Genomic DNA, 57,671 nt, shown 5'->3' on the forward strand with positions numbered 1-57,671 from the left:
CCAGTCTGGCAGGTTCGGGAGGCCAGTTCCACGGCATGAGTTCGTCCCAGCGACTGGCGGGCCAGTCGTCGGCGACCCTGGCGATGACATCGGTGATGTAGGCCTGCGGGTCTACGCCGTTGGCCTTGCAGGTCTGGATGACGGTGTAGATGGCCGCGGCGCGCTCGCCACCGGCGCGTGAGCCGGCGAACAGCCAGTTGCGGCGCCCGACGGCGATGCCGCGCAGCGCGCGCTCTGCGATGTTGTTGTCGATCTCCAGACGCCCGTCACCCAGGAAGCGCGACAGCGCGGGCCAGCGCTTCGTGCCGTAGGCGATGGCTTTGGCCATATCCGACCTGGGCGACAGGTGGCGCAGCGCAGCGTCGAGCACTCCGCGCAAGGCCTCGACCAGTGGCCGGCTTCGTTCCTGTCGGCCGCGATGGCGTTCATCGGGTGGCCGACCCCGCACCTCGGCCTCGACCGCATAAAGCGCGCCGATGCGCTCGAGGATGTCGGTGGTCAGCGGCGTCGGGACACGCTCGTGCAGGTCGAAGACCTTGCGCCGGAAGTGCGCCCAGCATGCGACCTCGGTAACACCACCCCGGTAGAGCCCGTCATAACCGGCATAGGCATCGGCCTGAAGGAAGCCGCGGAACCCTGCGAGATGGGACGTTGGGTGCGCGGCGGTGCGGTCTGGCGTGAAGCGATACCAGGTCGCGCGCGGCGCCGTGCTGCCGGATGCCTGGTCGTCGGCCGCGTACACCCACAACCGTCCGGTCGCGGTCTTGCCGCGGCCGGGGTCGAGCACCGGCACGGGCGTGTCGTCGGCATGGATCTTGTCGGCCTTGAGCACCGCGTCACGGATGCGCGTGACGATGGGGTCGAGAAGCGATGCGGCCTGCCCGGTCCAGCCCGCCAGCGTCGAACGGTCGATGTCGAGCCCTTGCGCGGCCATCATTTCGGCCTGCCGATAGAGCGGCAGATGGTGGTCGAACTTGGACACCACGACGTGCGCCAGTGTGGCGAAGGTCGCTTTGCCCCGCGCGACGGCGCTGACCGGCGCCGGTGCCTGGACGATCTTCTCACAAGCCCGACAGCTGTATTTGGGGCGGACGTCGCGCACGACGCGCCAGCGCACCGGCACGATGTCGAGCATCTCGTGCGCATCCGAGCCGAGCAGGCGCAACGCACCGCCACAGTCCGGGCAGGTGCAGGCACCCGAGACCGGTTCGTGAACGACCTCCTCGCGCGGCAGATGCCCCGGCAGATTGCGGACGGGCACCGGTCGCGCTGCTACGCCGGGGTCCGCCGCCTCGGGCCCAGGCGCGTCGCGCTCCGTCTCCAGCTCCTCCAGCGCCAGTTCGAGCTGCTCGATCTCGCGGCCGAGCTTTTCGGACGACGTGCCGAACTGCATTCGCCGCAGCCGGGCGATCTGTCCCCGCAGGGTGTCGATGAGCAGGTCGCGGGCGGCGAGCGCGGCATTGGCCCGGGCAAGCGAGGCCTCCAGCGCGGCGATCCGCGCGGTGGCATCAGCAGGGGCAACGGGCGCTTCCGACACCCGGATTTCATAGCAGATTGCGTGGCAAGGGGCGAGCAAAAACGACGTAAAACCGCCGCTTTCACCCTGCCAGCGTCGGCACGAACGTCCGCTCGGGACGACGCCAGTCGATGCCCTCCAGCAGCATCGACAATTGCGCCGGCGTCAGCACCACCGTACCCGTCGCCGTTACCGGCCAGACGAAGCGGCCCCGGTCGAGCCGCTTCGAAAACAGGCAAAGCCCCTGGCCGTCGAACCACAGCAGCTTGACCAGATGGCCCTGCTTGCCCCGAAACGCGAACAAGGCGCCCGAATGCGGGTTCTCGGCCAGCACCTGCTGCACCAGCACCGCCAGACCGTCGAACCCCTTGCGCATGTCGGTCACGCCGCACGCCAGGAATACCCGCGTCGGCAATGGCACAGGGCTCACCGCAGCACCGACAGCACCCGTGTCAGCGCGCCTGCATCCACCGCGGCATCCACGCTCACCCGCACGCCACCCGGCAATTCGATATGGATAAATCCCGGTGGACATGGTGCCGGCTGCGGTGTCGGCGCGACCGGGTCTACAACCTGTACCTCGGCAAACACCGGCAACGAAGGCACGACGCCCGCCAGCTTGCCTTCACGCAGTTGCTTGCGCCACGTGTAGATCAGGCTGCTCGACACCTCACGCCGGGCGATGACGTCGCAGACGCGCACCCCCGGCCGGAACGCCTCGGCCAGGATCTCCAGCTTCTCCGCGTCCGACCACCGCCGCCGACCCGACACCCGGCCAACCACATCCATCCGACCAGTCATACGAGTGCTCGTATGACTGGCCGTCGAACCAAAAACTTCCCTCACCGCCCGCGCCCTCGTCAAAGACGACAAGCATCCTCACCGCCAGCGCTACCGCAAGGCGGTCTACCCAACACGCTTACGCGAGGGAGTGGCAGGGCGGCACCGCGCCGGTAGTCGCTCTGATCGCGCTAGGCTCGAACGATGTGGGAGACCCGCGCCTGGAACACAGCTTGATCGTGGTGCGCGCACGAACCCGGGCGCCCCGCGTGACGTGGCTCGTCCCGTATGAGCGTTCTGCAGCTCTAATCGTGACGAAAGTCGCCGTTCGGTTCGGCGACAGGGTAGTCCCGCTCGCCCAGGAACCCACCCGAGATGGGGTGCATCCGACCAGCTATCGCCCGGTCGCGAGCCGACTTGAATGGAAACCTTTTTCCGCGATCCGGAAAGAAGTTTCCAACGGGAGCCATGTCGCATCGCCAGCATGGGCCACCAGACCGCCTGTCAGAAGAGTGGTCGTGCTAGAGATGCAATAGGGCGAATGAGTTCGACCAGAGCGCTCAATAGGCGGTTTCGCAGGCCTCCCTCTTTCAGCTTATCCCAATTGCGATCTAATACTTAGTGCGCATTAAAAGCGCGATCAGGTGTCTCGGATATAAAATGGTAGGTAACGTGAAGCCAGCCACTCCTCTTCGCCGTAGCTCCAGACCGGCTCACCTTTGTAGTATTCATCGTCGATCAGGCCATCATCGTTAAGCTCGCCTACCTCGCAGGAATAACGGTTGAACAGGAGCCTGTAGATAGTTATCGGAACAGCGCTGCTTACTAGCTTCTGGAAATCGTCAGATAAGGCAAATGCGGACGGATGCTCCGCAATAAGCGCTAGAACTATCCGCTCCCCATATATGGCGTTACTCGGATATTCATCCAGCAGGTCCGAGAGCCTCTCGGTCTCGAACCTACCATATCGAGCAACCAGAAACTGTAACTGAACCGTTTCCTCGCCAATTGTAACAAGATGGTCGGCACCTCTATAATCTCGAGGCAAGGCGAAAATACCGCAGAACTCGACCCGTTCAGCGTGTTTTCCATGAATCCACCTTTGCGCGGCTAGGTCAATTACGCTCCTTAGGTAATTTCGCCGCGCGACTGACTCAAGCGTGGTCAGTGATCCTGCCAGCGTGCTCGTCTTTGCTATAGGTATCTTCCAACCGGTCTCGGTTAGTTCAACAAGCCCAGGATTGACTTCTGACCAGTAGGCGTCTCGTGTGTCCGGATGGCATATCACTACGATAACAGGCACCGAGAAGCCCAGCCAGTAATCTAGGTGCTTCATCTCACCACGAAAAACGAAGTGGTCGTCCTTTTCCTCTGCGAAAAAGCTGTGACCACATTTTATCTGAACAGCTATCAGCCGGCCTGTGCCGCGACGCTTTCCGTCAGATTCGCTGGAGAGCAGTTCAATTTCGCCGTCAATTCCAAGATCAGCCCGTTCTTTGGGCCGAAATAGGTGGCCGAGATTGCCCTCGACAGTCTCGTCGACGATCCTGACGCCGAGTGCGGCCAGGGCAGCCTCTCGTGAGTACTCAGGTAGGGCCATCTTAGGGCTGCCAGCCGGTAGTGAAGTCTAAAGCTTCGATCATGTCGAACAGAGAACAGCACGGCACTCCGAAGCCTTTGCAAACGTCAGGCACCTTGCGGTTGGCTCCCTGCTTGCTCGGCTTCGAGACCTCGAAACTGACGACGGTACGTTCGCCCGGTTCGAGGCGCCCGTAGGAGATAAGGAAGGGATCGCGGCCAACCAACTCGACGCCATTTTCGTCGAGCGGTCCATAGCCCGCCATTATAGTGTCTGCGACCAGCGCGGGATCAAGCTCCTCGGCAAGCACGAGCGCTGCCTTGCTCTCCTCCATGCACAGCCACTCAACGATATCGCCGCGCCCGGAAACAACTTCCTCATACTGCTCGAGCGGGATTTTGACGTTGCCGATCGTGCCTTGGTGACGCAGCCAGTCCCAAAACACAGGGAAGCGCTTGACCGGATAGGCGCGGCGGTCCCCGGTGATGAGTGTGTCGGCGTCCAGGAGGTACAGCAACCCGACCCCGCTATGCCGTTAATTCGGTCATGCGACCGATTGCCGTCGGCTTCACGCCGAGGACCTTGCCCGCCTTGGTGGTGGTCAGCGCGCCACCAGCGACCATGCGGTCGACCAGACTTAGCAGGCCTTGGCCAACCCGGTGACGCCGCACGACATAATAGTCAGGAGCACCCTTGCCGGCCCTCTGAGGAAACTCGCGACGATCTTCGTCGAAACGATCAGCCAACCGTCGGTACATTGCAGCGTCGATCAACCTCTCACGCAGCAAATTGTACGCCACCATCTTCCGGCTGACCTTCCGGGCGCTGGCAAAGGCGCCGATCTGCTCGACGAGATCCTCGAAAGCGACATCAACGTCGATCTCGCGCAGCTCATCGCGAACCAGCAGAAAACGAGCGGCAGCGTCGTCGCAGAGGCGCTCGATGGCTTGCTCGCCATCATAGCCGCTGATCCCACTCTGTCCGAGCAACACGTGCCCCAGCTCGTGTAGGAGAGTGAAGGGCCACGCCGTTTTGGAATCCGTCTCGTTGATGACGATGAAGGGCGCGACGTCATCCGCGAGCGCCATGCCACGAAACACACCAGGGCTCAGGTTGCTTCGATAGCTCCCGAGATTGCCGATCAGCAGGACATAGACGCCAGTGGCTTCGACAGCATCGCGGAGAATGCGGAACGCCTGCTCGATAGTGCGCGCCTCTCGGTATGCGGTGCGATCCAGCGCAAGAAGATCCGCCATCGCCGCAGCGAGGCCATCGGGTCCGGCCCGAGGATCCACGGATCCGACGAACGCGCGACGTTCGGCTTCCTCCGCATCTTCCAGCGCACCGCGCACGAGCGCCTGTCGCGTTCGCACGTCACGCACCAGCGCATCGACCGTCGCCTCCGCCCCGACCTCACGCTGTCGCAGCGTGCGAAAGTCGTGGGCCCTAGCCGCGGCTGCCGGCGGCTCCGGAAGGTAGAAGGTTAGCAACGGCCGCCTGTAACGATCAGCCATCTTCAGCAGCTGCGGCCGGCTCGGCTCCCGATCGCCATTTTCCATCTCCGCAAGGCGCGCAGATGCGCTCTCGCCGGCGAGCCCGATACCTCGCGCGGCGTCCTCAAGCGTCAGGCCCGCGCTTTCGCGCGCCCATGACAGGATCTGAGGATTGACCTTCGGCATCTTAGGCTCGGCGAACTCCACGGCTTGGCTGGATCGTTATGGACACTAGCGAGGCGTCTGTCAGGCCCTAGCTGGCGGTTGGCGTTCGAGAACCCGGCAACACGCGGTCCTTACGAACGCTACGAGCGCTTCTAGGCCTAGTCCTGCGAGATCGTCATCAACTGAGATGGGTAGGGAGCAACGAGCTCGCTGACCTCCTCCCAAGGAGCAGTCAACCAGCGGTCGTAATCCTCGTCATGGAGGATCACCGGCATAGCCTTGGGGTGGACCGGGGCCACAATCGCGTTCGGCTCGGTTGTGAGGAATCCGTAGGCGTTGCCCCGCTCTGTCGGTCGCCAGATGCCTGCAAAGGCAAAAATCGGCCGGCTTGGCACATCGAACCAATGCAGCGGCTTCTTTCCGTCCTCGCCGGGCGCAAGGCCATATTCGGAGAACGAGGTGACAGGCACCAGGCAGCGCCGAGCAGACGTCGTTAGCATCGACTTCCAAAAAGGTGAGCGCAAATTCCTGACGTTCGTTACGTACTTCGTCAATTTGACCGCCGGGTCGCGCTTACTCGGGACTTGCGTCGGGACGCCCCACTCCATGCGCTCGGCACGGCGCTCGTCGCCGTCCTTGACCATGACCACACCATAGAAGGGAGTCTTCTTGCCCGTCGGAAAGATGTCGCTGGGAGGGAAGGTCTCGTCAGGCTCATAGGGCGGCCGAATGCCAAACGTGGCCATCACCTCGGCCTGCTTAGCCGTGAGCCGATACCGATTGCACATCCGCGCCTCCTGTCGGCGCCGGCGAGCTGCCCCGCCGGCGCGCACGCCTCAAAGCTTGTCCTTCAAGCCCTTCGCCGCAGTGAACGCCACCTTCTTCGACGCCGCGATCGTCATGCTCTCGCCAGTCGCCGGGTTGCGACCCTCGCGCTCGGGCCGATCCTTCACGGTGAACTTGCCGAAGCCATTGATCGACACCTCTTCGCCCTTGGCGGCCGCGGCAGCGATCTGGTCAAACACTGCAGTGATCGTCTTCTTCGCGTCCGCCTCGCTTGCGCCCGTTGCGCTCGCGACACCCTTGGCCAGGTCACCGATGTTCATGCTATTGCTCCCTTGGAAAACCGGGAAGACCCTTACCGATGACGAGCGACGACACAACGACGGTGCTGGATGCGGCAAACGAAGCGGCCGTTCGGATGATGCTCGAGAAGCTCACCGACCACGACGTGACGGTGGTTTACAACAACGTCGGCGGAATTGGGCCAATCGGCGATGTCGCCGCTCAGGCGATGAAGGATCGAAACATCGACCTCTGATCCGCTACTCCTTCCGGCCTTTCGTGCGCGGAGCTAGCTGTAGCGGCTTCTGTGGTTGCCGCCCGTGATGCAAGAGGGTTTTTACACCAATGTGCGAGTGATCGAGCGCGGTCTTCTGTAAGGCCTGTATGCGCGGCATTTTCGAAAGACCGCTGGCCGGTATGGTGATCCGCAGATCAGGTCCAAATCTCGCAAGAGAGCTTGAAGCTCGGAGCCGCTAACTGGTTTTCCTGATCTAGATCTGTTCGATCATTTTGCCCATTCGGGTCGTCGCCTTCTCACACTCCCTTCATCCGCGTGGCATGGACTACTCTGATATCAAGCAGTCATAGCCAGCGCCGGATCTCGATAATTCTCATTTCTGGTCAGCATGGCCCAGATTTGCCGAGCCATCTTGTTGGCCAGGGCGATCGCCACGAGCATTCTGGGCTTGCGACCCAGCATGCCAGCGAGCCACGAACCTTCCGGGATCGATTTTCGCCCCATCCAGTTCAGCCGCGACATTGCTCCGATGATCAGCATCTGTCGGATATCGGCCTGTCCCGCCTTGGTGATGCGACCAAGCCTTTCCTTGCCGCCCGAGGAAAACTGGCGAGGGACCAGGCCGAGCCAAGCCGCAAAATCCCGGCCCTTGCGAAAGCTCTCCATTGGTGGCGCAAAGGCTTCCACCGCCATCGCCGTTAGTGGCCCAACGCCCGGAACGGTCTGCAGGCGTCGAGCACTATCCGTTGCGGCCGCCAACGCCTTGATCTTTGCGGTCCGGCCCGCGATCCGGTCCGTCTGTTCGCTGATCTGATCGAGCATCTCCACGCATTCCTCCCGCATCAGCGCGGGCAGATCACTGTTCGGGGCCTCCACTATCTCGCGAATGCGCTTGATATGCTGGATGCCCAACGGAACGACGTGGCCATATTCGTAAAGACTGGCCCTGAGCGCGTTCACGAGTTCGGTACGCTGGCGGACGAGACGCTGCCGTGAGCGGTACAGGATGGCACTGCTCTGCTGATCGGCGGTCCTGGGTTGAACAAAGCGCATTTCCGGCCGCTGCGCGGCAATCACGATCGCTTCCGCGTCGGCCTCGTCATTCTTCTGACGTTTGACGAACGGCTTCACGTAATGCGGCGCGATCAGCCTGACCTCATGACCAAGCCGGACCATCTCCCTGGCCCAGTGATGCGCGCTGCCACACGCCTCCATCACGACCACTGCCGGGGGTTGGTCGGCCATGAACTTGGGGAAGTTCTGTCGCGATAGCTTTTTGCGAAATCTGAGCTCGCCCGTCATCGAGGCGCCGTGCACCTGGAAAACGGACTTTGCCAAATCCACCCCGATCATCGTATCGTTTGTCACGGTTGCCGTCCTTTCTGCTCAGTGGCCTCAAACTCCACTTTTCTGGCACATCGCGATGCCGTCTGGGAGGGCGGCAACCACCCCATCTCGCAATGATAATCGGCCGGAACTGCAATAGAGGTCGTGTTCCGGCTCAGATTATGTGAGACGCTGGCGATCGGCGGGCGCACAATCGTTGACACGCAAATCACATTGGGTGCGGCGGACGCGAGATGTTCGCCGAGCGGCGAACGATTGCGGACACGTACCCCGCCAGAAAAGACCATTGGCATCGTGCAAGATGGTACTGATTTTCAGAACGGGTTTCTTGTCGTTTTCGGACCGGCTCGGGCGGCATCGCGCTACCGCGAGATAACCGCTCGGGGCTGTTGAAAAAAGCCTTCTGATCCGATCGCGGCTCCGACCGTTTCTATCCCAACGGATCGGGAGCAACGGTCATGATGGGCGAGCAGCGACAGGACAGCAAGCGTGCAGGCTGGCGAGCGCTGGCCTTGATGGTCCCCGCCGATCATATCCTACGCCGTATCGATCAGCTGATCGACTTTGGCGAACTGCGGGACGTACTCGCCTCGCATTATAGCCATCGCGGTCGCCCCTCAATTGCCCCCGAACTGTTGATCCGCATGGTTCTGATCGGGCGACTTTACGGTATCACGTCGGAACGCAGGCTATGTGAGGAGGTCCGATTCAACCTTGCCTACCGCTGGTTCTGCCGGTTGCCGCTCGATGTCAGCGTGCCGCACCACTCGACGTTCAGCAAGAACCGGCACGGGCGTTTCCGGGACGCAGGCATCTTCCGCGTGTTGTTCGAGCAGACGGTGCAGCGGTGCGCCGATGCCGGGCTAATCGCGCAAAAGGATGCGGCCATCGACGCATCGTTCGTCGCGGCTGATGCGAGTTGGCAGCGCAAGATGCGCGACGCCGATATAGCTGCATCCCGGCTTCCCCGACCGGTTAGGGAATGGATAGCAGATCAGGCGAATGCACCGCCCCAGGAGCATGGTGTGCCGCGCGGCAAGCCGGCGGAGGTATCGCGGACCGATCCCGCATCGGCGTGGTCTGCGCGCACCGCACGCGGGCGTTTCGGTTATGCCTTCAACATATTGATCGACACTCCGGGGGGCGTGGCGATCGACGTGGAGGCCAGCCCCGCGCGCTTTGCGGCAGAGGTCGATGCGGGGCGGGTGATGCTGGCGCGGGCGGGCGATCGTTTCGGCTATCGCCCCAAACGCGTCGCGGCCGACACCGCCTATGGCAGCGCCGCGTTCCAGGCATTCGTCAACGATCGTGGCACCGTGCCGCATATCCCGGTGATGGAACGATCCGAGCAGACCAAGGGGAAGTTTCCGCGCGAAGCCTTCCGCTACGAGCGGGAGGAAAACCGCTATGTCTGCCCCGCCGGGAAGCCGCTTCCATTTCGCGATGCCGATCGCAAAGCCGGTTTCCTCCGGTATCGGGCCAGCCCGGCCGATTGCCGCGCCTGTCATCTGAAACGCAAATGCGCGGTATCGACCAGCCGGTCGGTGACGCACAGTGAATTTGAGGACGTGCGCGAGTTGGTACGCGGCGAAATGCAGACGCCGCTGTTCAAGCGGTCGATGCGGCTGCGCCGGGGCGTCGAGCGATTATTCGCCGATGCGAAAGGCAAGCGCGGGTTGGCGCGGCTGCACCTTCGCGGGCTGCGTGGTGCCGAGGAGGAATTCCTGTTGGGCGCGGCCATCGCTAATCTCGTGCTGCTCGCTCGCCCCGACAATCGACCAGCCCGCTCCAGAAAACCGCCGCCACCACTGGAGCGGATCGACCGTATGGCGCGGATCAGCCGGGGCCGGTACGAGCAGTCCTATTATGCCACGATCTTCTGACGCTGATCGCGCCGCCATATAAAACGGGCCTGATTATACGTTTAGGCAGTTCGGCACACGAAAGTGACATTTACGTACGCCAGGGCGATCCGCCACGGGGCGGAAAAGCACCCTAAGCACGTCCATTATCTGGACATGGATTCACGGTTGACCAGCGCGGCGCTAATCCTCCGCTAAACAACGCCAACGCCAACGCCAACGCCAACGCCAACGCCGAATGCTGATTTGGCGTGCGTTTGCTCGTTTTCCAAAACGGAGGGTTTGCCGTCGAATCAGAAATGGTTGCCGGGCTCGATAGCGAGGAGCGCGCGCTTTTGGTCGCGGCGCTGGTCGCGCTTCGCTACGAACGCGGAAGGCAGTGGCGCGAGGCTTGCCGAATAGCTGACGATCGGGGCGATATCGAACCGCCGCTGGATGCCTACGGGATCGAGCAGATCAAGCGACTTGCCTGCCGCCTGGGCGGCGAGGCACGGCACTGGATGGACTGAACCGCTGCCGTTCGGCACGAGGTGCGTCTTACCGTTTTACGTGTCTTCGGCAGGGACAACCCTGCCACTGGCCGGAAAGTGCCGATAGAAAGTCGAAACCGACACGCCGACCGCTTCTGCGACGTCCTGCGGCCGGTCGCCAGCGGCGAGCAGTTTGACGGCCATGTCTCTTTTGCGGGGCGTCATGACGGATTTGCGCCCTCCGCCCCCGCCTGCCTTTCGACGCGCTGCCAGCCCCGCCATCGTGCGTTCGCGGATTAACTCGCGCTCCATCTCCGCGATCGACCCCAGAATATGAAAGACCAGACGGCCCGTGTGTGTCGCGGTATCGATTCCGTCCGTGAGCGAGCGCAACGCGATCCCGCGTGCCGACAATTCAGCCGCCAGATCGACCAGTCCCTTCATCGACCGCCCGAGACGATCGAGTTTCCAGATCACCAGTGTATCGCCCTTGCGGGCCTTGCCCAACGCTTCGGTCAGACCCGGCCGTACAATAGTCGCGCCGCTCGCCTTGTCTGTCGCGATGTGTTCGCAGCCAGCCGCGTTGAGGGCGTCCATCTGCAAAGTGAGATCCTGATCCGGGGTGGACACCCGCGCATAGCCAATGAGCATGCCGCTCCCTTCTCATAACTCCGTCTAAAATCCGTATCGTGAGAAAGTGATTTTGGGAACGGTTTTTGGGAAAACGGTAAATGGCGGTTTCCCGGCGTTGCCCGGGAGCGCCTATTTGGAAGCCGTCATTCCTACAAGACGTTCCTTTTTGGGAACCGCTGGAGGGGCGGCCTTTTGAACATGTGCAGGCGGTCCTGCCGAAGCATTTTGTGTACACATCAGTGTTAATTGGCACCCGCTGTCAGCGGTATTCGTCAGAACGAAACCTGGACGCGCCCTAAAATTCGGTCTCTGGCGTTGCGTCGATCGGCAAACCTAATCGCGATGGCGTTGTGGGAGACGTCAGTCCCAACATAATCGACTCCAATCGTCAGACGGTTGCGACGATGTTCGAGACCCAACCGCCAGTTGATGTAACTGCCGCCCGGACGAAGACGCTCGACCCGGATGGGGTCGCGGACGCTGCCGGATGAGTGGCCGATCTCGGCGAGCATAGTCAGCGGCGTACCGGGAATACCGGCATTGGCGTTCGCATAGATATGCACATTGCTACCACCGATCGCGCGCTGCGACGGGGCACCTATCACGCCGACCGTGGCGTAGAGCGGACCATAGGCATAGCTTGCCGATACGCCGGCCTCGACATAGTCCATGCGTCCTCGCGCGCCCGCGAATGTGTGGCCCGTGGCGTCGGTGCGGATACGCACCGCGCCCAGATCCCAGTCGGTTCCCACTGAAAGGTCGACGACCGCATCGGCGCCACCGTGTCGCACGCTGTTCCGAAGCGTTACCACGCGCGCCGATGCATCGAGCCGGCCGCGCGAGACGCGAATATCGCCTGCTAGCGCGGCACGTCCCTCACTCCAACTCAGCCCGCGCCGTTCCTCCTCGCTCATTACCTCCAAGGTTACCGACCCGGCATCCTGTGCAAACGCGGGCGTGATCAGGCCGCAACTTGCGGCACCGAGCACGCCCGCCAATCGAACGCGCCGGATCATCCTGCGCGCTGCGGACCGTGGATCTGGTCGAGCTCGACGCGCAGCATGTGCTCGTCTTCCTGCGCCAGCTTTACCAGATGCTGCTGCATGTCCGCGGACTTCGTCGCGACCTCCTTCTTGATCGCGCCATGGCTCGCAACGCACCAGCCGGGCCGGGTGCCCGAAATCACCGGTTCGCTGTCGATGCTGCGCACCAGCCTGGTACCCGATGCCGCGACCGCGTGCCGCGCGACCGACATGCTCGCCGCCCAGTCGCAGCGTAGCGACGACGGTCTTCCGCCAGGTGCAACCGCGCCCACCTGCTTATGGGTGATGACCACGTCGCCGCGATATTTGACGGCGACCGGACCGCTGCGGTGATCCACCTGGTTCTGATGATCGACAGTCATGCCGAGGGCCGCACCGGTAGCAGCAAGCACCAAGCCGGCGGTTAGAAAATAGGCCATTTTCGCTCTCCTTTTGCTATCCCGATCCATTCTGATCGGTGAAGCCAATCCTTACGGACGATGAATCTACAACGATGGTTCAGCGTGTCGGTTCAGCTGAACTGCGGCTGCATGGCGCGTGCGTGCAGGCGGTCCTTCACGTCTAGACGCAACCGCTTCAGCCGAAATAGCCGCAAGGTATCGGGCATGCGTCGCTTCATCTCGACGCAGATCTGCTCATCCAGCCTGGCATGCAACTCGATCAACTTGTTAGAAAATATAGGCAAAGCCGCTCTCCAACCAACGATTGAACGATCGGATCAGTCGCGATGAAAGCAGGCAAACAGGCCAGGCCTAGACATCGAGATAACCCGATGCGGTCCGACATCACGTTCGTCCTGAGACGACCGCCAGAGGGGCCCGGCCCGCTTCCTCAAGCTAGAGAGTTGCCGGTCAAGGTCAATAGGATTGCGAATGGATTTGCACGAGTTGACATTAGGACATGGGTCCCCGATGTTACTGACATGTACGCTCCTGCGACACATAAGCGTTTCCGCGACCACGCCGGCCAACTCGCCGCACGCGCTTAGCCCGAGCTCGCGGCTACGGCCGTTCGAGTTCGGGCATTATTCGATCTGACCTTTGGGACGCGTTCTTCGCGACCATGATCTCGAATAAGTGGAAACCGTGTAGTGGAAAACCAAGTCTCGAAATCCGATGATTTGTGTCAGGATGACCGTCAGCATCAAGTTACTAATCCAGCACCTCAGCCTTTCCTGCGGATGAGGCCACAAAGCTTTTTCTCGAACAAATTCGATCTAGAAGTCCTAGAAAGCTATTCTAAGGTAGATGCCGAAGACAGGCGGAATGAAGCCAAAAACTGGCTAAGCCGACTTATGGAGCTTAACCTTTTACTATTGATCGTTTTGGTTGGCGTACCGGTACTGGTATATTGCGTCTTATCCTCTGCACTTTAGAACACGATAAGATACCGCCTTCGCGCTGCAATCGGGATTGTGGATAAAGGCCTCTGGGTCGTCCCACTGAAGCCGAATTACGCCGCCAGCGGTACTGATCGGGCGCGCCGGAAGAGAGACGCGGGGCCGCAGCTTACGCGAGCTGGAAGCGACGGCTTAGCTGTCGGCTCGACATAGGCCTGCGCGGAGTGTCTCCTATCGGCGCTGCCCTCTTCAAAAGCGAACCGTCTGCGCCCTTCTCAATCTGAGCATTCCCAAAACTCGATCCATTCTGGGAATGTCTGGGCCGTCTCGCTGGCCGTTCCCAATCGGGAAGGCACTCCATCGGGATAGAGTGGTCAGCAGCACGCCGCCGATGATCGCGATGCCGGCTGTAATTTTGACGGACGCTCAAAGCCTTCCGAAAGAACCTGTGCCGGCAACGGCCGCGATTGGAGCTTCGATACCTATCGCAAATGCGAGAATACGCGCATGCAGTGCCATTATCGATATCGGGCAGGAGATGATCGTGGCAAAAAAACCTACAAAAACAGCACAGGCCGACAAGAAGGCACCAACCAAGGCTCCACCCCCGGCCGCTGGTCCGGCTTCGGAGACGGTCGTAGGTGCAGGCGGTGAGTTGCATCAGGTAGCAGCTGCTGGCGGCAAGGTGATGACCACCAACCACGGCATGGCGATCGCCGACGATCACAATTCGCTGAAGGCTGGGTCACGCGGTCCGACCCTGCTGGAGGATTTCATCCTCCGCGAGAAAATCTTCCACTTTGACCATGAGCGCATTCCCGAGCGCGTCGTGCACGCCCGTGGTACCGCAGCACACGGCTTCTTCGAGTTGACCGACAGCCTGTCTGATTACACTCAGGCTGCCGTGCTGGGCGAGGTAGGTGTCCAGACCCCGGTATTCGTTCGGTTCTCGACGGTGGCTGGGAACCGTGGTTCGGCTGATCTGGCGCGCGACGTGCGCGGCTTCGCGGTCAAATTCTACACGACCGAGGGCAATTGGGATCTCGTCGGCAACAATATCCCGGTGTTCTTCATCCAGGACGCGCTCAAGTTTCCTGACCTCGCCCATGCCGTAAAGGAGGAGCCGGATCGCGGTTTTCCGCAGGCCCAGTCCGCCCACGACACGTTCTGGGACTGGATCGCCATGACCCCTGAGGCGATGCACATGGTGATGTGGCAGATGTCCGATCGCACTATCCCGCGCTCGACGCGGATGATGCAGGGCTTCGGCGTCCACAGCTTCCGGCTGGTCACCGCCGACGGCAAGTCCACCTTTGTCAAGTTTCACTGGACGCCCAAGCTCGGTATCCAGTCGGTGGTGTGGGACGAGGCGGTCAAGATCAACGGCGCCGACCCGGACTTCCATCGCCGCGACCTCTACAACGCGATCGAAATGGGCGACTTTCCCGAGTGGGAGCTCGGTGTTCAGCTCTTCACCGAGGAAGAAGCCGCAGGGTTCGATTTCGACTATCGCGATTCGACCAAGCTGATCTCGGAGGAGGTCGTGCCGCTGCGCACGGTTGGCCGACTGGTGCTGAACCGTAATCCCGCCAACGTCTTTGCGGAAACAGAGCAAGTCGCCTTCTGCACCCAGAACGTGGTGCCGGGCATTGACTTCTCTGATGATCCGCTACTGCACGGGCGTCATTTCTCCTACCTCGACACCCAGCTGAAGCGCCTTGGCTCGACGAACTTCACTCAGATCCCGATCAACGCGCCCAAATGTCCGTTCGCGAACATGCAGCGTGATGGTCACATGCAGACGCTCGTCCAACCCGAGCGGGTGACCTATACGCCGAGCCTGCTCGATCCAACCGGACCGCGTGAAAGCCACTCCCGCGGCTTCCGCAGTTTCCCGGCACCGGTCGAAGGTACCAAGGTACGGATCCGGTCGGAGACGTTCGCCGACCATTACAGCCAGGCGCGCCAGTTCTTTCTCAGTCAGTCGGAGCCGGAGCAAAACCATATCGTCTCGGCGCTTATCTTCGAACTCAGCAAGGTTGACGCCGCGATCGTCCGGACAGCGATGCTGGGGCATCTCGTGAACGTTCAGCAAGAGCTGGGTGATCGGGTTGCTGCAGGCCTTGGTCATGATGATCCGATCGAACCAATGGCAACGACGGTGCAGGCGCGCACCGACCTGCCAGCATCGCCCAAGCTCAGTATCCTCAAGCGGGCAACGCCGACACTGGGAGGTCGCATGATCGGCTGCCTGGTTACCGACGGTGCCGATGCCAAGCTGATCGCCAAGCTCACCGAAGCCGCCACGGCGATGAAGGCGGTGGTCAAGATCGTCGCGCCGAAGCTTGGCGGCGTGACGCTCAGCGATGGCACGAAGCTAGCAGCCGACCACCAGCTTGCAGGCGGTCCGTCGGTGCTGTTCGACACGGTAGTGCTTGCCGTGTCCGATGCTGGCGTCAAGCAGCTGCTGGGTGAAGCTGCGGCTGTCGCCTGGGTGCATGATGCCTTCGCTCACCTCAAGGTCATCGGCCACACGGCAGCGGCACAGCCGCTGCTCGATGCGGCGGGCGTGGTTGCAGACGCGGGGGTTGTCGCCATGGCAAAGCCGGCAGCTGCCAGCAGCTACGTCGATATCGCTGCAAATGGGCGAATCTGGGATCGAGAACCCAGCGTGCGAACCGTGTTCTAGGTAATCCAGAAACATGCCTGGTCCGTGTGATGAGCCCTTCATTGCCCGGATCAGGCACTCATCGATGACGGCGACATCTCCGTTTCCGGAAGCTGGACGATCCAGAATCGAAAACGAAGGAACGGAACGCCCGGGCCATTGATCAGGTTGAGTTGCTACACCCGGCGCTGGCTGGCTTGCCTCTCCCCGAAAGTGCCGACCTATGCATACTTTTGAGCTTCTGCTCGTGCTGGTCGCGGCGTCCGTCGCCCTAGCCTATGCGGCGGAAAGGTTGCACGTTCCACTGGCCGTTGCACTGGTCTTTGGCGGTATTGCCTTGGCCTTCGTCCCCGGCATTGGCACGGTCGAGCTTGACCCGGAACTGGTGCTGGCACTTTTTCTGCCGCCACTGCTGCAGGTTAGCGCATATCACACCGACTGGCCGGCGTTCCGCTCCAATCTGCGCCCTATCCTCTCGCTGGCGCTGGGCGCGGTGTTCTTCACCGCCGCTGCGGTGGCAATCGTCGCCAAGCTGCTGGTGCCGGACTTGCCCTGGTGGGCGGCGATCACGCTGGGTGCAATCGTTGCTCCGCCAGACGCGGTTGCCGCAGCGGCAGTCCTGAAGCAGGTTAAGCTGCCCAAGCGCATCGTCACGGTGCTGGAGGGCGAAAGCCTCATCAACGACGCCTCCTCCCTCGTCCTCTATCGCTTTGCCGTCGCCGCCACGTTGGCAGGAACGTTCAGCCTTAGCGAAGGCGTGTTCCGATTCTTTGTCGCTGCGATTGGTGGAACGCTGGCTGGCTGGATAGTGGGGCGCGCAGCGATGTGGATTTTCGCTCGGCTCGAGGACACGTTGCTCGACATCACTGTCAGCCTCCTGGCGGGGTTCCTGGCCTACTTCCTTGCCGAGCAGGTCCACGTCTCGGGTGTGCTGGCCGCGGTCGCCTGCGGCTTGGTGCTAGGCCGTCAGCAGCACGCGGCTTTCACCGGCGAGACGCGGCTGGGCATGGCGACGGTGTGGGGCTTCGTCGAGTTCCTGTTCACCGCAGTCGTGTTCATGCTCATCGGACTTCAGCTGCGCGGCATCGTCGAGCGGCTTGAAGGCTATGATGCGAAAAGCCTCAGCCTGATCGCCGTGGCGGTGTCGGCCACGCTGATCGTCAGCCGCTTTGTCTGGATATTTCCAGTTGTGTGGCTGCCACGGGCAATTTCCCGAAGGATACGCGAGCACGATCCGATGCCGCCCTGGAGCTATCCGACGATCCTGTCCTGGGCAGGCATGCGCGGTGTGGTGAGCCTGGCAACAGCACTGGCGCTGCCTGCCCGTTTTCCGGGCCGAGACATCATCGTCTTCCTGGCGTTCTGTGTGATCTTCGCGACGCTGGTCCTGCAAGGCACGACGCTGGGCTGGGTCATCCGCCGTCTCGGACTGGAGCAGGAAGACGCAACCTTACCCGAACCGGACACTGCCAAGGCTCGGGCCGAACTCGCCGCAGCATCGCTGGATGCGGTACAGGAGCATCTGGACAGCGATGCCTCGGAACACGGCGAGGCCGCAGCCGAGCTGGTCGAGGAGTACAAGGTGCGGGCTGAGCGGGCGAGTATCGAGGGGCAGGACGTCGAGACCAAGACCGACCAGCTCATCGCCCAGCAGCGTCTGCGCCTCGTCGCCATCGAGGCGGCGCGCGAGAAGCTGATGGAGCAGACCGACCAGATCGATGCTGAAGCTCACCGGGCGCTTGGCGAAGAGCTCGATCTGGAAGAGCAGCAGATCCACCGCGCGCTCGGCGACGTGTAGTAGGCGCATCCAACCTGCATAAGGAAACCATCCTATGAGCGACGACATGCCCCAGCCAGCCTGCGGAGCGCATCTGCGCACCGTCGCCCTGCCCCGCGATGCCAACGCCAGCGGGGACATTTTCGGTGGCTGGACCTTGTCGCAAATGGATCTGGCAGGCGGCACCTTCGCTGCCGCCCACTCCGCCAAGCGCGTTGTCACGGTGCGGATCGATGCCGTCGAGTTCCTCAAGCCCGTATCGGTCGGTGACGACGTCAGTGTCTTTTGCGAGCTGGAGCATGAGGGCGACACCTCGATCGCCGTCAGGATCGAGGTCTGGGCGCGGGTTCGCACCGGCGATGCGCCACACAAGGTGACCGAGGGCGTTTTCCGCTACGTCGCGGTCGGCGATGACGGCAAACCAACGACTGCGAGCTGAGCCGCCGCTGCGTGAAGGAGGTCAGTGCACCCGTACGGGGCTAAATTGCCGTTCAGCGGTTCATCACACATCGCCAATCACGGCTGACGGGAGTCCATCATGAGCACGAGCCTGACTGCCAAGTTCGACACGCGACGCGAAGCCGAGATGACGGTTGAGCGTCTGGTCCAGCAGTTCAAGATCGAACGTACCGACGTGTTCATCGCCGCTGAGGGCGACGAGAATACTGTTGGTGTCGAGGAGGCCGGGTCCGACACTGAAGCGGGTGGACCCAGCCCCGAAGACAGGGACGATGCCCAGCTGGCTGGCCGCGTGGTCGTCTCGGTCGATATCGAGGATGACAGCCTGGCCGATGAAATCCGGTCAGCCTTCGCCGAGTTCGATGCCAGCGAGATCGAAGAAAGTTGACCAGAGCATGACCATGAGCACCTGCTCATGGTCATCAACTCGCACTTCGTCAGACCAAAAACTACGCAGCAAGCGGCGACGCATCGAACCCAACAAGCAACGCAGCGACGAGTTTCTCTTTTTCCCATCCCAATGGGAATGCCCCGGGTCGTGTCCCGCGTGGTGGTGTAGCTCAGCGGTAGTGAAGCTGACCGGCCGCGCGCTATCATCCAGCGCTGTAGCGGCCGGTCAGGTTCACGGGTGGCCATCGAAGATCTTCGGATAGGTTTGGGTTGCAAGACTCAACCAAAGGAGACCTTCGATGACCGACGACACGATGAACCTGCAGGCGCTGGTGGGAAAGAGCGCGGATGCAGATTTCCTGCGTGAGATGATAGGCTTTGCCGCGCAGCGGCTGATGGATCTGGAGGTCGGTAGTCTGACCGGCGCTGGATATGGCGAGAAGAGCAGCGACCGGCTTGCCCAACGTAACGGTTACCGCGAGCGCGACTGGGAAACGCGGGCCGGCACCGTTGAACTGCGCATCCCCAAGCTGAGGACGGGCAGCTACTTTCCCGCCTTCCTGGAGCCCCGGCGCCTTTCAGAAAAAGCGCTGACCGCGGTTGTCCAGGAGGCATACATCCAAGGCATCTCGACCCGTTCGGTCGACGACCTGGTGAAGGCCATGGGTATGAGCGGCATCTCGAAGAGCCAGGTAAGCCGGCTTTGCGAGGAGATCGACGTCCGCGTGAAGGCTTTTCTCGACCGGCCTATCGAGGGCGACTGGCCGTACGTGTGGATCGACGCGACGTACCTGAAAGTGCGTCAGGCTGGTCGGATCGTCTCGGTCGCGGTCACCATTGCAGTCGGCGTGAACGGTGACGGCAGGCGCGAGGTGCTCGGCATGGCGATCGGTGCGTCGGAGGCTGAGACGTTCTGGACAGACTTCCTCCGCGGCCTCGCGCGGCGGGGCCTACGCGGTGTGAAACTCATCATCTCGGATGCCCACGAGGGCATCAAAGCTGCCGTCTCACGCGTGTTCAGCGCCACGTGGCAGCGGTGCCGCGTACATTTCGCGCGCAACGCTACGGCCCATGCCGGCAAGAGCGGGCGGCGCGTCGTCTCGGCCTTCATCGCCACCGCGTACGCACAGGAGACGCCCGAAGCCGCCAAGGGTCAGTGGCGCAAGGTCGCCGACCAGCTGAGACCCAGCGTCCCTAAACTCGCAAAGCTGATGGATACGGCGGAGGAGGACGTGCTCGCCTACATGTCGTTCCCGCCGCAGCATCGCACCAAGCTGCACAGCACGAATCCACTCGAGCGCCTGAACGGCGAGATCAAGCGACGCACCGGCGTGGTCGGCATCTTCCCCAACGAGGATGCCATCACCCGCCTCGTCGGCGCTTTGCTACTAGAGCAGAACGACGAGTGGGCGGTCCAGCGGGGACGCTACATGACACTGGAAAGCGTAACGCAATTGAGCGATGATCCCGCAGTCACGTTGTCGTCCATGGCGGCGTGATCGACCCGGCCATGTCCGGAGATCAAAGCGGCTACGCCGCTGAAGCTACACCACGCGGTGGGACACGATCATGCCCCGGCCGTCTCGCCGCTCGTTCCTTTGTGTGAAGGGGCGGAGGCAGTAGGTGAGCCTATGCATATGATCGCAGCTTTCCCGTTCGATCATCCCGAGGAGCCGGTATCGCTCTACGACTACGCGCCCGTGCTGCGTGTTCGTGATCGTCGCGGCGATTGGGTTCTGAAGCGAACGGGGCTGGTCCATTCGGACGGCGAGGCGATCGGACGATGGCTGACGGCGCTACATGGCTTGGGCGTCGATGTGGTGGCCCCGGCAGCACACCTCCACCCCAATCCCCGCCGCCTTGATGACGGCAAGCAGTGGGTCGTTTACCCCTTCGTGTCAGGCACCGGCTACCATGCCGGTGAAAGCGAGATTGCCGACGCCGGGCGTCTGCTGGGCCGGATGCACGCGGCCGATCCGCCCGAGGCGAACGCCCTGGCGACCTACCATGGGCCGGTGGTGCGAGATGCCGAATGGATTGAGCCGCACCTTGTCTCGGCCGGAGATGCCATCGAAGCCGCCGGTGGGGATCGGCACGTTTTCCGGGAGGCGACGCTGGCACGCCTCGCCACGGCCGAACCTGTCATGGGCTTGCCGCTCGCCGGGTGCAGCTTCGACTTCAAGGCGTCGAACCTCGTGTTCAGCCCGAAACCCACGCTGGTCGATCCGGACCATGCGGCTCGGATGCCAAGGCTCTATGACCTCGCCGTCGCGTTGCTCTTGTTCCACTGCGACCTTTCCACCGCTCCCGGTCGATTATGGACGCGGGCCGAGTGGGCGACCTTCCTGCGCGGCTATGCCGGGCATATCGCCTTCACCGACGCGGAGCTGGCGGCGTGGCCGACAGTCCTACAACTGGCATGGCTCGATCAAGGCGTCTGGCTCTTGGGAAACTGGCCGGAGGGTTGGGCCGATGTGAAGGATCGGGCGTACCTATTGGACGTAGCGGCCTTTAACCCGGCTGTGTTCCCGCTAACGCCGCCCGATCAGACGGTGAGCGGGTAGCAGCTTTCCCGATCAACCATCCCAATCGAGACGATCAGGGCAAGGCGTCAGGCCTTTCAACAGTCCGTAAAGCCTTTGAGGCACGCGCCCATAAGTTGCTGTCGTGCCTCAGGCCAGATGCGCGGCATGCCAGCGCAGATGGTCGGCTAGGAATGTCGAAATGAAAAAATAGCTATGGTCGTAGCCGTGCTGCATGCGGAGCGTGAGCGGAATGCCAGCTTCGAGGCAAGCAGCTTGCAGCAGCTCGGGCCGGAGTTGCTCGGTGAGGAATTGATCGGCATCGCCCTGATCGACGAGGATCGCGGATAACCGTGCGCCATCCGCAATCAACGCCACCGCGTCGCGCTGGCGCCACAGCGCGCGATCGTCGCCGAGGTAGCCGGTAAAGGCCTTGATCCCCCAAGGCACCTGACTCGGCGCGACCATCGGCGAGAACGCAGAAACCGCCTTGAAACGATCGGGGGCCCGCAGTGCGATCGTCAATGCACCATGGCCGCCCATGGAGTGGCCCATAATCGATTGCCGGCTCATGTCCGCCGGGAAATTCTCTGCGATCAGGGCAGGAAGTTCCTCGGTAACATAGGTCTCCATGCGGTAGTTCTTGCTGAAGGGGTCTTCGGTCGCGTCGAGATAGAAGCCGGCGCCAAGGCCGAAATCATAGGCGCCGTCGGCATCGTCGGGTACGCCCTCGCCACGGGGTGAGGTGTCCGGTGCCACAAAGATCAGGGCGAGTTCCGCGCAAGCGCGGCGGAACTCGCCCTTCTCCGTCACATTCGCATGGGTGCAGGTCAGGCCCGAAAGATACCAGACGACCGGCAGCGTCGCTCCCGTTTCGTGCGGCGGGACATAGACCGAGAAGGTCATGTCCGTGCCGGTGACGGCAGAGGCGTGCTTATACACACCCTGCATACCCCCGAAGGCGAGGTTGGCGCTGACCTGCTCCATGCTCATGGCTTAGTTGCCGTCGGTGAAGGTGTACGAGCAGACCTTGTTGCCGGCCGGGTCGCGCAAATAGGCGGCATACGCGCCGGGCAGGTGGCCACGCGGACCAGGCGCGCCCTCGTCCGTGCCGCCCGCCGCGAGACCCGCTGCATGAAAGGCATCGACGTCGGCCGTGGTTGCAGCAGCGAACCCGATGGTCATGCCGTTGCTCGACGGGGCTTCGCCGTTGCCGGGACGCGCTACGATGAACGCGGGCTTGTCCTTGCCGTAAAGGACCCAGCCGTTGCCGAACGGCCCTAAGTTCTTGACGCCGAGCGCACCCAGCGCTGCATCGTAGAACTTGGTCGACGTTTCGATGTCGGCCGCGCCCATCATGACGTGCGAGAACACGTCGTTACCGGAAATAACTGCCATGATAATTCTCCTTTGAAGTGAACTTCAGAATACGACGACGGAGCGGATGCTTTCGCCGGCATGCATGAGGTCAAAGCCCTTGTTGATCTCCTCAAGCTTGAGCACGTGGGTGATCATCGGATCGATCTCGATCTTGCCGTTCATGTACCAGTCGACGATCTTGGGAACGTCGGTACGGCCGCGTGCGCCGCCGAACGCGCTGCCCTGCCAAACGCGGCCGGTAACGAGCTGGAACGGACGCGTGGAGATCTCCTTGCCCGCCTCGGCCACGCCGATCACGGTGGAGACGCCCCAACCACGATGGCAGGCTTCGAGCGCCTGACGCATTACGGTGGTGTTGCCGGTGCAATCGAACGTGTGGTCGGCGCCGCCGTCCGTCATCGCGACCAGATGTGCGACGATGTCGCCATCGATCTTCGACGGATTGACGAAGTGGGTCATGCCGAAGCGACGGCCCCATTCCTCCTTGCTGTCGTTGAGATCTACGCCGACGATCATGTTCGCGCCGGCCATGCGGGCGCCCTGCAACACGTTGAGGCCGATACCGCCCAGGCCGAAGACGATGACGACATCACCGACCTGCACCTTGGCGGAGTTGATGGCAGCACCCACGCCGGTGGTGACGCCGCAGCCGATGTAGCAGCTGGTCTGGAACGGCGCGTCCTCGCGGATCTTCGCGACCGCGATCTCGGGCAGCACCGTGAAGTTCGAGAAGGTCGAACAACCCATGTAATGGAAGATCGACTGGCCCTTGTAGCTGAACCGTGAGGTGCCGTCGGGCATCACGCCCTTGCCCTGGGTGGCGCGGATCGCGGTGCACAGGTTAGTCTTGCCGCTGAGGCACGACTTACATTGGCGGCACTCCGGCGTGTAGAGCGGGATGACGTGATCGCCGGGCTTTACCGAAGTGACGCCGGGGCCGACCTCACGAACGATGCCCGCGCCTTCATGGCCCAGAACCACAGGAAAGATGCCTTCACTGTCGAGTCCGCCCAGCGTGTAGGCGTCGGTATGGCATAGCCCTGTCGCCATGATCTCAATCAGGACCTCGCCGGTGCGAGGCCCTTCCAAATCCAACTCAACAATCTCGAGAGGCTTCTTCGCCTCGAATGCAACCGCTGCTCGCGTCTTCATGTGAGTCCTCCTCAAGCGTCTTGGCCTCTGTTTAGCATTCGGCCAATGATGTAATAATCCCGCTCCTAAGAAACACACTTCGCCGTTTGTGGGATAATTATGTCTAAATGGGATGGCATTGACGAGTTCGTGGCGGTGGCGACGACAGCGTCTTTTACGAAAGCGGCCAAGGCCATCGGCATGTCGTCCAGCCATGTCAGCCGGGCGATCAGCCAGCTAGAGGAGCGGGTTCAGACGGTCCTTTTCAACCGCACGACGCGAACCGTAAGCTTAACGGAAAGCGGCCGCGTCTTTTTCGAACATTGCGAGCGGATAGCGCTTGAGCGCGACGAGGCCATCGCGCTGATTGCTGAGCAAGGCGAACCGCAGGGGGAGCTACGCGTGAGTTGCTCGACTGCCATGGGTGAACGATTTGTCGCGCCGATCCTGCGCCGTTTGACGACGCAGCATTCCAAACTCACTGTATCGATCGACCTAACCAATCGCCTGGTCGACATGATCGGCGAAGGATATGATTTCGCGGTTCGGACTGGCGATGTGGCCGATGGCCGCCTCTTAAACACGCTCATTGCGTCGCGGCGCTTTTACACCTGCGCTTCCCCTGCTTATCTGGCCCGCGCCGGCGTCCCCGGGAAGGTCGGCGATCTGCGCGACCATGACTGTATCGCCGGCACCAGCACGATGTGGCATTATGAGGTTGATGGAAGGGAAGTCCTGCATCGGCCGCAGGGGCGCTTTCGCTGCAACAGCGGACAGGCTGTTATCGACGCCTGTATCGGCGGATCGGGCATCTGCCAGTTGCCGGAATTCTATGTGCTTCCCGCCCTCCAGCACGGCATGGTCGTTCTGCTTCTGGAGGATTTCAGGCCCCGTGAGGAACCGATCTTCGCAGTCTACCCTCGCCGCCGCCATCTCTTGCCGAAGATTCAGCACGCGGTCGCTACCTTAAAGGCCGAACTCGGTCCTGCGATGCACGCGGATCCACGCCCTAGCCTTGAGTAAGGCACGCCGAAGGCGTCCCGTGCATCTCGCGGCGGAATTATCCCGCATACGCAATACACTGTTTCGCAGTGTTAAAGGGAACAACCGTCCGAGCCTCGGCATTGAGGGAATATAGTCGAGGAGATATATAATGAAGGCTGTTATCTATAACGGTCCCAAGGATGTTCGTGTCTCAAATGTGCCGGACGCGAAGATCGAAAAAGCCACCGATGTCTTGGTACGGATAACAACGACAAATATCTGTGGATCTGACCTTCATATGTACGAAGGGCGCACAGACTTCGAAACCGGTCGTATCCTCGGTCACGAAAACCTCGGCGAGGTGATCGAGGTCGGGACGGCGGTCGACCGCGTCAAGAAAGGCGACATCGTCTGCCTTCCGTTCAACATCGGCTGCGGATTCTGCGAGAATTGCGAGAAGGGCCTCACCGGCTATTGCCTGACCTGCAATCCGGGAACCGCGGGCGCCGCTTACGGCTTCGCCGGAATGGGACCATTCGAGGGCGGTCAGGCCGAGGTGCTCCGCGTGCCATATGGCGACTTTAACTGCCTGGTATTGCCGGAGGACGCGCGCGAGAAGGAGGATGACTATGTCATGCTTTCCGACATCCTTCCCACCGGCTGGCATGCGACCGAGCTTTCGGGTCTGTTGCCGGGCGAGAGTGTGGCGATCTACGGTGCGGGACCGGTTGGGCTGATGGCGGCGCATTCGGCGGCGATCAAGGGCGCATCCGAGATCTTCGTGGTCGACAGCCATGCCGATCGGCTCGAATTGGCCACCAAGCTCGGCGCGATCGCGATCGACTCTTCGAAGGTCGATCCGGTCCAGGAAATCCTCAATCGGACCAACGGCCTGGGCACAGATCGCGGTTGCGAATGCGTCGGCTATCAGTGCTGCGACCGGCACGGGAAGGAAGCAAACCACGTAACGATGAACAACCTCGTCGGCTCGACCAAGGCGACTGGTGGTATCGGCGTGGTCGGCGTGTTCATTCCCGAGGATCCCAACGCCGCGGACGAACTCCAGAAGCAAGGCAAAATGGCCTTCGATTTCGGCGCCTTCTGGTTCAAGGGGCAGCAGATCCGAACTGGTCAGGCGAATGTGAAGGCCTATAACCGCCGCCTTGCGCGCCTGATCCATACCGGAAAGGCAACGCCCTCGCAGATAATCTCGCATCGCCTGAAACTCGACGAGGCGCCGGATGCGTACAAGCATTTCGACGATCGCGACGCGGGGTGGACGAAGGTGGTGCTCAAGCCTGCCGCGTGAACCACGCTGCGAGACGCCGGGCGGATCGATAATACTCCACATTGATGTCACCCGCCCGGGGTGAAAGGAATCATCCCTGCGCTGTGCATGCCGTATGCGGCATTTGCAGCGCAGGAGTGGCTTGCTGACTGCCGTAATATCAACTCAGCAGATGGCGCTGCGGGGTCAGCGCAGGCGGTAGGACGGTCTCGCCAAGCGACGCCAGCATTTCGCGTTCGATCGAGCGGACTATCGCATCGAGCGGAGGTCGTTGGGTTCGACCCCGAAGGGATCTTCAAGCTGATCGCTCAGCGCATCGAGCCCGAAGAACGTGTAGCTGACCAGCAGGACCGGCAGCAGCGTCCACCAACCCAGATTGCCCGCCAACGCGAACGGCAAGGTCAGGCAGAAGGTATAGGCTGTGCGGTGCAGCAGCAGCGAATAGGCGAACGGCACAGGCGTGTTCGCAATCCTCTCGCACCCGCCCTGGACCTGCGACAACAAAGTCAGTTGCCCTTCGAGTACGGAATAATGAACCGGATTGATGGCATCCGCGGCCATGAGCGCGAGGCATCGGCGTCCGATGCCTTGAAGAACGAGGTCGGTCGAATTCAGTCGTTCCTCGGCCCCGACCATCTTGCCGGTGCCACGCAGGCTTGCGGCGAGCGAGGCGGCGAACTCGCTGAGCGCTGTAAGCATGAACCGACGATCCGGTTCGGCAAGCGCCGACGCCTGACGCGCGAAAGCGCGGCACGAGATGATCAGCTGTCCCCACAGCTTCCTGCCCTCCCACCACCGGTCGTAGCAGGCGTTGTTGCGAAAGCTCATGAACACCGAAAGCGCGATGCCGATCAGCGTGAAGGGAACGCCACTGATCTGCGCCAACATGCCGGGTCGCAGCTGCGCGCAGACAATGGCGAGCATCGTGATGATCGCGATCGTGACCAACTTCGCGCCGACCCTAGGCAATATCGAGCCATTGATCGTGAACAGGATATCTTTCAGCCCAGGCTTGGGTCGCACGATCATACCGGAGACTCCAGCTGCGGCACCGACGGCGCCCGAGTGTGGGCGCTTAGAACCCGTTTGAGGCAAAACCAATGCCGGCCGGCTCAACGAACAACGGCTTCGTCCCAAACCTCATCATTCCTGGCGAATGTACGAAAAACAGGCGATTTGCGTCGCCTGAGCGGGCCTGTCGGCGCTTATGCGACCTCGCCGCCGGACGCCCGTGAGCTAGATGGTCTATTAGCGACCGCCGACGCCGCTTTGTACCGGATGAAGAGCGGCAGCTTTGCCAGAATCCCTGCCCGAAACCTGACCGAGCGCTAACCACCCAGACCCAGCCATTCCCGAAATAGCATCCCTTCTGACACAGGCAGGCGAGGCGATCGGCATTTTTCAACAGCCCCGGTCGTTTTTCTGGCACGCGCATTGGGATTCCCGTTTCTTCGTTACCAACGGCCAGTTTAGGGAGAAGGCAATCGGGAACACATTTCGTGAAAACAGCACCCTCCTTGCCGTCCAGCGTTCCGTTCTGCCGTCAGTCGTCCCGATCATCCTTTGTTTTCGCGATGCCCTCAATCCTTGGGAGGTTTGGCGAGCCGGTCGAGTAATTCGTTCAGCAACAGGCATTCGCCCGGCGTAAGCACCTCGGCGCTACCAAGGTGGGCGCGCAGCCCTACCGCCAACGACACCAGATCGGCTTGGTCTTGGTCGGGCGGGTTGGTGATGATAAATGCGATCACGCTGTCTCGTATTACGGACGATAGCTGAGGGTCGCGTTACTCCTCGGGGATTGCGAGCAATGTCGTCACCGCGCCGACCCCGACCGCATGGATCAACGCCACCGCGCGTTCCACGGGCATCCGCAGCCGTGCTGCTCTAGGTGTTTAGTCCCGGCATCTGGTGGATCGGGTCGACGATGAACCGGTCTGGCTCTGACGTCCAGGATGAGGGGTCCTTTTTCGACGCCGATCACCCCGCTACCGGGGTCCCTTTTGGGCTCTGACTCAATTTTGATGCAGTTATGAGGTCTGCTGGCGTTGGCTCCAGATGGGATTATCGTCATGCACAAGGCGCTTCACCCCTCGTCTCTCATCCCTGCTGGGTTTGCGATGGTCGCGGCGTCCAGCGATGGCGACCGAACGACCGTTACGGTTCGCAGCATTTCGAAATCGAGCTGTTGTCCCACGTGCGGAACTGGCAGTAACCGGGTCCATAGCCGCTATCAGCGTCGTATCGCCGACCTGCCACTAGCTGGGAGATCAGTTCGCCTGATCGCCGAAGTTTGCCGTTTTCGATGTGCAGCGACCCAGTGTGGGCAACAGATCTTTACTGAGCAGTTTCCCACTGGGGTATTGGCGCCTTGGGCGCGGCGTACCGGGCGTCTCGACGTCCTCGTACATCATCTCGGGCTGGCGCTTGGCGGCCGACCTGCCGCAAGCCTGGCCAAGCGACTGATGCTCCCGGTCAGCAACGACACGTTGCTAAGAGTGGTACGTCGGCGCGGGTGCCCGGTAAGGCCAGCGCCGACGGTCATAGGTATCGATGACTGGGCGTGGCGGCGCAATCATAGATACGGCACGATCATCTGCGATCTGGAGCGGCGAAAGCCAATCAGCCTGCTCCCGGATCGTGAACCGGCAACGGCTCAGGCATGGCTTACCACCCAGCCACAGATCACGGTCGTCGCCCGGGACCGCGGTGGGGCGTATGCGCGGGCTGCCGCAAAGGCTTTGCCGCACGCAGTCCAGGTCGCGGACCGCTGGCACCTGATGGAAAACGCGAGCCATGCATTTCTTGAGGCGGTCCGTCGGTCGATGCGCCAAATCCGCCAATCCGTCGGTGCCATGACCATAAACCCCGCCCTGCTGACAGCGGCGGAGCACCTGCAATATCAGGGATATCTTCACCGTGAGGAGACCAATGCTTCCGTCCTGACGATTGCCAAGGACGGGGCATCTATCAAGGAGATCGTGCGCCGCACCGGACACAGTCGTGGCCTGGTCCGCCGAATTTTGCGTGGCGAACGTAGCGATGTGTTCAGGGTTCGGGAGAGCTCATTGGAAACCTATCTGCCGTGGCTGGATCGAGAGTGGGCAGCGGGATCTCACAATGGTGCTGACCTCTGGCGACGCCTGAGATCACAAGGATTTCGTGGGTCGCTGCGGGTCGTAACCGAATGGGCTAGCCGGCAGCGACAGGCTGAGCGGGTCGATACGGAGTCCCTTCACCGCGTGCCCTCGGCAAGAACTATCGCCAGGTTGATGACGACCGGGCGCGATACCCTGTCGAGGGCAGAAACTGTGACGGTTGCTGCGGTAGAGGCAGGCGTACCGACGCTCGTTGAGGCGCGTACCGTCGTCGAGGGATTCCACGAAATGATCCGGCTCAAAACAGAGGGGAATCTCGTTCCCTGGATCGAGCGTGGCCGAGCCAGCCTGGTAGCGTCTTTTGCCAATGGAATTGCACGCGACGTCGCCGCGGTTCGAGCCGCCATCATCACCTCGTGGTCAAACGGGCAGACCGAAGGGCAGATCACTAAGCTGAAGTTGGTAAAACGGCAGATGTACGGACGCGGTAAACTGGACCTACTCGAAGCGCGATTGGTCGGCCCCGCATGGCTCTGAGATCATCAAATGTGCGTCAGAGCCCTTTTTCCACGCCGATCCACAGCGGCGGACGCTGAACCAAGTCCGGGGCTGGCTTGATCGTTTGCCAAAGTGATGCTTTGCCGGCTTTCAGGGTTTTGGACTAAAGGCACGGCGGTTCGTGCTTTCGGGTGTGAATGCCGCGGAGCAAGCGAATGCCGAGTGGCGGCGGGCAGCGACACTGGCCTGCCTGGTAACCGTACTTCCAACTTTTCGAATGGAGACGCTACGCAGCGAGCGCGCCGATCGGTTCGATCGTGTGCAGCCTGAATCCATCAGATCCCACCGCGTTACGCGCGACGTCGATGAGATGAGCGTGATGGCTGAACACGATCACTTGGCTATGCGCAGATGCTGCCGCGAGTACCCGTAGAAGCGCGCCTGCGCGACCATCATCGGCGGTGATCAGCAGATCGTCGCAGACAATCGGCAAGGATCCCGCGCCAGCGCGTCCTTCGATCGAGCCGAGCCGGAGGGCAAGGTATAGCTGGTCGCGCGTTCCCTCGCTGAGTGCCTCGACGCCGACCTCGCCGCCGTCGGACCGCCGCGCGAGGATGATCGGACGGTCGTTATCGCCATAGCCGACCGTGAGGCCGGTAAAGGCACCGCCCGTCACCTCCGCGAACAGCACGCCCGCCCTCGCGATCAGCGGCGCCTGGTTTGTCGTGCGATGCCGGTCAAGCATCCAGCGGAGCAGCGCGGCCGCGCTCGCTGCCTGGATGTGCTCCTCGGCTGCCTGTGCCAGCGCTGCAGTCGTCTCGAAGGCAGTCTGCTGTGCGTCGGCCGCGGTGCTCTCGCTAGCCGCACGGCCGGCCTCTTCGTCCGCCGCGTTCAGCGTTCGACCGACAATTTCTCGATCAGCAGCGACTTCGCGACGGCGATCGTCAATCCGGGCACGCGCGCTTGACGCGTCCTCGACAGACAAGTCCGCGATCTCGGTCGCCAGCGTATCAAGTCCGGCACCATTGTCGCCACCTGCGAGTTCGTCGAGCGCTCCGCGTTCCGTCGCTCGAAGAAGGTCTCGCCGCGAAACGCTGGCGATGATCCCGTCCAGGTCGGCTTCGTCCGTCGTACCGGCTGCGTGCAGCATCGCGTCTATCGCGTCGGCAATGCGGTCGAGCCGACGCACCGCTTGGTCAAGCTCGCCGGCTATGCGCGCGCGATCAGCTTCAAGGCTCGCCAGCGCGTCGCGCGCGCGGATCGATGCGCGCAACGAAGCCGCAAGCTGGCGCACGTGGTCGACCTTGTCGGCTGATCCGGTAACCTGCAGCTCAGCCAGCACGGCTCCGAGTTCGGTATTGAACGCCGACCGGTCCCGCTCGATACCTTCGATCTGCCGTGCGATCGTTTCTCGTGCCCCGGTCTCCTCGCCGACATGGGCGATGGCGTCGAGAGCGTCGGCAAGCACGGTCTCACTGGCATCGGCAGGAAGAGCCGCCTCGCTGGCCAGTCCTGCCCGTTCCTGATCAAGCGCGACCCGTGCGCGCGCCAGGTCGGCAACCTCCACTGCAAGCTCATCCGATGCAAGTTCGACCGTGGCCGAGTGCGCCAGCAGTCGATCGCGACTGGCTGCGGCGGTCGTCAGCGCAGCGGCATGGCCGCTCGCGAGTGACACCAGGTTCGCATTCTCGGCTGTTGCAACCGGTCCCTTCGCCGCTGAAAGGGCAGTCGCGATCGCGGCTCGCGCTTCCACAAACCGGCTCGTCATCTCCTTGAGGGCCAGCTCCGCGGACCCCGCGTCGCGGTCAGCTTCGAGCGCTGCGACCCGCTTCGTGAGCCATCCGGACAGGTCCGCCGGTGCGATAGCGCGCTCAAACCCAAGCATCTGCAGTCGATCGGTCCAGCCTTGTTCGACCAGATCCAGTGCCGCCTGATATCGTTCCTCTCGCCGGTGTGCCGCAGCCGCCAGGGCTTTCGCTTCATCGAGGGCGACGGTCGTCAGGACATACTCGGCGACGCGGGCAGCTTCAGCATCGCGCCGGTCGGCCAGTTGATCGGCCTCTGTAATGGATTGACCGAGCGCGCCGCCAATCCCATCGTCGTCGCTGAGATGCGGCACCACCAGCCGCTCGCGAACCCGGCTGACGAGTGCGTCGCGCTGCTGCCGTGCGGCCGCGATCACGTCAGGTGTGGGAAGCGTCCCGCCTGCGATCAGGCCCTTCAGCCTTGCCCCGGCCCGTATCGCGCTAGTCTCGGCTGCCTCCGCATCCTTGCGCCCACCGGCTGCGTTACTCTTTGCCGCCTCCGCACTACCGCGCACTGCGGCAGCTTCCGCCTCGGTTGGCACGGCAAGCGTGCGCAGACTGGCTGCCGACCCCTGCCACGGGGCAAGATCAGACAGGCGTTCCGCGGCAAGCGTCCGCTTCCGCTCGGCTTCCATCATCGCCTCTGCCAACCGCGTTTCCGCGTCGGCCGGCAAGAGCTGGAGCGCTGCGATCAGGTCGGCAGGATCGACCGTCCCGCTCACCGTCGCAAGATCACGCTCAATCGCGGCCCGGTCCCGGACGAGCTTGACCCGCTCTTTCTCGACCGCTGCCTCACGGGCCTTCAACTCTCGAACGGCATCGAGATGCGTAGCCGCACGCCTGCGCCACCCGGCCGAGGGGATAGGCTGTCCCGGTGCGATCCGCGCTTCGGCAAGCGCGGCAGCCAGCTTTGCGTCGATACGGTCCAGCTCGGCGCGACGACGCTCCAGATCTCCCGCAGCCTTGGCAATGACCGGCCGTTGCTCTTCCAGCGCCTCGATCCGTTCCTGTTCGGACAGGATGATGCCGGGCCGTTCCACGCCTGCGATCGCCTCTTCGACGCGCGCCAGATCCGCCTTCGCCTGAGCCGCAAGTTCGACGGCCGTGACGCGGTCGGCGCGGAGGGTGGCCAGCTGCGCCCCGACGTCCTGCGGCAGCGTGGGCAGCTCTTCCAGCCCGACCAGTTCGGCGCGTGCAGCGCTCAGGCGCGCAAAGGGCGCACGCGCCCTCCCCACCCGATCCAGGCGCGCCTGCTCGCGGTCGAGCGCCTCGGCTTCGTCGATGAGTGCGGTGCGGCGCGCCTCGGCGTCGGCGCGGCGCTGTCGGGCCTGCGTCCAGTCGGCATCGCTGATCGACGTCTGCCGCACTTTGGCGAGCGCCTCGGACCGCTCGCGCATCAGTCGGTTCACCGGCGGATTCTGCCCGCCCGGCTTGAACAGGGCCGATGCTGCGTCGGTCAGCCGGGCAAGCTCGCTGCCAATATGCGAGACGCCCGTTCCCGCCTCGAGCGTGATCCGCGCCGCATCGTCACGACCGCCGATGATGCTGGCACCGCCCTCGCGCAGCTTGGTGTGGTCCAGCCCGAACATCCGCTCGAACCCGGCACGATCGATGCCGCCGAGCAGCGGTGGCAGTGGGTCGATCTTGAATGGCGTGCCGTCCGCGGCCAGCAGCGTATCGAGGTTGCCTTTGCGCCGGGTTACGTCGAGCAGGTCACCGTCGTGCTCTATCAGTGCCCGCAGGCGAAGCTGCTTATAGTCGTAGCGCCAGTTCTGTCGGCTCTGCCCGGGGATGCCGAACAGGAAGTCGCCGATCGCCTGCAACGCCGTCGACTTGCCTGCTTCGTTCGGGCCGACGACGAGATGCAGGTCGGGACCGCCAGTGCCGAAGTCGAACACCCGGTCGGCAAAGCCGCCGTAGCGAACGAGCTCCAGCCGGCGGAACCGCATCAGTGCGCGCTCTCGCCGAGCCGGGCTTCGACGAGTGCCTTGGCAGCGCGGACCAGTGCCGCACTGTCTCGGCCCCGCGCGGATGCTAGCAGCGGTGCGGTATCCGGATCGCCGATATCCGCCGGCAGCTTTGCCGTGAGCGGCGCGATGGCGTTCTCGATCGCGCGGAGGCAGTCCGGATCGTCGAGCGCCTGGGTCAGCATGTCCAGCAACTCGGGCGGCAGGCCGGTAGGCAGCGCTGCGTCGTTGGCGATGATCTTCACCCGCTCGATCCAGAGCGCGTCGGATACACCGACGGCATGGCCGCGGACCTCCGCCTCGAACCATGCGGGATCAGCACGGAGGCGCTGCGCGAGCGGACCGTCGACCGTGATCGAGACCCGCGCGGCCAGCGGGCGACCGTCGGCGCCTAGAACGGCAGGACGCAGCTGCGCCTGGATGGCAGCGAGCGCCTCCATAGGATCTGCCGCGCCGATCGCGTCGACCCGGGCGTGTGCCCAGCGAACTTCGTCAGTTGCACGATGCTCAACGTGCAAGATAGCGCCTTCCTCGACACGGACGACCACAGCGCCTTTGGCGCCGGTCTCCCGGATGTGGCGCCCTTGTGTATTGCCGGCGAAAACGACGTGCGGGTGATCGGACCGGACCACGTGATCGTGAACATGGCCCAGCGCCCAGTAATCGTGGCCGGCCGCCTGTAGCTCGCCCAGACTGCATGGCGCGTAGTTGGCATGCCCCTCATGGCCGTCGAGCGCGGTGTGGAGCAGCGCGACGTTGAGCATGCCGGGCACCGGCGGGCAGTAGGTCGATGCGATGTTCTCGGTCGTTGCCGCTTCCTTGTAGCTGCGGCCGTGAACGACGACCCCGAGATCGTCGAACCGCACGCTCTCGCACTTCGCGCTCTTGAGCTTGTAGACCCCTTCCGGAGCGGTCAGGTGGCGGGTGACGCGGCTCTCAGCGTCGTGATTGCCGAAGGCGATCACGGAGCGGATGCCCGCCTTCGTAAGGCGCGCCAATTGCGCGATAGCGAACTGGCCGGTCGATTGATCCTTCCAAGCCCCGTCGTAGAGGTCGCCGGCGATCACGACAAAGGCAGCACCTTCCTCGATTGCCAGATCCACGACGTTGGAAAATGCTTTGCGCGTCGCGCCGCGCACTAGTCGCGAGAATGCCTCGTCACTCCGCGATAGGCCGTGCAACGGGCTGTCGAGATGTATGTCCGCCGCGTGGATGAAGGTGAGGTTTCCGGCCATTGATCAGGGCTTACCACGTCGTGCCGTTGGGAGGAAAGCTTGTGGGACCGACCTAGGAGCCTTCATTCAGCGGCCCTCCCACCAGTTCCAGAGCCGGACGCCATACTGCGCGACTTGAAGTCGGAATCTGGTCACCCCAGGGGTAGCTTGAGCTGGCGACGGAGTTCCCCCTCAGTGACGATCTCGATCGGTACTCCGCCCTGCCGAAGCTCTTCGGCACGGCGATGGTCCGCGTGCGCGGTGACAAAGCGACCAAAGGGCTGCTCGTCACTGATGACGAGCTTGGTCGTGGTCGTGCCGACCGATGCCATGATGCGCGCGCCGGCTGCCGCGAGGCAGCGCGCAAGCGCACCGTCGCGCGCTGCACCGAGGATCGCTACGCGCTCACCCTTCAGCGGACCCGTCTCCGCCGCTTTGGGTGCCGGACCGCGGCGCCCGCTGGCCGGCGACAGCCACCCGGCGAGCCCGATGCCGGTGTGTTCGATGGCACGGACGATCACCATGCCGGCAGCACGCGCATCGCTAAGCGCGTCATGATGCTTGTGTCGCACGCCGAGGAACTTCGTCACAACGTTCAGCCTGTGACTGGAGAGCTCGGGCCAGGCGCGCTTTGCCACACGGACGCTGTCGAGCCACGTCGTCTCGATGACCCTTCGCTCGTGGACCGCGCACGCCGCGCCGAGCGCACCTTTGTCAAAGAAGGAGTGCGCGACGGTGACGCGGCCTGTCAGGTGCCCGTCGATAGCGGCATGAATATCGCCGAACGTCGGCGCGCCGAGGACGTGGTCACCGGTGATCCCGTGGATGCGGGTGTTGAACGACGAGAAGCGGTCGGGCGGATCGACCAGCGTCTCGTACTCGAACATCTCGACCCCGTCCTTGAAGCCGACGATGCCGATCTGGCAGATGCTGCTGACGCGCGAGCAGGCGGTCTCCACGTCGACGACGACGAAGTCGGGTGCAGCCGTGTCCGCCGTGAGCGGTGCCGGTTTCTGAATGGTCAGGGAATCCATCATGTCCGACCTGCAAGGCTGCGGAACGTGATCGACCATCGCGGCCGTTCCATCTCGACGATGCTATGCTCCCATTCGTGCCGGGCGGGTCCGCTCATGTGGTAGGCCGCGCGAGGGGCAAGCGGCACCGATGCTCTGTCGAACCCGCCGGGTCGCCGCCGGCGGAAACGCATTGTGGCCGGCTCGCCAAGTGAGATGCCGAGGACGTGACCGTAGATCGGCCGATCGCGGTGCCAACCGATGCCCGCCCCCGGATCGTAACGGATCAGCAGCGCCTGGATCAGGTCCTCCGAATTTAGATCCGCGAATGCGGCTGCCCGGCCGCGGAACGGGCGTAGCCAATCGGGAATAGACGGCGCCTCCGTCGGTCGGCCCACCTCGAAGTCGTAGCTCCAGCCGAATGAGGTCGTCAGACGCTTGCCGGTCCAGCTCTGAAAGCGAAACGGCGTGAGATCGGTCGCGTCGATGCGATCGATCAGCATCCGCTCCTCGGCTGCGTCGATGAGGTCCGCCCGGATGCTGAGCCCCGGCAGCATGGGTACGTCGAACAGGTCCAGCGTCACGCCGCCACCTCTGCGAAGATCGGCAACCCGCTTGGCATAACCGCCTGTGGCGCTACAAAGTTCGACACGGTCACGCCGACCAGCCGGATGCCCTTTTCAGTCGGCAGCACCAATCGGATCAGCTCCAGTGCCGCGCAATGCAGCCCATCCTTCGTGGCTACCGCTGCGGGCTGGCTGCGGCTGCGCGTGATCTGCTGAAAGTCACCATATTTTACCTTCACGGTCACGGTCCGGCCGAACGCCTGCCTGGTTTCGCACCAACGCCACACGTCGTCAGCCATCCGCAGTACCCCCGCCTCGATCTCGCCCGGCTCGGTCAGATCGCGATCGAAGGTCGTCTCCGACCCCGACGACTTGCGGACGCGGTTGGGATTGACCGGCCTGTGATCCTCGCCGCGGGCGATCGCGTAATACCATTCGGCCGAACTGCCGAAGTGTCGTTGCAGGAACTCGAGTGATTTGGACCGCAGGTCCGCGCCGGACTCGATGCCGAGCCGCTTCATCTTCTCCGCTGTCACCGGCCCCACGCCGTGGAAGCGGCTGACCGAGAGCGTCTCGACCCATGACGCGCCCATGTCGGGGGTCACAGCGAACTGGCCGTTGGGCTTGCGGTGGTCGGACGCGAGCTTGGCGAGGAACTTGTTGTAGGAAATGCCGGCCGATGCCGTGAGCCCGGTCTCTGCAGGATCGCAGCCCTGATGTCCTTAGCCGTCAGCCAAGCCGTCTCGATGCCACACTTGTTTGCAGTCACATCGAGATAGGCCTCATCGAGCGAGAGCGGCTGGATCAGGTCGGTGTAGCGCGCAAAGACCTCGTGGATCTGGCGGGAAACGTCGCGGTAGACCTCGAACCTTGGCGGCACGAACGTCAGGTCTGGGCAGCGTCGTAGCGCCGTCACCGATGGTAGTGCCGATCGTACGCCGAACTTCCGCGCTTCATAGCTCGCGGCTGCGACGACGCCACGGGCGGCCGCGTGACCGACAGCAACTGGACGACCACGAAGCGTCGGGTCGTCGCGCTGCTCCACGGATGCGAAGAAGGCATCCATGTCGACGTGGATGATCTTGCGGGTCACGGCGATCATGACTTCGCCATACTCGATTCAGAACGAAGTGGGAACACGGATCAGCATGGGGCCATGCCGCGAAACGTTCGCTTCTTGATGGCGCTCGCTCTGTATGTCGGCGGCTGACCAGACCCACCTTCAGCCATCTGGCTGCATCTAACCACGTTTCGAGAGTCAGCGTTCGTTCAAATCCTATCCTCTCCGACGGTCTGCCAGGTGCCTTCTGAAAAACGACCCCATCGGGCAACTTTTGGCAGTGACCTATCCTGGCATCCGGTCACGAAGGTCGCCGCTACGTTCGGAAGCGCTTGCTCATCGGGCACCGGCGTTTCACACATGCTCGAGGAAAAGGGTAGGCCAGTGGACGTCGAAGATTTTATCTCCAAGTGGAAGCCGGCGGGCGGAAACGAGCGAGCGAACACGCAGCTGTTTGTTAGCGACCTTTGCCAATTGCTCGGCGTCGACGCGCCCCGGCCGACGCTCAGCGACACGAGTCAAAACGACTATGTCTTCGAGCGGCATGTCATCAAGACGGAGATCGATGGCATGACATCAAACGGGTGGGTCGACTGCTACAAGAAGGGCAAGTTCATTCTTGAGGCGAAGCAAGGAAGCAACGCTGATCAGGCGGCGGTGGACGCAGGACGAGGTACCGATCTTCGCGACTTTTTCGGCCAGACAGCCGAAGACCGCTACAAGCGCGGCATGGCTCGGCGGGGCACGGCGGCTTGGACGGGGTCCATGCAACGGGCAGCAAGCCAGGCGGAAGGCTATGCAAAGAACGTCCCGCGCTCACACGGATGGCCGCCTTTCCTGCTCGTCAGCGATGTCGGTTACTGCATCGACGTATACGCGGACTTTCAGCGCAATGGTAAGGGCTACGCACCGTTTCCGGATCGGCGCCGCTACCGAATCACGCTTGATGATCTCCGCGACGAGAAGGTCCGGGAACGTCTTGCGGCGATCTGGACTAAACCGATGTCGCTCGACCCGTCAGCAGAGGCGGCGCGCGTCACCCGCAAGATTGCCGATCACTTAGCGGTTCTCGCGAGAGGCATTGAAGCGCGCGAGCAGGATGCGGATCGCGTGGCTGCCTTTCTGATGCGCCTTCTTTTCACGATGTTTGCCGAGGACACCGGGCTGATCCCGAAGTCGAGCTTCAGCGCGTTGCTGAAGAAGCTTCGAGACCGGCCTGAGCTTCTTGCTCCCCAACTTAGTCAGTTGTGGCAGGCGATGAACAACGGCGGTCTCGCCTTTGGTCTGGGCGAAACCGGGGAGATCGTACGGCAGTTCAATGGATATCTTTTTAAGGACGACACTGCGCTGGCTCTCCGCCAAGACGAGATAGATGTTCTCATTGATGCCGCGTCGTCCGATTGGCGCCAAGTCGAGCCCGCCATCTTCGGTACGTTGCTTGAACGTGCCTTGAACCCGAAGGAGAGGGCGAAGCTTGGCGCGCACTTCACACCACGTGCTTATGTCGAGCGATTAGTGGGTCCCACTGTGATGGAGCCACTGCGCGCGGACTGGGAGGGCACGCGCACAGCAGCCACGCTCGCGGCAGAAGCTGGCGACAAAGAGAATGCTCGCCTCGAGGTGGAACGGTTCCACTCGAAGCTAGCCGCCATCACGATCCTCGACCCGGCCTGTGGTACCGGCAATTTCCTGTACGTCGCGCTAGCGCGATTAAAGGAACTCGAGGGCGAAGTGCTTGAGCTGCTCGAGGCGCTAGATGACGAGCGCTATTTATCGGAACTTGGTAGCCATACGATCACCCCCGCCAATTTTCACGGTCTCGAGATCAACCCCCGCGCGGCGCAAATCGCGCAGCTGGTACTCTGGATCGGCTATTTGCAATGGCATTTCCGTGTGAATGGCGAAGACCGGATGCCAGAGCCCCCAGTCTTGCGAGACGTCCGCACCATCATCGCCGCAGATGCGCTGATGGACTGGGACGAGAAGGTTCCAGTTTTTGAGAAGGGCATGGAGAAGACCGTCTGGGACGGCACGTCGATGAAGCTCAATCCCGTGACGGGTCGACCGATCCCGGATCACTCCGGGCGTCGGCCCGTCTATCAATACATCAACCCGCGGCGGCGATCATGGCCGAAAGCCGATTTCATCATCGGCAATCCGCCGTTCATCGGCTGCCGCCGCATGCGTAAGCGGCTCGGTTCATCGTACGTCGAGACGTTACGCCGCGTCTATGCTGAGCTTTCAGGAGAAATTGACTTCGTTACCTACTGGTGGGCGCGCAGTGCCGAGCTCGTGGCGAGTGGAGCCGCTCGCGGTTTTGGCCTCATCACCACCAAAACCATCTCTCAATCGAGCAACCGTTCCGTGCTTCGGCAATATCTCGACGCTGACAGCGGAGGTTCTCTGTACCTGAGCTTCGCCATTCCGAATCATCCGTGGCACGATCAAGAGACAACGGCTTCGGTCCGAATCGCTATGACGACGGCGTTTGTTGGCCAAGGAGTGGGGCGTCTCGTCAGTGTTGCGTCGGAGAAGCGGGTCAAGGGCGAAACTATTCTGGAGTTCTCGGAAGAGGCGGCGCCAATAAACATTGACCTCACCACCGGCGCCAACGTTGCGGGAGCTACCGCGCTCAAGGCGAACGGCGGCATCTGCCGGATGGGCGTGAAGATGTCTGGAGACGGCTTTAAAATCAGCGTGACTCAAAGGGAGCAGTTCATTGCCGACGGGGTGCCAGCGCATCGCATGCCTCTGGTGGTCGCCGGTACTGACGTTACCGAGCGACAGAGCGTCACTTATGCGATCGATGTCTCGGACATCGAGGCAGAAGAGGAACTACACAGTCGATATTCGACGGTGCACCGTTACCTGTTTGATCATGTCAAACCCGAGCGTGATGAGAATGATCGCGAGCAGTATCGTCTGAATTGGTGGAAGTTTGCTGAACCCCGGCCTCGGCTCCGCAGTGCCATTGCTAGCCTGCGCCGATACATCGTCACCAGCGAGACGGCGACGGAGCGGTTCTTCAAGTTTATACCCAGCGCGAGCCGGCTAGTCGATGGTTCGGTCATCGCTGTTGCTTCCGATGACCCATATATCCTTGGCGTCCTCTCGAGCACCGCGCACTCTGTCTGGGCGCTCCGCGCAGGTGGGCGGATGGGCTCTGGTGATGATCCGCGCTATCAGAACGAGACGTGCTTCGACCCCTTTCCGTTTCCGCCGTGCGGCGCGGAGGGGCAGCAGAGAGTTCGTTCCTTCGCGCGCAAGCTCGACCGCTTACGGCGCCGGGTTCAAGCCAAGCATCCTGAGTTAACCCTCACCTCACTCTACACGACCCGTGTGGCCATGCGTGAAGCAGAAGCACAGGGGAAAGTGCTGGAGCCAAAGGTCCGCTTGATCGCCGAGAAGGGCGAGGTCTCGTTGCTTAGCCATTATCATGCAGAAATCGATCGGGCGGTCGCCGAGGCCTATGGCTGGCCGGCCAATACGGACACCGACGAGATGCTGGCGAGGCTCGTGGCCTTGAACGACGCGCGCGCTGAGGAAGAACGCAGCGGAACTATCAACTGGCTCCGGCCCAATTACCAGGCCAAGTCGCATCGGCGGAAGCCGACCCAATCGGTTCTGCAGTTCAACAGGGCAGATAGGCTGAAAAGGACGCGGATCGAATGGCCGAATGGCTTGCCTGAGCAGTTTGTGACCGTCGCACGCGTCATTACACGTTCGGCCATGCCAATGGCGCCACAGGACGTCGCCCGGTCGTTCGTCGGGAAACGAGCGGCTTCGATGATCCCGGTTCTTGACGCACTGGCGGGCATGGGGATGCTTCGTAAGCTTGAGGACGGACGCTACGCTGCATAGTTCGTGTCGCATCAGCAATCGGCGCGGCCACACTCTGTCCCCCCGCTGCCTTGGCGAGCTAGGCCCTGCTGCCACGATCTTCGGGCCGATCAGGCGGCCGGAGAGACCCAGAAGTAGACGCTCCTGCGACTTCAGCGGCTCCCAATAAGCGGACGTTGATTCAACTAATGTGTTAGCCTTGGAGCTGCAGAGCTGGTCCAAATGACCCGCGCCCGGTATGGGGTCCCAGTGAAGCCTCGTCACCACAAGCGCGCCCTAGCCATGGCCGCCGAGGCTCCTGTCGCGCCATGACGCTCGACGGATTCCTCACGATACTCGCGCTCGCCGCGGCGATCTACGCGGTCCTGTCTCCGGTGCAGCGGCAGCGCGTATCTCTGACCTGGCGGCCGCAGCTCGTCCTCGCGGTGCCGATGTTCGGGCTGATCATCGGGTTCGAGCTTCAGGATTGGTCGCCGCCGCCGTGCTCGTTCGCGCTGAGCCAGGTCTGCCGCGGCTTGGTCTTGGGCGGCGCCGAGCCCGGCCCGGCACGCAAGTTCGCCTTCTTGCTCGCCTGCGCGTGGCTATTCGGCGCGGTAGCCTTGCATGCGGTCTCCAAGCCCACCTTGGCGAGCGTGCCGTCGTTCGCCAAGGTGGCGACCACGCTGATCGACGAGGAGCGGTACGGTGACGCACTGGAGCTGATCCAGCCGCACATCGCACTACTGGCACACGCCAGCCGCCGGCGCTGTGCCCGGCAGCGGCTGCGCGACTGGCTGGAGGAGTTCGGGCCGACACCTGAGCACTCGTTCCGGCGCTACCTGCTCCGGCCGGGAACGCGCCGGTACAGCGGCGAGGGTTGGCCCGAGTGGGCCGCGGCTCCGGTGCGGTGGATGGCGCGCTTCGTGCCGGCGGGGCGCCGGGGCGAGAGCGCCGCGGGCGACCTGCTCCAGCTGCTGATGAACTCGCCCAAGCTGTTCGACTACATCGTGTCGCGCCGGCCGTACTTTTCGCTCGGGCTGATACGCGAGCCGATCTACGGCGGCGCGGAGTTCCTCGAGCGCTTTCTTGGCGAGCTGATGCGGCGGCCAGGGAGCGCGCTCTACCAGGAGATTGCCACCAACGACCGTTCCGAAGGACTGATCGGCTATCACCTTTCAGAACGCAACCGCATCCTCCACTTCCTGTTTGCCGATGCCAAGGTTGCCGAGGAACTGTCGGCATGGCAGGGGGTCGGCGACTACCTGAAGCGCCTACTCGGCGGCGACGAACGACCTGAATATTGGGCGTGGCTCAATGGTCAGCCCGACTGGTTCGAGCGAGACCAGCTGCGCGACCCGACCTATGTGGGGATGTTCTTTTTCGACATCATGGTCAGCGCCGCCGCCAAGCAGGGGGTCGGCTACCACATGTGGCTCTACTACTTCACCTCCTTCGCCGACCTGCTCGAAGACGGCTACGATTCTAGCGGCGCCGGCATCGACCGGACGGCCGAATTTCCGACCCGTGCCGCCCGCCTGCTCTACGAGCTGGTGAGCCACCTGGCCGCCTGGGTCGGGATGCTGCGGCACTTGCCGGAGGGCGCAGTCCACCGCAGGGCTCCCGACCGGAGGGACAATCCCGCGACCATCCCCTTCGCCGCGGCGCAGGCGCTCGGCCGCGTGCTCTCGGTGGCGGTCGGGTCGCGGAAGGTAGACGAGGGCGTGGTCCAGACCCTCCACGATGTCGCGATCCGGCCGATCAAGGAACTGCACCCCGACGACGGCGACCAGTCGGCTCTCCGAGCCTACCTCATCGACGCGCTGCTAAGCGGACGTGGACGATCGACCGACCTTGGCTACTTAACGCGGCTGGCCGAGCTGCTCGACGGGAATGACGACCTGATTGAGTATGAGATACCCGACTATGTATCCGCGCTCACGATGCGGATTAACGGGATGGGGTAATGACGGAGCTGGAGGCAAGGCGGTGAGCCTGTACCTGAACGAGCACGAGCGCAGCGCGCTCGCTTCGATCGACCGGGATGGGCTGCGCAAGCTCATCGATGAGGCGGTCTGTAGCTGCCGATCGAGCGCGCTCCACGAGCTCAGGCTCGCGAGCTGCGGCGCCCACGTTACCGGCCGGCTGCGGCGGTTCGAACGGGACCTAGACAGCTACATCAAAGCCAAGTCGGCGCAGAAGCGGAGCGATACGCGGCAGCGCGCGAACGACGCCGGAGCTGACCTCGTCCGGGCCGTCGGCGAGATGCAGGCCCGCATGGTCGAGGAGGATAAGGAACTCGAACGCTTCCGGATCGACGATCTGATCACGCCGCCCTCGCTCCTGCGGGAGCGCATCGAGGTCCGGGTCAGCTTCCAGTGGCGCGATGCGGCAGCGGACGGGTGGCGACTCGGCAGCATCACCTTCAGCCAGCAGGTTGACCTCAGCCCAGACTACACGCGGCCGCAGCCCAAGCGGAAGCCGAGCGCTAGGGAACAGGCGGAGGCCCAACAGGACGAGCTCTACCGCCATTGGGAGCACCTCCGTATGCTCGCCATCCATTCGGTGCGCGAGTATCTGCAGAAGGGCGGCAACGGCGCCGCCATCCCTCGGTTGTTCGAGACGCGCGCCAGTGCGCACAGCCGCTACCTTAATAATTTTAGCTGCGACTTCTGGCGCGACGAGGCTACCTCACCGAGTGCAACAGGCTGAGACTGACCCATGGCTGACGTCGAACTTCATTCGACGCATCCAGTGACTTGACCGAAATGGGTTTTAACCGCAGCTTCAATCTATGGCCTGCAATGTTGATGACCTGCAGAAGCAGTTCACGGCGCTAGAGCGCCGCAAGCACGGTGATGCTCAACGCTGCCGCGTCGAAATTCGCGCTGGCAAGGAGGACTACGTGCTGTCTATCGGCGCGTCGCCTTCAACGTACTGATTCCCAATGTCGACGATCACCTGCGCAACCATGGCTTCCTTTGGCTCGGCGCGGCGGGATGGTCTCTTTCCCCCGCCTACGACCTCAACCCTGTGCCCATCGACCTCAAGGCGCGGGTGCTGACGACGAACATCGACCTCGATGAGGGCACGTGCTCACTCGGCCTGCTTGAGGCGGCTTCGGAGTTCTTCGGCCTCACACTGCAGCAGGCCCGCGCAATCATCAAAGAGGTCGCGACCGTGACCGCAACGTGGCGTGCCACCGCCAAGGCGGCCGGCGCCCGCTCCGGCGAAATCACCCGGATGGCCAGCGCCTTCGAGCGCGATGATCTCAAGCGGGCGCTGGCGCTATGACCCGAACCTTCATCTACAGCTTCACGCCGCCTTCACTTGACCCGTCCCCGGGCGCGACCATCGCGCTGGACGTTTCTGAAATTGAAGACGCCGGCATCCGCGAAGTGCTTCAGACGCCGGGCGCAGCCTATGGCGCATGGTCGATTCTGGATGCCCTGCTCACGCCGACCGGAGCGGGCACATCCTTCATTTTCAGACAACCGCTGGGCCAGGCGCGCGAAGTGAAGGTCGCGTTGTCGGGCCTTTTCGGACGATTCGTCGCCCGCGCCTATCTCGAGCGATATTTCGATCTCTCCATCTTCGCCCATCTCGGCAACCACATGATCGATCTCGACCGTCGCAAGCAGGTCAGGATCAAGCGCCTTGCCCGAGGCGATCTCCCCGACTGGATCGCATGCAAATCCGATCTCAGCTTACTAACGATCGCGGAAGCAAAGGGCTGTCACGACCCGGGCGGACCGGCGAAAGCACTCGCGCGCGCCTGGACGCAAGCCGGGCGCATTGACGTGACCGTCCAAGGCCAAAAAGTCACCGTGAAGCGGATCGCGATCGCAAGCCGGTGGGGCGTGGCCAATTCCAGTCCCGCTGATGCTCACCTGTCGGTTCGCGATCCCATCGACAAGGGCGATCCCATCGATCCGCAAAACAAGGACGCTCCGTTCATCGGGCTGCTTCGTCTGCATGTCGCCAATATGATCGAACCTCTCGGCCATACAGAACTCGCTCAGGCACTACGCGCTCTGACACGCCAAACGTTTCCGCGACCACTCCGGGACGCGGCCGCTCGCGCACGCACCATCCTCGACAGTGCGACGATAGGACAAATGGAAAAGAGCCAGGATATCGGCGGCATGGTGGGCGGGATTGTCACGCGGGCCGGCCCGATTACCGACGCGGTCGCTAGTACTATTGATCAGGAGGCTCTGGCCCGGCTCAACCTTCGCCCGGTTTTCGTCGGAGTAGACCGGGATCTAATCCGTGCGGCAATCGACGGGGAAGCGGATGCCATTCGCGGTCGCCTGGCAGCAAAAGTGAGCCCCGATGAATTCGCGCGGCCAGATCGCGCTGGCGGTTGGATCATCCCGCTCGGCGCGGAACGACGTATCATTTGAGGGGCTTAAACCGTGGACACTGGGTTTGTTGATCTCGACATTCTCCTCACTCAAATTCGGCATCCGCAGTCGAAGGTGTATTTTCTTGATGCGGTGAAGGCCTACAAGGCCGGCGCGTTGCGTGGCGCACTCACCTCAGCCTGGGTTGCCCTGGTCTACGACCTGATAGCCAAGTATCGCGAGTTGAGCGCTATGGGCGATGCGGCCGCGACGGCTTTCCTTCAAGCGTGGGATAACGCGACCGTCACTGGCGACATCCCCAAGCTGCTTCAGCTCGAACGGGGCATCCTCGGAGACGCAACGGCCAACACCCAGGTAGTCAATCGCATCGCCCGAACGCATCTGGAGCGCCTGCGCGAAGACAGACATCTTTGCGCGCACCCGGCCTTCTCGGCCGAGGCGGATTTGTTCGCGCCATCGCCAGAGCTAGTGCGGCTTCACCTCGTCAATGCGGTCGATCTCGTGCTTTCTCAGGAGCCCTTACAGGGCAAAGCGATCTTCGACCTTTACGACGTTGACGTGCAGTCGCCGGGCTTTCCGACGGAATACGAACGTATTATGGACTATGTCGACCAGCGTTACTTGGCGCGCGTCCGCGCCCAGAACGTCCGCAACTTCGGCACGGTGCTGGCAAAATCCCTTCTCAAGGGCGTACCCGCGCAATGGGAGCCGCTCCATCGCAAGATTATCCCCTCGCTGGTCACGGTGCGCGAACGCGCTGCTGAGGCCTGGCCAGATATCTCCATGGCGATCGTCAGGCTGATGGACAACCTCGAGCCGGCGAACCGCCCTCGCGCCATCGCGTTCATCGCCGCTTTTCCGGATTTCTGGCCAGAGCTTCAGGAGCCAACGCGGACGGCCCTGCAAGCGACCATCGACAACGCCGACCCCGCGGCCCTCGCCGACTACCGCATCCTTGCAGGCGTGACCGTCCCACAATTCCGCGTCGCGCTGCTGCCGCTGATCGCCGGCCTCAATCGGGAAAATCTGGCCGCCGCAATCGCCTCTCAGCCGCTCGCCGACCTATGGCCTCGGGCAGTTGATGAGTATCAAGGTTCTGGTAGCTGGCGCGGATCAGAAGTGAACTTCAGCGTTCTCATCACGCCGTTCGCCGGCCGTCTTAACAGCCAACAGCTTGACCAACTTCTAGATGCCGTCATTGACAACGGGCAGAACTGGGATGCAGCGGAAACGGATACGCTTCTGCTCGGTGTGCTCCGGAACGCGGTACCCGCTGATCGGCCGACCCCTGACGCGCGCAATCGTTTCTGCCAACACGTTCGCCGCGTGCGGCGTGCTGATAAATACGAAGACGTTCTCAACTTCCTCCAGTCCGACGGCTGGGTGCTGCCACCGCTAGAACAGCCGGTCGATGACGAACCGATGTAAAATCGCAGGCGCTCAAAAGATCGCGTCGATGACCTTGCTTAACATACTAGAGCAGCTGGCACATGCCGCAGACCTACACGATCACCTCAACCTCATCTGCCGAAAACCAACCGTTCTTGACCACGGAGATGGCCAGCACTGCCGGATCATCGGTGTAGCCCACCAGCGCCAAGCTCTTTTCGGCTCGCGTGGCGGTGACATAAAGCAACCGTCGAGTCCGATCGGCGCCGGTCTCCTCGCCGGCGGCGGCGCGCTTAAGATCGGTCCCCGAGAGCGGCTTGGTTCCGAACAGTTTTTCGTACGAGAACAGGAAGCCCTTGGCGTCGGTGTCGTCCATGATCACTAGGACGCGCTCGAACTCCAGGCCTTTCACACCTTGATGAGTACCGTAAGGGCCTTGGTCGGCGACATATTCTACGAAGGGTACGATCTGTCGGTAGGGCTGGCTCAGAAAGGCGCGCCAAGCCTCAAGGCCCTTAATGACCGGCGATTCACTGTCCGCACCTTCCTCGACCGCTTCATCCTCGGCTTGGGCGACATCGTCAGTCTCCGTTGCCGGGGCATCTCGCTCGAGAAAGGGCGCTAGGCTGGCGGGAATCTCGAAAAGACTATGCTCCGCGACGCACTGAAGAATGTCCAAGAACGTCATGTCGGGGTTTGACCGGCGCAACTTTAGCAGGGCAGTCACTGCGGCGCGGGGCGCCCGTAACGGGTCGGCGGAGTTTTCGCTCTCTGCCAACGCCTTCGTCTTCACGAGAGGGGACGCTTCGCGGAGCAAATTCATGATGGCGAAATCCTCGCCCGCGTCAGACGCGGCGAACAACGGCGCCACCCGCTCGCTGAACAGACGCAAGCCCGGTAGGCTCCCTTGCCGTAGTCCGGTCGAGAGGCTCTTATCGACATCCAGCGCGCTGAACATGCTTGCAAACCCCCGACGCGAGGCCGCCATATGATGTTCGAGGGTGAGCGTCTTCACGTCTTCAGCCGGCCCGTCCCAACCGTCGTCAGCGCAGACGGTCCTCATCCGCGCATGGATTCGGCGCTCCAGCGCGGGTTTGTCGGATGTGTCGGACCGGGCGACGAAGAACCGAACGACGCCCTCAATGCTGTCGTCGCGTGCAAATTGGGTTTGGCCATCGGCTCCAGCCCGTATCGCATTGCCTAATTGCACGATGCGCCGGCCAGAGCGATGGTTCATCCGTTTCACGGGGCTCGCCCAGCCATCGGGAACCACCGTGCCGAGATCAGCTTGGCCATCCCCGTAGATTCGCTGCATCGTGTCGCCCAGCAGACCCAGAGCAAAGCGCGCGCCTTGAACCTCGGCAAGGTAGAACAGCGCCGCGATCAGCCCCTTCGTCGTGTCTTGGCTCTCATCAATCAGCAGGAAGGGATAGCTATTGACCACGACCGCCTGCATCGCCGGCTTGGTAGTGATGAATGCGGCCGCAATCGCGAGCACCTCGGCGTGAGAAAGGGAGTCCGCGCCGAAATTGTCGCCGTTAGGATTGTAGGTAAAGGTTCGCGGAACGCTAAGGTACTCTAGGCGACGCTCGATCGCCTTCATGGCCCGATCGCGATCGATCGAAGCTTGACCAGCGCGACCTTTGGCTTGCTTCTCGACGATTTCCGCCAGCGTGACGGGCAATGTTTTCAGGAGCCAGACGCGGATGTCGGTCTGATGGGGGCCGATCAGCGTCCAGCAGAAACTGTGGATCGTCGAGACCGGAAAAAGCGGGTCCTCGCCAAGTCGGTCCGTGATTTCTTGGGCGGCGGCGCGCGTGTAGGTGATCACCGCAATCCTCGAGCCCGCCCGTCGATAGGCGTCGCCGTATTGGGCGCGAAAACCTTCCAGGGCGCGTTTGAGAGATCTCGTCTTGCCCGACCCGGCACCGGCGTAGACGAAGAAACTGCGCGGCGCTGCCGGGTTGAGACAGGTCCGGATGATGTCATCAACGTCATCGTCGGTGTTAGCGGGGCCCAACTCGATCGGCGTCATCGTCATGCCACCGGCTCGCTAAGGGCGATGTCTTTGGCGATCGCCTTTTCGAACCAGGCCAGGCCTTTCTCGATATAGAGCGGTGGCCGGATCGCAGTGGCGTCCTCGTGCATGAGGCAGTCGAGAGCGAATGCGGCCTTCTCGGCCGTCTTCAGCAATTCAAACAGCTCGTCCGCCAGCGCCTCCCCACCCAACTTTTCGTCAACAAGCGCGCGGATGCGCTTGCTCGTCGGCGACCCTTCGACGGATTTGACCGCCTCAATGTTCTGCAAGACGAGAGCATCCTCAAAGGTCCGCGGAATGATCTTCGTTGCGGTTTTGTCCCCCTCCACGGGCGGTAGCGGTTGCTGAAACGCGACGCGCAACTCGTAGCCCTCGCAGGTCGGACATTCGAGCGCGTCGTCCTTGAGGGCGGCCAAATCGTCGATCAGTTCCTTACCCGGATGCCACGTCTTGAGCACCGGATTGGCAGTCTTCTGATCGGCGCCGATCTGCGGCTTCGTCGATTTCCAGCGAATTGCTTCGCCCCCCGCTGCCAGCGGCACTTTCACGGCGTGCGTTGCGTCCAGATCGGCAACGATCAAGGTCGTCAGCCCGAGCTCGTCCACCAGTTGCTTAAAGCTGTGAGCATGGCTGCCGCCGAGATCGAGGAGAGTCACGTAGCGACGGGACAGCGCGGGGAAGTGATGACGGATGAAGTGCGGCACCAGAATCCGTTCGGCCTGGCCCTCGACGAAGATGATGCCGTCGGCGAAGAACAGGTCGCAGTGGGTGGCCTTCAGATAGCGTTTGACGAACCGTTGGGTCTCATCGACGCCGCCAAAGACATAAGAAAGATTGGCGACCGTGGTCGTCGGGGTCTCGCCTTTCGCGCCAGCGGGCCGGCGCCGGAAATACCGAAGGCTAGCAAAGTCGGCCTCATGGGCCACGTGGCTGGAATGGGTGCTGACCACCAATTGGGTGTGATACTGCGTCTTATCGCCCAACTCGGGACGTTTGCGCAGCAAGGTGTACGCCTTGTTGATGAAGACCTGTTGAACTTGGGCATGGAGGTGGGCCTCCGGCTCTTCGACCAACACGAGATGCAAGGGCGCAATTTTCGGAAGAGACGCCGCATCGACGTCGCTCATTGCCTTCCCGACGCGCATCCAGTCATCTCGATAACTCATTAACATGAAAACCATGGCGATCAGGTTCTGATAGCCAAGGCCAGCGTAATCTTCGGGGAGGCGCAGGGCACTGAGCCCGTCCGCCCCCGGTTCCGCGACCTGATACTGCACGGCCGACCCGTGCTTGAGCCCATCTATGGCGCGCAGCTGGGTTGTGATCTTGAGCTTTGGGTTGTTGACGCCGGGATAGCCGAGCTCCTCCAGCTCGTCGAAAGCCGCCGAAAAACCGGCTTCCAGACGTTTGTCGAAGTTGCGCTCGGCAAGTTGGATCGCGCCGAGCGCGTCATAGTCCTCGGCGGAAGGCGTCTTCGCCGGGTCGAGGTGGCGATCGTAATAGCCACGAAGCTGGTCCGAGAGCCGCCGCTTGAACCGACGCGGGGTGACATCACTGCCCCCCTCTTCGTCGGCTGCACGCTCGCTGGCATCTGAGAAATCCCGCTGCGCAGCGATCTCGTCAATTTTGATGAGATGCCGGAACGGGTTCTTCTCCAACGGAAAGGCCCCAGCCGGGAGCGCCTGAGGTGCCGCCGAGCCATTCTTCGGCGGGACCACGGCCGCAGGGTCGAGAGGATAGGCGCTCAATTGCACATGGGCGCGAAGCTTGCGTTCGAGGAAATCGGTCAGTCGCTCAGGCCAGATAGTAATCGGTTCGCTACCGCCCCCCGGTGTTGCGACTTTCACCGCGGCTTCCCGATTCAACAAATAGTCAGCCTTCAAGCGATCGAGGGAATCCAACTCGTATTTTAGCCGGACACCGATCAGGCCTCCGTTCCATTCGAGAGTGGGCAAGATGTGAACCACATGCTGAATTTCAGTGATCGGCACGTCGAGCCAGACATCTAGGCAAGGGAGGAGGTCGTTGAGCTCATCGGCCGCAGGCGCACCTTTCTCCCAAGCCGTGCCGACGGCGTCAATCCGCGTCCAGTTCGCGATTGTGACGTCTCGAAGGGCCAAGCGGTTGGGCGCCAAAAGGAAGTATCGCAGCGCCACCATCGCAGACGTCTTACCGCTATTGTTTGCACCGACCAGAATCGTCGTTCTTCGATCGAAGTCGAGATGGGTGGATTTGAGCTTCCTAAAATTGGAAATTTCGACGAACTTGATACGCATAGACCCCCGCCCCTGTGACTTGCTCCGTCCCTGTCCTTGCATGTATCGCTACCAGAACTCGAGCTTTTCTGCACCGATTAAGATCGACGGAGCCTGCGACCGCCAACCCGCATGTCACGATGATCGCGCTCCTACACGAGCTGGTCTCCAACACCCTCCAGCATCGCATGGCCGCTTCGCTCTTTTCCCGGAGCGAGCAGCGTCCAGAAGGAGGACCTTGAACGTACTGCCGTTACGCGCCATATTACGACTGTTACGACTGTTACGACAGTACGGAGATCACGATGGTTGATCGCACAGTGACTCAACGTGTCAAAAATCAACGCGACGCTCGTTTACTCGAAGGCTGGCAAGAGGTCCGCGTCTGGGTTCCGAGCGAAAAAGACGCGGTAGAGATCCGAAACATGGCTTCCGACCGCCGAGCTAAGGCCGAAGCGCTTGACGGACTCAGCAAGGAGGTTCCGAAAGTGAGCTTACACACCGAAGTACGCATTGCCCAAGCCATCGCCGAACACGGATCGGCGGCCTACAACACCCCCTCTGGTGCCGTTCTAGATCTCATGACCGAGCTTGCGGGCGAGGACGACCTGCAAGGCTTCTCCCGCGCCGTGGTGATCCTAGCGCGCGCCAAGCCCGCCAACGCTAAGTTTGTCCTCGCTCGCGTCCCGGCTAAAATCAGCAATTTTGTCATCCAGTATCGCGGGATCGCGGCGTTTGACCTGATGAAGTGGACAGATGCTAATCCGCAGTGGCCCGATGACTTGAAGGGCTCGGTCCGCAACCCCGAGCAATTCGAGCGCGTCGTTGAGGCGATGGTGGAAAGCATCAAAGCCTTCGCGAAGTCGCACTGATATATCGTTAACCGCTGTTCGTCTTATAACAACCGGCCTGCGGCCCTATTACCGGTGATGTGACAGTCATTTTCAAGCCCTGATGCTTGTCCGCATTGTGCTCCCACACGCCATCATGCAAACCCTTCCGCAGCATGGTTGCGGAAAGCTTCCTCGTCCCGGACATAGGTGCTGAGCATCTCGATCGACTTGTGCCGGCTGTGTTCCTGCATCTTGAACAGCGTCGCTCCCGTGCGCCCCGCCTCGGTGAGAAAGCCGGCGCGCAGGCTGTGACCCGCGAACAGCGCCGGGTCGTAGCCCACCGCTGCGGCGCGCTTCTTGACCACCAATGCCACCGACTGCTCGCTCAGCGCCGCATCGGTGACCCGGCCGTGCGGGGTCAGCCGACGGAACACCGCTCCTGCGGTGATCTCGGCGGCCTCGATCCAAGCCCGCAGGTGACGCACCGGTTCGATGCGGCGTCCTTCCAGAATGGCGACCGATTGCCCCGCGCCCGCCTGATCGCCCTTGGAGAACGGGATGGTGATCGACAGCCCGCGCGGATGCGGAGCGATATCCTCGACCCGGATCCGCACCAACTCGGATCGGCGGAACGCGCCCATCATGCCCATCGTGAGTAAAGCGCGATCGCGTAGGTCCAGCATCGTATCGCCGGTGATCCCGCGCACGATGTCACGCAGGACGTCGGCGTCGGCGGGTCGCTTGGTGGCGCGCCGGACCGAGCGCTTGGCATTGCGAATACCACGCATCATGGCGCTCAGCGTGGCGGCACCGGTTTGCGTCGTCGGCGGTTCGAGCCCGGCCGCGCGATGGGCGAACACGATCGCTGCGAGGCGACGCTCGATCGATGCCTTGGAGAGCGGACGCCCCGCGGAGAACGTCGTGCCGACGTCAGCGATCTCGGCGAGATAGGCGGCCGTCACCTCGGGGGTGGCCGGCAGCGGTTGATAGCCGCGCGCTGCGCACCAGTCTGTGAAGAGCCGCCAGTCGGAGCGATAGGCGCGGACCGTTGACGCGGCCGATGCCCGCGCCACATACGATGCAACCCGCGCCTCGTCGTCGGCCGTGATGCGCTCGATCAGCGGCACGGAGCTGAAGGGTGTCAGCGCGAGCGGGGCGACGGCGTTAGATGCGGGCGGCGCTCCACCGTCTTCGCTGGGGGCCTTATCCGTCGCGGGACCAGCGTTCGTCATCAGACCGGTCCATGGGCGGCGTAGTTGTAGGCGAGGATGCCGGCATGCCAGAGCAATCCGCCGTCTTCCCGCGCCCAATGTCCGATCGGGCGACAGGTCTCCGGCTCCAGCAGGACAGAGCATCCCTCGCGCTGGAAGATCGAAACCGTTTGCCAGACCCGTAAGTGGGCGGCGTCCAGCATACGCCGCCCGTAGGCGATCGCATCTTCATCGTCCGCGGCGCGCTCGCGATGGCTCCGATATTCATCCCGTCGCCCTCCGCTTTCCCGCCCGACGACGAACTCATAATCATGTAGGTCGTCGGGTGCTCGGATCAGGAACGCGGGGGTCAGGGCGAATTGCTCGTCCTGCTCCCGGAGGCAGGTCAGGCATAGGTTGCGAGTGATGACGTTGCCGGGACAGTCCGGATATTCGCAATCGTGGCGGTCGACCATGCTGACCGTTTCGCAAAAGATGCAGCGCAACGCCGTCTCGCCTGCGTCTTTGTTTGAAAACTGGGCGAGCTTGGGAAGGCCTGCCGCGAAATCCCGCTCGGAGTTGGCAAGGCATTGCGGACAGACATACGCATGCCGTCGCCGATCGAAGTCGAAGAGCTCCAGTGCGTCGGCCGGCGTTAGCAGCGCGATGGCGCAACCGATCTCGCCGACGACCTCACTGTAGACGTGATCGTCCATCCCAAAGATCGCGTACTTCTGCCCTGCCTCCTGGGCGAGCAGGCGATCAGGCCAAGGCATGTCCGCGAACAGTGTCTTGGCAGCGCGGAGAATGGCGAGCACCACCGCGCCTGCAGTGAAGGTCGTGCGCGAGGTTGAATGCATGATCCGGTTGCGATCGCGCCGGACCGTCTCCCAGAAGGTTGCGAAGGCCGCGTCCAGCGGCGGGTCAATCAGGAGGTTGTGGACCTTCACGAGCTTGGACGCATCTAGCGTCGGCAATTCGCCGAAGGACAGCGGCTCCGTCGCCCCCTTCCCCGGCCAGTCCGCGGGATTGCCAAGGAGCAGAAAGGGCGACACCGCGGCGATCCGCCCCTTCAGCGCCATTTCCATCGCCTGCTGGATCAGGCTGTAGGCGTTGGCCAGTTCAGGCTGGACGCTGCGCCAATAGTCGTCGGCCGCCTCTTGGTCGTCGGCCGCAGCGCCTATCCTCGTCAGCGCCTGCTGCGCGCCGATGGTGATCTTCCACGCGAGATAGAGCTGGTTGACGCCGGCAGTGTGAAATTCGCCGGGTGTCGGAATATCGACAATCACCGTTTCGCCTCCGTCACGACCGCAATTTTGAGCACGGCTCGTAGTAGCAGGAATACAATTTATCGCTAGTAACTATTGTGGCCAGTGGATCTGACGGCGGCATAGGCATACCCCTCGCCTCTTGCGAACCATTATGCCATATATCGCCTTTAATACCACCTTTCTCGGATGCTGTCACATGACGCTGCAGGTCAACATCACACCCAATGGGCGCATGAGCCTACCGGTAGGCATTCGCAAGCGTCTGGGACTTGAAGAGGGCGGCGTGGTTCTGATCGAGGAAACGCCTGATGGCGTTATCCTTCGGACGGTTGGGCAGGCGGTGGCCAAGGCGCAGGCGATTGCCAAACGGTACGCGCAACAGCCTGGCGTGTCTGTTGATGACTTTCTGGCGTCACGGCACCAGGACAGCGGCGAATGACCCATGTCGTCCTCGATGCCTCGGCGATCCTTGCGTTGCTGAAGGGTGAGCGCGGCGCGAGCAAGGTCGCCGGCGTGATCGCCGACGCGTCGGTCTGCGCGATCAACCAGGCCGAGGTCATCAGCCACTTCGTCCATCTTGGCGCGCCCTTGGACGATGTGCGTATGATGCTCGGTGCCTTGCCCTACACCGTCGTACCCGCCGACGACAGCTTGGCATGGGAAGCTGGAAGCTTACGGGCCGCAACCGCCAACGCCGGCCTGTCGCTCGGTGATCGCTTCTGCCTTGCGCTGGCGCGCCGCCTCGGCGTCAGCGCCTATACCGCTGATCGTGCGTGGAAAGACGTCGCAGGCGAAACCGCTATCAAGGTCGTCATCATCCGCTAGGCTCCACGCGTGCACACCGAACCGCCCCCTCTTTCTGCACTTCAGGCATGGCTTGATGCCTATGGCACGGTCGAGGATCGTTACGGGCATCTCCTGCTCGAACAGATTCAACCCATCGATCAGGCACTGATCGATGCATTGAAGCCGTATTTCGAATCCGCCCACCTCGATGCCCGCGAACATTTCCATCAGCAGGTCGGGATCGACCTCCATCCCGATGCCACCGCTTCCGGCGCTCACGCCTGCTATCCTGATTGCCTGCCTATTGTAGCGCGCCGCGGCCTGTTCGGCGAGGTAATCGCAGGCCTCGTCACACAAGCCTACGCTGACGAGCTGGTCGGCGAGCATCCCTGGTCGGTGCCGATCTTCCTCTTCCGCTTTCACGCCGATGTTGAAAGCTATCTGTGGGATCTACGGTACGATCCGAGCCGCAAGCGGCAGGTGTTCGGGCGATTCGGCTCCGATTTTGTCGGCATCCGGCTCGACGCGACCGGCCGCGTCATCCGCGTAATCGTCGGTGAGGCCAAATGGCGTGCCTCACTGACCGACTCCGCAGTAGCCGCTTTGCTCCACGGCGAGAAGAACGCCACCTGCCCCACAACGGGTGAGAAGATCCACAATGGGCAGGGCATTTGGTTCGAGGTCAACCGTGACAGCGTCGTGCCAAAGGGACTTCGCCAGTTGCAACGCCTGCTTGAGCTGCGTGACCCGATCAATCACGCGAGTGCAATCGCTTCGATGGACGCTGCCATCACCGCGGCAACGCCAACGCTTGCCCGCACCAACCTCGTTGTCATAGCCGGCAACGCTGCCAAGAAGCGCAAGAAGCTCAGCGTGCTGGTGCCGTGGGAGCAACCACCCGCCGAGTATCAGTCTGGGCACGACCTCCAAGTCGTTGAGCTTATTCTCGACGGCGGTGAGGCACTGATCGACGGCCTCTACTCGTCCCTGTGGAAGGCCTGAGCCGTGGCTGACGAAGAGCGACGGCTGGTGGCCGAGCAAGTGCGCGATCGTCTTGCGATCGAAAACGCGCTGACGCGACCGCAAGCACGCGCCTTCGTGCGCTGCCTCCAGGCAACCTGGCAAGTTCCGACGATCCAGTGGGCATCTGAGGAGTCGGAAGGTCAGCTCAGCGATGCACGTCGGCTGCTTCATGCCGCCCACATCTTTCGTACGCTTGATGGGCCGTCCTCACCCGGCGCGATCGACTGCTATCGTCGGACGGGTGAGTTGCTCGAGTGGCTCGCGCGCGCCGACGATGGCTTGCGCACGGTAGTGCCGATCGAACTTCTGGCGGCTGGCGCGTACCAGCTCGGTGGCCTGCCTGCGATGGCGGCCGGGCTGCTTGCCCAGGTCACCTCGGACCAGAATGGCGTTCGACTTCTGGCAGCGTTCCTGCGGGCCGACTTCAACGCGGTGATGGCGCAGGCTGCCGATTTCTGGAGTGACCATCCCCATCTCACCGGTGCGGACCAAGGCACTTTGCTCGCCGCTGCCCTGAACGAGGCCGAGCATGAGGATGGTGACCGTGTCACCTGGTACTTCACCATCGAGCTTGTCCGATGCGTGGGACTCGTCGCGGACTGCCTGCGTCGCGGCGACGATGTGCGCCTCGAGCGAGCGCTCGCCAAGCTGCACGCGCTCGATGAGATGGCGGCCCGCACCTTCAGCGACGACGCGGCACTTGTCCTCTCGCTCATTCGCGACGTCGCTGATCGCTACGCCACCGCCTCCATCTACAAGCCGCTACGTGCGCTCGCCACCTTGCGTCCTGAGCGGCTCGACACACTCAGCGCCTATGCGCGCGACCAGTTCAGCCGCGGCCGCGGCATCTTGTGGACCTCGCAACTACACGGCCTCGAACGCTTGTTGCAGGACGATTCCTTTGCGCTGTGTACGCCAACCGGCTCGGGAAAGACGCTCGTTGCCAACCTGGCGATCGTTAAGGAGCTGCTGCTGCGCGCCGAGCCTTCAATGATCGGTCCGCTGGCACTCTACATCGTGCCATCTCGGGCGCTCGCCAACGAGGTCGAAGCCAAACTGACGTCCGAGCTCGGCCGTGAATGCCTGATCACCGGTCTTTATGGAGGGTCTGACTGGGGCGTCACCGACGCTTGGCTAACCACCGAGCGGCCCGTCGTACTGATCGCCACGGTCGAGAAGGCCGACGCGCTGATGCGCTATCTCGGCCCACTTTTGTTGGCGCGGCTCAAGCTCCTCATCCTCGATGAGGCGCATCAGGTTGTGCCCGACGCGAGTGACTCCACGCGGGTCAGCTTCGCCGAGCACAGCAATCGATCGATCCGGCTGGAGGCATTGGTCGCGCGGATCGTCGCGAAA

At 62.4% G+C, this 57,671-nt stretch carries 48 protein-coding genes and 2 pseudogenes (2 of these 50 running past the window's edge); 23 read left to right on the forward strand and 27 right to left on the reverse strand.

All coding sequences use genetic code 11. The features are described from left to right. The 8 genes from tnpC to E2E30_RS19280 all read right to left on the reverse strand — a co-directional run. Positions 1-1,543, reverse strand: the 5' portion of a protein-coding gene (tnpC, locus tag E2E30_RS19245; RefSeq protein ID WP_133192369.1) for an IS66 family transposase. The gene continues 8 nt to the left of window position 1, outside the view; only the first 1,543 of its 1,551 coding nucleotides appear in the window; its start codon is at positions 1,541-1,543; its stop codon lies beyond the left edge, outside the window. Between the two features lie 55 nt (positions 1,544-1,598). Further along, positions 1,599-1,946, reverse strand: a complete 348-nt coding sequence (gene tnpB / locus E2E30_RS19250; protein WP_133192286.1) for an IS66 family insertion sequence element accessory protein TnpB — start codon at positions 1,944-1,946, stop codon at positions 1,599-1,601. Beyond that, positions 1,943-2,317, reverse strand: a complete 375-nt coding sequence (gene tnpA / locus E2E30_RS19255) for an IS66-like element accessory protein TnpA (protein WP_133192287.1) — start codon at positions 2,315-2,317, stop codon at positions 1,943-1,945. Before tnpA ends, tnpB begins: the two co-directional genes overlap by 4 nt. Before the next feature lie 619 nt (positions 2,318-2,936). Further along, positions 2,937-3,896, reverse strand: coding sequence for a DUF4365 domain-containing protein (locus E2E30_RS19260; protein ID WP_133192288.1), 960 nt, complete (start codon positions 3,894-3,896; stop codon positions 2,937-2,939). A 1-nt stretch (position 3,897) separates the two neighbouring features. Beyond that, the gene (locus tag E2E30_RS19265; RefSeq protein WP_221211882.1) at positions 3,898-4,392 is read right to left on the reverse strand and encodes a DUF4411 family protein; all 495 of its coding nucleotides are present in this window, start codon (positions 4,390-4,392) and stop codon (positions 3,898-3,900) included. 10 nt (positions 4,393-4,402) lie between these two features. Further along, entirely contained in the window at positions 4,403-5,554 is a 1,152-nt protein-coding gene (locus E2E30_RS19270) for an ImmA/IrrE family metallo-endopeptidase (protein ID WP_133192289.1), read from the reverse strand. Positions 5,555-5,691: 137 nt separating this feature from the next. Continuing rightward, positions 5,692-6,321: an SOS response-associated peptidase gene (locus E2E30_RS19275; protein WP_133192290.1), complete on the reverse strand. Its 630-nt coding sequence runs from the start codon at positions 6,319-6,321 to the stop codon at positions 5,692-5,694. Positions 6,322-6,369: 48 nt separating this feature from the next. Beyond that, positions 6,370-6,696 (reverse strand): HU family DNA-binding protein, encoded by a 327-nt coding sequence (locus tag E2E30_RS19280; protein ID WP_260171630.1) that lies wholly within the window; start codon positions 6,694-6,696, stop codon positions 6,370-6,372. Between E2E30_RS19280 and E2E30_RS20860 the strand changes: the two genes are divergently transcribed. Continuing rightward, positions 6,678-6,854 (forward strand): hypothetical protein, encoded by a 177-nt coding sequence (locus E2E30_RS20860; protein WP_165954594.1) that lies wholly within the window; start codon positions 6,678-6,680, stop codon positions 6,852-6,854. The genes E2E30_RS19280 and E2E30_RS20860 overlap by 19 nt on opposite strands. Positions 6,855-7,172: 318 nt before the next feature. Here E2E30_RS20860 and E2E30_RS19285 read toward each other — a convergent pair whose 3' ends face one another. After that, entirely contained in the window at positions 7,173-8,189 is a 1,017-nt protein-coding gene (locus E2E30_RS19285; protein WP_037533488.1) for an IS110 family transposase, read from the reverse strand. Between the two features lie 452 nt (positions 8,190-8,641). Between E2E30_RS19285 and E2E30_RS19290 the strand changes: the two genes are divergently transcribed. After that, positions 8,642-10,066, forward strand: coding sequence for a transposase (locus tag E2E30_RS19290; RefSeq protein ID WP_133192292.1), 1,425 nt, complete (start codon positions 8,642-8,644; stop codon positions 10,064-10,066). A gap of 230 nt (positions 10,067-10,296) precedes the next feature. Beyond that, entirely contained in the window at positions 10,297-10,554 is a 258-nt protein-coding gene (locus tag E2E30_RS19295) for a hypothetical protein (protein WP_221211884.1), read from the forward strand. Between the two features lie 36 nt (positions 10,555-10,590). Here the strand turns inward: E2E30_RS19295 and E2E30_RS19300 are convergent, their stop codons facing one another. The 4 genes from E2E30_RS19300 to E2E30_RS19315 all read right to left on the reverse strand — a co-directional run bounded on the left by E2E30_RS19300 (position 10,591) and on the right by E2E30_RS19315 (position 12,876). Next, positions 10,591-11,166, reverse strand: a complete 576-nt coding sequence (locus E2E30_RS19300) for a recombinase family protein (RefSeq protein WP_133192293.1) — start codon at positions 11,164-11,166, stop codon at positions 10,591-10,593. A gap of 254 nt (positions 11,167-11,420) precedes the next feature. Continuing rightward, on the reverse strand, positions 11,421-12,062 hold the full coding sequence (locus E2E30_RS19305; protein WP_240699129.1) for a TorF family putative porin: 642 nt from the start codon (positions 12,060-12,062) through the stop codon (positions 11,421-11,423). 98 nt (positions 12,063-12,160) lie between these two features. Then, positions 12,161-12,610, reverse strand: a complete 450-nt coding sequence (locus E2E30_RS19310; protein WP_133192295.1) for a hypothetical protein — start codon at positions 12,608-12,610, stop codon at positions 12,161-12,163. A 92-nt stretch (positions 12,611-12,702) separates the two neighbouring features. Next, entirely contained in the window at positions 12,703-12,876 is a 174-nt protein-coding gene (locus tag E2E30_RS19315) for a DUF465 domain-containing protein (protein WP_133192296.1), read from the reverse strand. A 1,198-nt stretch (positions 12,877-14,074) separates the two neighbouring features. On the opposite strand from E2E30_RS19315, the gene E2E30_RS19320 reads away from it, so the two are divergent. The 6 genes from E2E30_RS19320 to E2E30_RS19345 all read left to right on the forward strand — a co-directional run bounded on the left by E2E30_RS19320 (position 14,075) and on the right by E2E30_RS19345 (position 21,388). Continuing rightward, a complete protein-coding gene (locus E2E30_RS19320; protein WP_443018418.1) occupies positions 14,075-16,219 on the forward strand; it encodes a catalase in 2,145 nt (714 codons plus the stop codon). A 202-nt stretch (positions 16,220-16,421) separates the two neighbouring features. After that, complete coding sequence (locus tag E2E30_RS19325) at positions 16,422-17,996, forward strand: Na+/H+ antiporter (RefSeq protein WP_133192297.1); 1,575 nt, start codon at positions 16,422-16,424, stop codon at positions 17,994-17,996. Between the two features lie 34 nt (positions 17,997-18,030). Beyond that, positions 18,031-18,414 (forward strand): acyl-CoA thioesterase, encoded by a 384-nt coding sequence (locus E2E30_RS19330; RefSeq protein ID WP_133192298.1) that lies wholly within the window; start codon positions 18,031-18,033, stop codon positions 18,412-18,414. 99 nt (positions 18,415-18,513) lie between these two features. Further along, positions 18,514-18,822: a hypothetical protein gene (locus E2E30_RS19335; protein WP_133192299.1), complete on the forward strand. Its 309-nt coding sequence runs from the start codon at positions 18,514-18,516 to the stop codon at positions 18,820-18,822. A 301-nt stretch (positions 18,823-19,123) separates the two neighbouring features. Next, positions 19,124-20,323 carry an IS256 family transposase gene (locus E2E30_RS19340; RefSeq protein WP_017503803.1) on the forward strand — a complete coding sequence of 400 codons (1,200 nt, stop codon included), beginning with the start codon at positions 19,124-19,126 and terminating at the stop codon, positions 20,321-20,323. Between the two features lie 132 nt (positions 20,324-20,455). Continuing rightward, entirely contained in the window at positions 20,456-21,388 is a 933-nt protein-coding gene (locus E2E30_RS19345) for a phosphotransferase enzyme family protein (RefSeq protein ID WP_133192300.1), read from the forward strand. Between the two features lie 108 nt (positions 21,389-21,496). Here the strand turns inward: E2E30_RS19345 and fghA are convergent, their stop codons facing one another. The 3 genes from fghA to E2E30_RS19360 are packed head-to-tail and all read right to left on the reverse strand — an operon-like array spanning position 21,497 to position 23,878. Continuing rightward, complete coding sequence (gene fghA / locus E2E30_RS19350) at positions 21,497-22,333, reverse strand: S-formylglutathione hydrolase (RefSeq protein ID WP_133192373.1); 837 nt, start codon at positions 22,331-22,333, stop codon at positions 21,497-21,499. A 9-nt stretch (positions 22,334-22,342) separates the two neighbouring features. After that, a complete protein-coding gene (locus E2E30_RS19355; protein ID WP_133192301.1) occupies positions 22,343-22,744 on the reverse strand; it encodes a VOC family protein in 402 nt (133 codons plus the stop codon). Positions 22,745-22,768: 24 nt separating this feature from the next. Continuing rightward, positions 22,769-23,878 carry an S-(hydroxymethyl)glutathione dehydrogenase/class III alcohol dehydrogenase gene (locus E2E30_RS19360; RefSeq protein WP_133192302.1) on the reverse strand — a complete coding sequence of 370 codons (1,110 nt, stop codon included), beginning with the start codon at positions 23,876-23,878 and terminating at the stop codon, positions 22,769-22,771. Positions 23,879-23,977: 99 nt separating this feature from the next. On the opposite strand from E2E30_RS19360, the gene E2E30_RS19365 reads away from it, so the two are divergent. Together E2E30_RS19365 and E2E30_RS19370 are read left to right on the forward strand one after the other, a co-directional pair. Continuing rightward, positions 23,978-24,880 (forward strand): LysR family transcriptional regulator, encoded by a 903-nt coding sequence (locus E2E30_RS19365; protein ID WP_133192303.1) that lies wholly within the window; start codon positions 23,978-23,980, stop codon positions 24,878-24,880. A 130-nt stretch (positions 24,881-25,010) separates the two neighbouring features. Continuing rightward, on the forward strand, positions 25,011-26,150 hold the full coding sequence (locus tag E2E30_RS19370) for a glutathione-independent formaldehyde dehydrogenase (protein ID WP_133192304.1): 1,140 nt from the start codon (positions 25,011-25,013) through the stop codon (positions 26,148-26,150). A gap of 228 nt (positions 26,151-26,378) precedes the next feature. Here E2E30_RS19370 and E2E30_RS19375 read toward each other — a convergent pair whose 3' ends face one another. Together E2E30_RS19375 and E2E30_RS20865 are read right to left on the reverse strand one after the other, a co-directional pair. After that, positions 26,379-27,158: a bestrophin family protein gene (locus E2E30_RS19375; protein ID WP_335925474.1), complete on the reverse strand. Its 780-nt coding sequence runs from the start codon at positions 27,156-27,158 to the stop codon at positions 26,379-26,381. A 551-nt stretch (positions 27,159-27,709) separates the two neighbouring features. Next, positions 27,710-27,877, reverse strand: a complete 168-nt coding sequence (locus E2E30_RS20865; RefSeq protein WP_165954595.1) for a hypothetical protein — start codon at positions 27,875-27,877, stop codon at positions 27,710-27,712. A gap of 321 nt (positions 27,878-28,198) precedes the next feature. Here E2E30_RS20865 and E2E30_RS19380 point away from each other — a divergent pair, with 321 nt between their 5' ends. Further along, complete coding sequence (locus tag E2E30_RS19380) at positions 28,199-29,761, forward strand: ISL3 family transposase (protein WP_133192305.1); 1,563 nt, start codon at positions 28,199-28,201, stop codon at positions 29,759-29,761. Between the two features lie 247 nt (positions 29,762-30,008). On the opposite strand, the gene E2E30_RS19385 is transcribed toward E2E30_RS19380, so the two are convergent. The 5 genes and pseudogenes from E2E30_RS19385 to dinB form a co-directional block, all read right to left on the reverse strand. Then, on the reverse strand, positions 30,009-33,476 hold the full coding sequence (locus E2E30_RS19385) for an ATP-binding protein (RefSeq protein ID WP_133192306.1): 3,468 nt from the start codon (positions 33,474-33,476) through the stop codon (positions 30,009-30,011). After that, positions 33,476-34,729: a metallophosphoesterase family protein gene (locus tag E2E30_RS19390; RefSeq protein WP_133192307.1), complete on the reverse strand. Its 1,254-nt coding sequence runs from the start codon at positions 34,727-34,729 to the stop codon at positions 33,476-33,478. The genes E2E30_RS19385 and E2E30_RS19390 overlap by 1 nt, the downstream gene beginning before the upstream one ends. Positions 34,730-34,860: 131 nt before the next feature. Continuing rightward, positions 34,861-35,745, reverse strand: coding sequence for a 3'-5' exonuclease (locus E2E30_RS19395; protein ID WP_240699131.1), 885 nt, complete (start codon positions 35,743-35,745; stop codon positions 34,861-34,863). Then, positions 35,742-36,305: an alpha-ketoglutarate-dependent dioxygenase AlkB gene (locus E2E30_RS19400; RefSeq protein ID WP_240699132.1), complete on the reverse strand. Its 564-nt coding sequence runs from the start codon at positions 36,303-36,305 to the stop codon at positions 35,742-35,744. The genes E2E30_RS19395 and E2E30_RS19400 overlap by 4 nt, the downstream gene beginning before the upstream one ends. Further along, positions 36,302-37,389: pseudogene (gene dinB / locus E2E30_RS19405) on the reverse strand (DNA polymerase IV). Before dinB ends, E2E30_RS19400 begins: the two are co-directional and overlap by 4 nt. Before the next feature lie 342 nt (positions 37,390-37,731). Between dinB and E2E30_RS19410 the strand changes: the two are divergent. The 6 genes and pseudogenes from E2E30_RS19410 to E2E30_RS19435 all read left to right on the forward strand — a co-directional run bounded on the left by E2E30_RS19410 (position 37,732) and on the right by E2E30_RS19435 (position 46,958). After that, complete coding sequence (locus E2E30_RS19410) at positions 37,732-41,208, forward strand: class I SAM-dependent DNA methyltransferase (RefSeq protein ID WP_133192308.1); 3,477 nt, start codon at positions 37,732-37,734, stop codon at positions 41,206-41,208. 287 nt (positions 41,209-41,495) lie between these two features. Beyond that, positions 41,496-43,130 (forward strand): hypothetical protein, encoded by a 1,635-nt coding sequence (locus E2E30_RS19415; RefSeq protein ID WP_133192309.1) that lies wholly within the window; start codon positions 41,496-41,498, stop codon positions 43,128-43,130. 22 nt (positions 43,131-43,152) lie between these two features. Further along, positions 43,153-43,875, forward strand: coding sequence for a hypothetical protein (locus tag E2E30_RS19420; protein ID WP_133192310.1), 723 nt, complete (start codon positions 43,153-43,155; stop codon positions 43,873-43,875). Between the two features lie 195 nt (positions 43,876-44,070). Next, positions 44,071-44,457 (forward strand): annotated as a pseudogene (locus E2E30_RS19425) (HipA domain-containing protein); the annotation flags it as partial. Then, positions 44,454-45,569, forward strand: a complete 1,116-nt coding sequence (locus E2E30_RS19430; RefSeq protein ID WP_133192311.1) for a hypothetical protein — start codon at positions 44,454-44,456, stop codon at positions 45,567-45,569. The pseudogene E2E30_RS19425 and the gene E2E30_RS19430, both read left to right, overlap by 4 nt. A 12-nt stretch (positions 45,570-45,581) precedes the next feature. Then, positions 45,582-46,958, forward strand: coding sequence for a hypothetical protein (locus E2E30_RS19435; RefSeq protein WP_133192312.1), 1,377 nt, complete (start codon positions 45,582-45,584; stop codon positions 46,956-46,958). 73 nt (positions 46,959-47,031) lie between these two features. Here E2E30_RS19435 and E2E30_RS19440 read toward each other — a convergent pair whose 3' ends face one another. After that, a complete protein-coding gene (locus E2E30_RS19440) occupies positions 47,032-48,960 on the reverse strand; it encodes a UvrD-helicase domain-containing protein (RefSeq protein ID WP_133192313.1) in 1,929 nt (642 codons plus the stop codon). Beyond that, entirely contained in the window at positions 48,957-51,233 is a 2,277-nt protein-coding gene (locus E2E30_RS19445) for an ATP-dependent nuclease (RefSeq protein WP_133192314.1), read from the reverse strand. The genes E2E30_RS19440 and E2E30_RS19445 overlap by 4 nt, the downstream gene beginning before the upstream one ends. 284 nt (positions 51,234-51,517) lie before the next feature. On the opposite strand from E2E30_RS19445, the gene E2E30_RS19450 reads away from it, so the two are divergent. Next, entirely contained in the window at positions 51,518-52,084 is a 567-nt protein-coding gene (locus tag E2E30_RS19450) for a hypothetical protein (RefSeq protein WP_133192315.1), read from the forward strand. A 113-nt stretch (positions 52,085-52,197) separates the two neighbouring features. Here the strand turns inward: E2E30_RS19450 and E2E30_RS19455 are convergent, their stop codons facing one another. After that, positions 52,198-53,277 (reverse strand): tyrosine-type recombinase/integrase, encoded by a 1,080-nt coding sequence (locus tag E2E30_RS19455; RefSeq protein WP_133192316.1) that lies wholly within the window; start codon positions 53,275-53,277, stop codon positions 52,198-52,200. Further along, positions 53,277-54,524 carry a hypothetical protein gene (locus E2E30_RS19460; protein ID WP_133192317.1) on the reverse strand — a complete coding sequence of 416 codons (1,248 nt, stop codon included), beginning with the start codon at positions 54,522-54,524 and terminating at the stop codon, positions 53,277-53,279. The genes E2E30_RS19455 and E2E30_RS19460 overlap by 1 nt, the downstream gene beginning before the upstream one ends. A gap of 178 nt (positions 54,525-54,702) precedes the next feature. Here E2E30_RS19460 and E2E30_RS19465 point away from each other — a divergent pair, with 178 nt between their 5' ends. The 4 genes in view from E2E30_RS19465 to E2E30_RS19480 are tightly spaced (at most 9 nt apart) and all read left to right on the forward strand, a layout consistent with a single transcriptional unit that may run on beyond the window. Next, positions 54,703-54,945 (forward strand): AbrB/MazE/SpoVT family DNA-binding domain-containing protein, encoded by a 243-nt coding sequence (locus tag E2E30_RS19465; RefSeq protein ID WP_133192318.1) that lies wholly within the window; start codon positions 54,703-54,705, stop codon positions 54,943-54,945. Continuing rightward, entirely contained in the window at positions 54,942-55,331 is a 390-nt protein-coding gene (locus E2E30_RS19470) for a type II toxin-antitoxin system VapC family toxin (protein WP_133192319.1), read from the forward strand. Before E2E30_RS19465 ends, E2E30_RS19470 begins: the two co-directional genes overlap by 4 nt. A 9-nt stretch (positions 55,332-55,340) precedes the next feature. Beyond that, positions 55,341-56,294, forward strand: a complete 954-nt coding sequence (locus E2E30_RS19475) for an aminotransferase (protein WP_133192320.1) — start codon at positions 55,341-55,343, stop codon at positions 56,292-56,294. A gap of 3 nt (positions 56,295-56,297) precedes the next feature. Next, positions 56,298-57,671, forward strand: the beginning of a protein-coding gene (locus tag E2E30_RS19480) for a DEAD/DEAH box helicase (RefSeq protein ID WP_133192321.1). 2,265 nt of this gene lie beyond the right edge of the window; 1,374 of the gene's 3,639 nt are visible here — the first part of the coding sequence; the start codon lies at positions 56,298-56,300; its stop codon lies off the right edge, out of view.

Origin of the sequence: Sphingomonas sp. AAP5 (genome assembly GCF_004354345.1) — a bacterium.
In the GTDB taxonomy this organism is placed as follows: domain Bacteria; phylum Pseudomonadota; class Alphaproteobacteria; order Sphingomonadales; family Sphingomonadaceae; genus Sphingomonas; species Sphingomonas glacialis.

Coding starts and splice junctions, on each gene's coding strand:
- E2E30_RS19345 (WP_133192300.1), top strand. CDS start 20,456: ATGCATATGATCGCAGCTTTCCCGTTCGATCATCCCGAGGAGCCGGTA.
- E2E30_RS19375 (WP_335925474.1), bottom strand. CDS start 27,158: ATGATCGTGCGACCCAAGCCTGGGCTGAAAGATATCCTGTTCACGATC.
- E2E30_RS20860 (WP_165954594.1), top strand. CDS start 6,678: ATGACGAGCGACGACACAACGACGGTGCTGGATGCGGCAAACGAAGCG.
- tnpA (WP_133192287.1), bottom strand. CDS start 2,317: ATGACTGGTCGGATGGATGTGGTTGGCCGGGTGTCGGGTCGGCGGCGG.
- E2E30_RS19440 (WP_133192313.1), bottom strand. CDS start 48,960: ATGACGATGACGCCGATCGAGTTGGGCCCCGCTAACACCGACGATGAC.
- E2E30_RS19325 (WP_133192297.1), top strand. CDS start 16,422: ATGCATACTTTTGAGCTTCTGCTCGTGCTGGTCGCGGCGTCCGTCGCC.
- fghA (WP_133192373.1), bottom strand. CDS start 22,333: ATGGAGCAGGTCAGCGCCAACCTCGCCTTCGGGGGTATGCAGGGTGTG.
- E2E30_RS19390 (WP_133192307.1), bottom strand. CDS start 34,729: ATGGCCGGAAACCTCACCTTCATCCACGCGGCGGACATACATCTCGAC.
- E2E30_RS19290 (WP_133192292.1), top strand. CDS start 8,642: ATGATGGGCGAGCAGCGACAGGACAGCAAGCGTGCAGGCTGGCGAGCG.
- E2E30_RS19415 (WP_133192309.1), top strand. CDS start 41,496: ATGACGCTCGACGGATTCCTCACGATACTCGCGCTCGCCGCGGCGATC.
- E2E30_RS19395 (WP_240699131.1), bottom strand. CDS start 35,745: ATGATGGATTCCCTGACCATTCAGAAACCGGCACCGCTCACGGCGGAC.
- E2E30_RS19465 (WP_133192318.1), top strand. CDS start 54,703: ATGACGCTGCAGGTCAACATCACACCCAATGGGCGCATGAGCCTACCG.
- E2E30_RS19365 (WP_133192303.1), top strand. CDS start 23,978: ATGTCTAAATGGGATGGCATTGACGAGTTCGTGGCGGTGGCGACGACA.
- E2E30_RS19355 (WP_133192301.1), bottom strand. CDS start 22,744: ATGGCAGTTATTTCCGGTAACGACGTGTTCTCGCACGTCATGATGGGC.
- E2E30_RS19275 (WP_133192290.1), bottom strand. CDS start 6,321: ATGTGCAATCGGTATCGGCTCACGGCTAAGCAGGCCGAGGTGATGGCC.
- E2E30_RS19455 (WP_133192316.1), bottom strand. CDS start 53,277: ATGACGAACGCTGGTCCCGCGACGGATAAGGCCCCCAGCGAAGACGGT.
- E2E30_RS19330 (WP_133192298.1), top strand. CDS start 18,031: ATGAGCGACGACATGCCCCAGCCAGCCTGCGGAGCGCATCTGCGCACC.
- E2E30_RS19285 (WP_037533488.1), bottom strand. CDS start 8,189: ATGATCGGGGTGGATTTGGCAAAGTCCGTTTTCCAGGTGCACGGCGCC.
- E2E30_RS19270 (WP_133192289.1), bottom strand. CDS start 5,554: ATGCCGAAGGTCAATCCTCAGATCCTGTCATGGGCGCGCGAAAGCGCG.
- E2E30_RS19305 (WP_240699129.1), bottom strand. CDS start 12,062: ATGAGCGAGGAGGAACGGCGCGGGCTGAGTTGGAGTGAGGGACGTGCC.
- E2E30_RS19360 (WP_133192302.1), bottom strand. CDS start 23,878: ATGAAGACGCGAGCAGCGGTTGCATTCGAGGCGAAGAAGCCTCTCGAG.
- E2E30_RS19300 (WP_133192293.1), bottom strand. CDS start 11,166: ATGCTCATTGGCTATGCGCGGGTGTCCACCCCGGATCAGGATCTCACT.
- E2E30_RS19310 (WP_133192295.1), bottom strand. CDS start 12,610: ATGGCCTATTTTCTAACCGCCGGCTTGGTGCTTGCTGCTACCGGTGCG.
- E2E30_RS19260 (WP_133192288.1), bottom strand. CDS start 3,896: ATGGCCCTACCTGAGTACTCACGAGAGGCTGCCCTGGCCGCACTCGGC.
- E2E30_RS19380 (WP_133192305.1), top strand. CDS start 28,199: ATGCACAAGGCGCTTCACCCCTCGTCTCTCATCCCTGCTGGGTTTGCG.
- E2E30_RS19340 (WP_017503803.1), top strand. CDS start 19,124: ATGACCGACGACACGATGAACCTGCAGGCGCTGGTGGGAAAGAGCGCG.
- E2E30_RS19335 (WP_133192299.1), top strand. CDS start 18,514: ATGAGCACGAGCCTGACTGCCAAGTTCGACACGCGACGCGAAGCCGAG.
- E2E30_RS19450 (WP_133192315.1), top strand. CDS start 51,518: ATGGTTGATCGCACAGTGACTCAACGTGTCAAAAATCAACGCGACGCT.
- E2E30_RS19430 (WP_133192311.1), top strand. CDS start 44,454: ATGACCCGAACCTTCATCTACAGCTTCACGCCGCCTTCACTTGACCCG.
- E2E30_RS19370 (WP_133192304.1), top strand. CDS start 25,011: ATGAAGGCTGTTATCTATAACGGTCCCAAGGATGTTCGTGTCTCAAAT.
- E2E30_RS19385 (WP_133192306.1), bottom strand. CDS start 33,476: ATGCGGTTCCGCCGGCTGGAGCTCGTTCGCTACGGCGGCTTTGCCGAC.
- E2E30_RS19445 (WP_133192314.1), bottom strand. CDS start 51,233: ATGCGTATCAAGTTCGTCGAAATTTCCAATTTTAGGAAGCTCAAATCC.
- E2E30_RS19470 (WP_133192319.1), top strand. CDS start 54,942: ATGACCCATGTCGTCCTCGATGCCTCGGCGATCCTTGCGTTGCTGAAG.